Origin of the sequence: Pseudomonas sp. B6002 (assembly GCF_013385985.1) — a bacterium.
Taxonomy (GTDB): domain Bacteria; phylum Pseudomonadota; class Gammaproteobacteria; order Pseudomonadales; family Pseudomonadaceae; genus Aquipseudomonas.
The window spans coordinates 1-55,349 of record NZ_JACAOY010000002.1 but is presented as its reverse complement, the minus strand read 5'-3'; the positions used below and the strand labels follow the sequence as shown (position 1 = coordinate 55,349).

At 61.7% G+C, this 55,349-nt stretch carries 55 protein-coding genes (1 of these 55 running past the window's edge); 32 read left to right on the top strand and 23 right to left on the bottom strand.

The features are described 5' to 3' along the window. On the bottom strand, positions 1-1,073 hold the 5' portion of the coding sequence (gene coaBC, locus HX792_RS01440) for a bifunctional phosphopantothenoylcysteine decarboxylase/phosphopantothenate--cysteine ligase CoaBC (protein ID WP_016970585.1). Its footprint begins 136 nt before the window's first position; only the first 1,073 of its 1,209 coding nucleotides appear in the window; it begins with the start codon at positions 1,071-1,073; its stop codon lies beyond the left edge, outside the window. A gap of 143 nt (positions 1,074-1,216) precedes the next feature. Here coaBC and radC point away from each other — a divergent pair, with 143 nt between their 5' ends. Continuing rightward, positions 1,217-1,891, top strand: a complete 675-nt coding sequence (gene radC, locus HX792_RS01435; RefSeq protein ID WP_176994453.1) for a DNA repair protein RadC — start codon at positions 1,217-1,219, stop codon at positions 1,889-1,891. A gap of 108 nt (positions 1,892-1,999) precedes the next feature. Here the strand turns inward: radC and HX792_RS01430 are convergent, their stop codons facing one another. After that, positions 2,000-3,592: an ABC transporter substrate-binding protein gene (locus HX792_RS01430; RefSeq protein WP_176994452.1), complete on the bottom strand. Its 1,593-nt coding sequence runs from the start codon at positions 3,590-3,592 to the stop codon at positions 2,000-2,002. 458 nt (positions 3,593-4,050) lie between these two features. Here HX792_RS01430 and rpmB point away from each other — a divergent pair, with 458 nt between their 5' ends. Beyond that, positions 4,051-4,284: a 50S ribosomal protein L28 gene (gene rpmB / locus HX792_RS01425; RefSeq protein WP_003176907.1), complete on the top strand. Its 234-nt coding sequence runs from the start codon at positions 4,051-4,053 to the stop codon at positions 4,282-4,284. Positions 4,285-4,295: 11 nt separating this feature from the next. Then, positions 4,296-4,451, top strand: a complete 156-nt coding sequence (gene rpmG, locus HX792_RS01420; protein WP_003176906.1) for a 50S ribosomal protein L33 — start codon at positions 4,296-4,298, stop codon at positions 4,449-4,451. A gap of 71 nt (positions 4,452-4,522) precedes the next feature. On the opposite strand, the gene HX792_RS01415 is transcribed toward rpmG, so the two are convergent. Beyond that, entirely contained in the window at positions 4,523-4,885 is a 363-nt protein-coding gene (locus tag HX792_RS01415; protein ID WP_176994451.1) for a cupin domain-containing protein, read from the bottom strand. Positions 4,886-5,115: 230 nt separating this feature from the next. Here HX792_RS01415 and HX792_RS01410 point away from each other — a divergent pair, with 230 nt between their 5' ends. Further along, entirely contained in the window at positions 5,116-6,609 is a 1,494-nt protein-coding gene (locus HX792_RS01410; RefSeq protein WP_176994450.1) for an aldehyde dehydrogenase, read from the top strand. 179 nt (positions 6,610-6,788) lie between these two features. After that, positions 6,789-7,931 (top strand): MFS transporter, encoded by a 1,143-nt coding sequence (locus tag HX792_RS01405; protein WP_176994449.1) that lies wholly within the window; start codon positions 6,789-6,791, stop codon positions 7,929-7,931. Positions 7,932-8,027: 96 nt separating this feature from the next. Here HX792_RS01405 and HX792_RS01400 read toward each other — a convergent pair whose 3' ends face one another. Next, positions 8,028-9,596 (bottom strand): phospholipase D family protein, encoded by a 1,569-nt coding sequence (locus tag HX792_RS01400; protein WP_176994448.1) that lies wholly within the window; start codon positions 9,594-9,596, stop codon positions 8,028-8,030. Between the two features lie 62 nt (positions 9,597-9,658). Then, a complete protein-coding gene (locus HX792_RS01395) occupies positions 9,659-11,083 on the bottom strand; it encodes a PLP-dependent aminotransferase family protein (protein ID WP_176994447.1) in 1,425 nt (474 codons plus the stop codon). 166 nt (positions 11,084-11,249) lie between these two features. On the opposite strand from HX792_RS01395, the gene HX792_RS01390 reads away from it, so the two are divergent. Continuing rightward, the gene (locus HX792_RS01390) at positions 11,250-11,474 is read left to right on the top strand and encodes a DUF1127 domain-containing protein (protein WP_176994446.1); all 225 of its coding nucleotides are present in this window, start codon (positions 11,250-11,252) and stop codon (positions 11,472-11,474) included. Here the strand turns inward: HX792_RS01390 and HX792_RS01385 are convergent, their stop codons facing one another. Next, the gene (locus HX792_RS01385) at positions 11,475-12,767 is read right to left on the bottom strand and encodes an FAD-binding oxidoreductase (protein ID WP_176994445.1); all 1,293 of its coding nucleotides are present in this window, start codon (positions 12,765-12,767) and stop codon (positions 11,475-11,477) included. Between the two features lie 115 nt (positions 12,768-12,882). Here HX792_RS01385 and HX792_RS01380 point away from each other — a divergent pair, with 115 nt between their 5' ends. Further along, on the top strand, positions 12,883-13,236 hold the full coding sequence (locus HX792_RS01380; protein ID WP_176994444.1) for a YkgJ family cysteine cluster protein: 354 nt from the start codon (positions 12,883-12,885) through the stop codon (positions 13,234-13,236). A gap of 104 nt (positions 13,237-13,340) precedes the next feature. Here the strand turns inward: HX792_RS01380 and HX792_RS01375 are convergent, their stop codons facing one another. After that, positions 13,341-13,829, bottom strand: a complete 489-nt coding sequence (locus HX792_RS01375; RefSeq protein ID WP_003176896.1) for an Lrp/AsnC ligand binding domain-containing protein — start codon at positions 13,827-13,829, stop codon at positions 13,341-13,343. 156 nt (positions 13,830-13,985) lie between these two features. On the opposite strand from HX792_RS01375, the gene dadA reads away from it, so the two are divergent. From dadA to HX792_RS01345, 6 genes are all read left to right on the top strand, one after another. Next, positions 13,986-15,287, top strand: coding sequence for a D-amino acid dehydrogenase (dadA, locus tag HX792_RS01370; RefSeq protein ID WP_176994443.1), 1,302 nt, complete (start codon positions 13,986-13,988; stop codon positions 15,285-15,287). Continuing rightward, on the top strand, positions 15,259-15,612 hold the full coding sequence (locus HX792_RS01365) for a RidA family protein (protein WP_145158111.1): 354 nt from the start codon (positions 15,259-15,261) through the stop codon (positions 15,610-15,612). The genes dadA and HX792_RS01365 overlap by 29 nt, the downstream gene beginning before the upstream one ends. 79 nt (positions 15,613-15,691) lie before the next feature. Next, a complete protein-coding gene (gene alr, locus HX792_RS01360) occupies positions 15,692-16,765 on the top strand; it encodes an alanine racemase (protein WP_176994442.1) in 1,074 nt (357 codons plus the stop codon). A gap of 116 nt (positions 16,766-16,881) precedes the next feature. After that, the gene (locus HX792_RS01355; RefSeq protein WP_003176893.1) at positions 16,882-17,430 is read left to right on the top strand and encodes a cupin domain-containing protein; all 549 of its coding nucleotides are present in this window, start codon (positions 16,882-16,884) and stop codon (positions 17,428-17,430) included. A 181-nt stretch (positions 17,431-17,611) separates the two neighbouring features. After that, on the top strand, positions 17,612-18,025 hold the full coding sequence (locus HX792_RS01350) for a cytochrome c5 family protein (protein WP_176994669.1): 414 nt from the start codon (positions 17,612-17,614) through the stop codon (positions 18,023-18,025). Positions 18,026-18,163: 138 nt separating this feature from the next. Then, the gene (locus tag HX792_RS01345; RefSeq protein WP_176994441.1) at positions 18,164-20,086 is read left to right on the top strand and encodes an acetyl-CoA hydrolase/transferase family protein; all 1,923 of its coding nucleotides are present in this window, start codon (positions 18,164-18,166) and stop codon (positions 20,084-20,086) included. A 113-nt stretch (positions 20,087-20,199) separates the two neighbouring features. On the opposite strand, the gene HX792_RS01340 is transcribed toward HX792_RS01345, so the two are convergent. Together HX792_RS01340 and rep are read right to left on the bottom strand one after the other, a co-directional pair. Beyond that, positions 20,200-20,772, bottom strand: a complete 573-nt coding sequence (locus HX792_RS01340) for a xanthine phosphoribosyltransferase (protein ID WP_010207474.1) — start codon at positions 20,770-20,772, stop codon at positions 20,200-20,202. Positions 20,773-20,830: 58 nt separating this feature from the next. Beyond that, complete coding sequence (gene rep / locus HX792_RS01335) at positions 20,831-22,840, bottom strand: DNA helicase Rep (RefSeq protein WP_102061199.1); 2,010 nt, start codon at positions 22,838-22,840, stop codon at positions 20,831-20,833. A gap of 255 nt (positions 22,841-23,095) precedes the next feature. On the opposite strand from rep, the gene HX792_RS01330 reads away from it, so the two are divergent. Further along, positions 23,096-24,760, top strand: a complete 1,665-nt coding sequence (locus HX792_RS01330) for a bifunctional diguanylate cyclase/phosphodiesterase (protein ID WP_176994440.1) — start codon at positions 23,096-23,098, stop codon at positions 24,758-24,760. A gap of 294 nt (positions 24,761-25,054) precedes the next feature. Here HX792_RS01330 and HX792_RS01325 read toward each other — a convergent pair whose 3' ends face one another. Beyond that, a complete protein-coding gene (locus HX792_RS01325; RefSeq protein WP_176994439.1) occupies positions 25,055-26,458 on the bottom strand; it encodes a NorM family multidrug efflux MATE transporter in 1,404 nt (467 codons plus the stop codon). Positions 26,459-26,608: 150 nt separating this feature from the next. On the opposite strand from HX792_RS01325, the gene HX792_RS01320 reads away from it, so the two are divergent. Both HX792_RS01320 and HX792_RS01315 read left to right on the top strand, forming a co-directional pair. Further along, entirely contained in the window at positions 26,609-27,529 is a 921-nt protein-coding gene (locus tag HX792_RS01320; protein WP_176994438.1) for a LysR substrate-binding domain-containing protein, read from the top strand. A 177-nt stretch (positions 27,530-27,706) separates the two neighbouring features. Then, positions 27,707-29,683 (top strand): methyl-accepting chemotaxis protein, encoded by a 1,977-nt coding sequence (locus HX792_RS01315; protein ID WP_176994437.1) that lies wholly within the window; start codon positions 27,707-27,709, stop codon positions 29,681-29,683. A 111-nt stretch (positions 29,684-29,794) separates the two neighbouring features. Here HX792_RS01315 and HX792_RS01310 read toward each other — a convergent pair whose 3' ends face one another. Together HX792_RS01310 and HX792_RS01305 are read right to left on the bottom strand one after the other, a co-directional pair. Continuing rightward, positions 29,795-31,291 carry a YifB family Mg chelatase-like AAA ATPase gene (locus HX792_RS01310; protein WP_176994436.1) on the bottom strand — a complete coding sequence of 499 codons (1,497 nt, stop codon included), beginning with the start codon at positions 31,289-31,291 and terminating at the stop codon, positions 29,795-29,797. Positions 31,292-31,504: 213 nt separating this feature from the next. Then, entirely contained in the window at positions 31,505-31,765 is a 261-nt protein-coding gene (locus HX792_RS01305; protein WP_176994435.1) for an accessory factor UbiK family protein, read from the bottom strand. 422 nt (positions 31,766-32,187) lie between these two features. Here HX792_RS01305 and glnK point away from each other — a divergent pair, with 422 nt between their 5' ends. From glnK to sutA, 4 genes are all read left to right on the top strand, one after another. After that, the gene (glnK, locus tag HX792_RS01300; RefSeq protein ID WP_002555808.1) at positions 32,188-32,526 is read left to right on the top strand and encodes a P-II family nitrogen regulator; all 339 of its coding nucleotides are present in this window, start codon (positions 32,188-32,190) and stop codon (positions 32,524-32,526) included. A gap of 34 nt (positions 32,527-32,560) precedes the next feature. After that, positions 32,561-33,901, top strand: coding sequence for an ammonium transporter (locus tag HX792_RS01295; RefSeq protein ID WP_176994434.1), 1,341 nt, complete (start codon positions 32,561-32,563; stop codon positions 33,899-33,901). A 211-nt stretch (positions 33,902-34,112) separates the two neighbouring features. Then, positions 34,113-34,538, top strand: a complete 426-nt coding sequence (locus tag HX792_RS01290) for a secondary thiamine-phosphate synthase enzyme YjbQ (protein WP_176994433.1) — start codon at positions 34,113-34,115, stop codon at positions 34,536-34,538. A 103-nt stretch (positions 34,539-34,641) separates the two neighbouring features. Further along, positions 34,642-34,968: a transcriptional regulator SutA gene (sutA, locus tag HX792_RS01285; RefSeq protein ID WP_015886504.1), complete on the top strand. Its 327-nt coding sequence runs from the start codon at positions 34,642-34,644 to the stop codon at positions 34,966-34,968. Positions 34,969-35,144: 176 nt separating this feature from the next. On the opposite strand, the gene HX792_RS01280 is transcribed toward sutA, so the two are convergent. Genes HX792_RS01280 through HX792_RS01255 form a run of 6 tightly spaced genes read right to left on the bottom strand, consistent with a single transcriptional unit; the run spans position 35,145 to position 39,730 of the window. Then, positions 35,145-35,840: an HAD family hydrolase gene (locus HX792_RS01280; protein WP_176994432.1), complete on the bottom strand. Its 696-nt coding sequence runs from the start codon at positions 35,838-35,840 to the stop codon at positions 35,145-35,147. Further along, positions 35,837-36,736: a tyrosine recombinase XerC gene (gene xerC, locus HX792_RS01275; RefSeq protein ID WP_176994431.1), complete on the bottom strand. Its 900-nt coding sequence runs from the start codon at positions 36,734-36,736 to the stop codon at positions 35,837-35,839. Before xerC ends, HX792_RS01280 begins: the two co-directional genes overlap by 4 nt. Before the next feature lie 2 nt (positions 36,737-36,738). After that, positions 36,739-37,455, bottom strand: a complete 717-nt coding sequence (locus HX792_RS01270; protein WP_176994430.1) for a DUF484 family protein — start codon at positions 37,453-37,455, stop codon at positions 36,739-36,741. A 13-nt stretch (positions 37,456-37,468) separates the two neighbouring features. After that, a complete protein-coding gene (gene dapF, locus HX792_RS01265) occupies positions 37,469-38,299 on the bottom strand; it encodes a diaminopimelate epimerase (protein ID WP_176994429.1) in 831 nt (276 codons plus the stop codon). A 3-nt stretch (positions 38,300-38,302) separates the two neighbouring features. Beyond that, positions 38,303-39,550 (bottom strand): diaminopimelate decarboxylase, encoded by a 1,248-nt coding sequence (lysA, locus tag HX792_RS01260; RefSeq protein ID WP_176994428.1) that lies wholly within the window; start codon positions 39,548-39,550, stop codon positions 38,303-38,305. Between the two features lie 9 nt (positions 39,551-39,559). After that, positions 39,560-39,730 (bottom strand): lipoprotein, encoded by a 171-nt coding sequence (locus tag HX792_RS01255; protein WP_034110232.1) that lies wholly within the window; start codon positions 39,728-39,730, stop codon positions 39,560-39,562. 238 nt (positions 39,731-39,968) lie between these two features. Between HX792_RS01255 and cyaY the strand changes: the two genes are divergently transcribed. The 3 genes from cyaY (at position 39,969) to rnk (ending at position 41,067) form a co-directional block, all read left to right on the top strand. Then, entirely contained in the window at positions 39,969-40,301 is a 333-nt protein-coding gene (cyaY, locus tag HX792_RS01250; RefSeq protein ID WP_034116382.1) for an iron donor protein CyaY, read from the top strand. 2 nt (positions 40,302-40,303) lie between these two features. Next, positions 40,304-40,522, top strand: coding sequence for a DUF1289 domain-containing protein (locus tag HX792_RS01245; RefSeq protein WP_016975872.1), 219 nt, complete (start codon positions 40,304-40,306; stop codon positions 40,520-40,522). Between the two features lie 131 nt (positions 40,523-40,653). Then, entirely contained in the window at positions 40,654-41,067 is a 414-nt protein-coding gene (gene rnk / locus HX792_RS01240; RefSeq protein ID WP_135311347.1) for a nucleoside diphosphate kinase regulator, read from the top strand. Here rnk and HX792_RS01235 read toward each other — a convergent pair. The 3 genes from HX792_RS01235 to HX792_RS01225 all read right to left on the bottom strand — a co-directional run bounded on the left by HX792_RS01235 (position 41,064) and on the right by HX792_RS01225 (position 44,707). Next, positions 41,064-43,904 carry a class I adenylate cyclase gene (locus HX792_RS01235; protein WP_176994427.1) on the bottom strand — a complete coding sequence of 947 codons (2,841 nt, stop codon included), beginning with the start codon at positions 43,902-43,904 and terminating at the stop codon, positions 41,064-41,066. The two genes, rnk and HX792_RS01235, sit on opposite strands and share 4 nt — an antisense overlap. Positions 43,905-44,072: 168 nt before the next feature. Continuing rightward, complete coding sequence (locus HX792_RS01230) at positions 44,073-44,327, bottom strand: TIGR02647 family protein (protein WP_176994426.1); 255 nt, start codon at positions 44,325-44,327, stop codon at positions 44,073-44,075. A gap of 95 nt (positions 44,328-44,422) precedes the next feature. Then, positions 44,423-44,707, bottom strand: a complete 285-nt coding sequence (locus tag HX792_RS01225; RefSeq protein ID WP_176994425.1) for a hypothetical protein — start codon at positions 44,705-44,707, stop codon at positions 44,423-44,425. A 126-nt stretch (positions 44,708-44,833) separates the two neighbouring features. Between HX792_RS01225 and HX792_RS01220 the strand changes: the two genes are divergently transcribed. Further along, positions 44,834-45,493 carry a glutathione S-transferase family protein gene (locus tag HX792_RS01220; protein WP_176994424.1) on the top strand — a complete coding sequence of 220 codons (660 nt, stop codon included), beginning with the start codon at positions 44,834-44,836 and terminating at the stop codon, positions 45,491-45,493. Positions 45,494-45,598: 105 nt separating this feature from the next. Here HX792_RS01220 and argH read toward each other — a convergent pair whose 3' ends face one another. Further along, positions 45,599-46,993 (bottom strand): argininosuccinate lyase, encoded by a 1,395-nt coding sequence (gene argH, locus HX792_RS01215; protein ID WP_176994423.1) that lies wholly within the window; start codon positions 46,991-46,993, stop codon positions 45,599-45,601. Between the two features lie 503 nt (positions 46,994-47,496). Between argH and HX792_RS01210 the strand changes: the two genes are divergently transcribed. From HX792_RS01210 to rsd, 7 genes are all read left to right on the top strand, one after another. Then, the gene (locus HX792_RS01210) at positions 47,497-48,243 is read left to right on the top strand and encodes a LytTR family DNA-binding domain-containing protein (protein ID WP_176994422.1); all 747 of its coding nucleotides are present in this window, start codon (positions 47,497-47,499) and stop codon (positions 48,241-48,243) included. A gap of 137 nt (positions 48,244-48,380) precedes the next feature. After that, positions 48,381-49,322 carry a hydroxymethylbilane synthase gene (gene hemC, locus HX792_RS01205; protein WP_176994421.1) on the top strand — a complete coding sequence of 314 codons (942 nt, stop codon included), beginning with the start codon at positions 48,381-48,383 and terminating at the stop codon, positions 49,320-49,322. Continuing rightward, positions 49,319-50,068: a uroporphyrinogen-III synthase gene (locus HX792_RS30270; RefSeq protein WP_371319319.1), complete on the top strand. Its 750-nt coding sequence runs from the start codon at positions 49,319-49,321 to the stop codon at positions 50,066-50,068. Before hemC ends, HX792_RS30270 begins: the two co-directional genes overlap by 4 nt. A gap of 42 nt (positions 50,069-50,110) precedes the next feature. Beyond that, complete coding sequence (locus tag HX792_RS30265) at positions 50,111-51,226, top strand: uroporphyrinogen-III C-methyltransferase (protein ID WP_259172365.1); 1,116 nt, start codon at positions 50,111-50,113, stop codon at positions 51,224-51,226. 5 nt (positions 51,227-51,231) lie between these two features. Next, on the top strand, positions 51,232-52,473 hold the full coding sequence (locus HX792_RS01195) for a heme biosynthesis protein HemY (RefSeq protein WP_176994420.1): 1,242 nt from the start codon (positions 51,232-51,234) through the stop codon (positions 52,471-52,473). A gap of 236 nt (positions 52,474-52,709) precedes the next feature. Next, positions 52,710-53,231: a disulfide bond formation protein B gene (locus HX792_RS01190; protein WP_176994419.1), complete on the top strand. Its 522-nt coding sequence runs from the start codon at positions 52,710-52,712 to the stop codon at positions 53,229-53,231. A 210-nt stretch (positions 53,232-53,441) separates the two neighbouring features. After that, a complete protein-coding gene (gene rsd, locus HX792_RS01185; protein WP_176994418.1) occupies positions 53,442-53,900 on the top strand; it encodes a sigma D regulator in 459 nt (152 codons plus the stop codon). Between the two features lie 55 nt (positions 53,901-53,955). Here rsd and HX792_RS01180 read toward each other — a convergent pair whose 3' ends face one another. After that, positions 53,956-54,633 (bottom strand): FKBP-type peptidyl-prolyl cis-trans isomerase, encoded by a 678-nt coding sequence (locus HX792_RS01180; protein WP_176994417.1) that lies wholly within the window; start codon positions 54,631-54,633, stop codon positions 53,956-53,958. A 192-nt stretch (positions 54,634-54,825) separates the two neighbouring features. Between HX792_RS01180 and HX792_RS01175 the strand changes: the two genes are divergently transcribed. Then, the coding region (locus tag HX792_RS01175) for an AlgP family protein (RefSeq protein ID WP_218172512.1) at positions 54,826-55,349 on the top strand (524 nt) is incomplete at its 3' end.

The following is a 55,349-nucleotide window of genomic DNA, read 5'->3' as shown; positions in this document are numbered from 1 at the left end:
ATGCTCGGGTTGGCGACATCATTGGCGACGATCAGGTCGAGGTTTTTGTCTTTCAGTTTGCGTGCGGCGTAGTCCAGCAGGTGTTCGGTCTCGGCGGCAAAGCCGACGCTGAACGGACGGTCCGGGCGCGTGGCGATGGTGGCCAGGATGTCCGGGTTGCGCACCATTTGCAGGAGCAGGCCGTCGCCGCTCGTAGGGTCTTTCTTGAGCTTTTGCGGGGCGACGACTTCCGGGCGGTAGTCTGCAACCGCCGCCGAGGCGATGAACAGGTCGCAGGGAATGGCCGCTTCGCAGGCCGCCAGCATGTCGCGGGCGCTGACCACGTCGATTCGCGTGACCCGATCAGGGGTCGGCAAATGCACCGGGCCCGTGATGAGGGTGACGCGCGCGCCTGCCTCAACCGCCGCTTCTGCCAAGGCAAAGCCCATTTTTCCTGAGCTATGGTTGGTGATGTAGCGCACCGGGTCGATGTTTTCCTGGGTCGGGCCTGCGGTGATCAGCACGTGCTTACCGGTCAGGGCCAGGTGCTGGAAGCACTCGGCGGCGCACAGCGCCAGGTCGGTGGCCTCGAGCATGCGGCCCATGCCGACGTCGCCGCAGGCCTGGCTGCCGGAGGCCGGGCCGAACACCTTGAGGCCGCGGCTTTGCAGGAGTTGGGTGTTGGCCTGGGTCGCCGGGTCACGCCACATGGCCTGGTTCATGGCCGGGGCGATGGCGACGGTGGCGTCGGTGGCTAGCACCAGGGTGGTCAGCAGGTCATCGGCGATGCCCTGGGCCAGGCGGGCGATCAGGTCGGCGGTGGCCGGTGCGATCAGCACCAGGTCGGCCCATTTGGCCAGTTCGATATGGCCCATGGCGGCTTCAGCTGCCGGGTCCAGCAGGTCGAGGTGAACCGGGTGGCCGGAGAGGGCCTGCATGGTCAATGGGGTGATGAACTCGCTGCCACCACGGGTCATGACCACGCGCACTTCGGCGCCTTGGTCCAGGAGCCTGCGAACCAGCTCTGCGCTCTTGTAGGCGGCGATACCGCCGCCGACGCCGAGAACGATGCGTTTCCGATACAGACGCTGCATTGGTTTGCCTTTCCAGTTCAGTGATGCCAGTTCAATGACGCCTGCGATGCCCCCTCCCCAGGGGAAATCGCAGGCAAAAAAGAGGGCTTAAGATAACACAGCGTCTGCCTGGCAACAGCGGCGCACGTACACACGGAGGTGGGATGAGTATTCGCGATTGGCCCGTAGCGGAGCGGCCGCGGGAGAAGCTTTTGGAGTGGGGGGCGGCGAGTCTGTCCGACGCCGAATTGTTGGCGATCTTCCTGCGCACCGGGGTTTCTGGCCGCAGTGCGGTCGACCTGGCGCGCCATTTGTTGGCGCAATTTGGTGGTTTGCGGCCGCTGCTGGAGGCGAGCCAGACGCTGTTCAGCCAGCATTTGGGGCTAGGGCCAGCGAAGTTTGCCCAGTTGCAGGCCGTGTTGGAAATGTCCCGCCGTCATATGGCCGAACGACTGCGCAGTGATTCGGTGCTGGAGAGCCCGCTGGCGGTGCGCAGTTACCTCAAGGCGCTGTTGCGGCATGAGCCTCATGAGACGTTTGGTTGCCTGTTTCTGGACTCGAAGCACCGGGTGCTGGGGTTCGAGGCGTTGTTTCAGGGCACCATCGACTCTGCGGTCGTTTACCCCAGGCAAGTGGTCAAGCGTGCCCTGGCCTACAACGCGGCGGCGCTGATCCTGTGTCATAACCATCCTTCCGGGAATGCGGAACCGAGTGCGGCGGATCGAAAAATGACCAAGTTGCTACAAAAGGCCCTGGAGGTGGTGGACGTGCGCGTGCTGGATCACATCATCGTGGGCGATGGTGACCCGCTGTCGATGGCTGAATACGGATGGCTGTAGGAGCCGGCTTGCCGGCGATAGCATCCATGAAATCCATGAGGTTTTCGGGGCGCCATCGCCGGCAAGCCGGCTCCTACAAGGGCGGGGTCGGTGTTTCAGGCAGGGCGGTCAGGGTTTCAGGCTGACGTTGGAGAAGTCCTGTCGACCGAACGGGCTGACCTTGTACCCCTCGACATTCTTGCGGGTCAGCGCGAATGCCGTCGGGTGAGCCAGTGGCAGCCAGAGTGCCTGCTGCTGGATCTGGGCCTGGGCCTGCTGGTACAACTTGCTGCGCACGCCTTGTTCGCTGGTGGTCTTGCCCGCGCTGATCAGCTTGTCCAGGGCCGGGTCGCAATAACGGGCGAAGTTGGTGCCGGACTTCACTGCCGCGCAAGAGAATTGCGGCGTGAGGAAGTTGTCCGGGTCGCCGTTGTCACCGGCCCAGCCCATGAACAACAGGTCGTGCTCGCCGGCCTTGGCGCGGCGGATCAGCTCGCCCCATTCGATCACGCGAATTTCTGCCTGGATGCCGACTTTGGCCAGGTCAGCCTGCAGCAGTTGTGCGCCGAGGTTCGGGTTGGGGTTCAGCAGGCTGCCGGTGGGGCGGGTCCAGATCGTGGTCTTGAAGCCGTCCTTGAGGCCAGCCCGGTTCAGCAGGGCCTTGGCCTTGGCGAGGTCCTGTGGATAACCCGGCAGATCCTTGGCATAGCTCCAGGTGTTGGGCGGGTATGGGCCATTGGCGGCTTCGGCAGTGCCTTCAAACACGGCCTTGAGGTAGCTGTCCTTGTCGAACGCCAGGTTGATGGCCTGACGCACTTCCGGTTTGTCCAGGGGCGGGTGCTGGGTGTTGATGGCGACAAACGCCGTCATGAATGCAGCGGTTTTTTCCACCTTCAATGCTGCGTCTTTGGCGGCTTCACCCACGTCCAGGGGCTTGGGCGACAGGGCGATCTGGCACTCATCACGGTGGAGTTTCTGCAGGCGCACGTTGGCGTCCGGCGTGATGGCGAAGATCAAGTTATCCACAGCCGGTTTGCCGGCAAAGTAGTCCGGGTTGGCCTTGTAGCGCACCACGGCGTCTTTCTGGAACCGCACGAACACGAACGGGCCGGTGCCGATCGGCTGGCTGTTGAGCTTCTCGGGGGTGCCGGCCTTGAGCAGTTTGTCGGCGTATTCGGCTGGGTAGATCGACGCGAAACCCATGCTCAGGGCGGCAAGGAAGGTGGAGTCGGCATGGTCCAGGGTAAAGCGCACGGTCAGTGGGTCGAGGGCGTCGATTTTCTTGACCAGTGTTGGCAGTTGCAGGGATTGCGCGTGCGGGAAGCCGCTTTGGGCGACCTGATGCCATGGGTTGGCCGGGTCTAGCATGCGTTCGAAACTGAAGCGCACGTCTTCAGCGGTCAGGGTGCGGCTTGGGGTGAAATACTCGGTGCGGTGGAATTTCACATCCGGGTGCAGCTTGAAGGTATAGGTCAGGCCATCGGGCGAGACGTCCCAGCTGTCCGCCAGGCTAGGCACCAGCTTGCCGCTGGCCTCGTCGTAGTCCACCAGGCGGTTCATCAGCACGTCGGCCGAGGCGTTGGTGGTGGTCAGCGAGTTGTATTGCACCACGTCAAACCCTTCGGGGCTGGCCTCGGTACACACACTCAGGTTGGTGGCCGCCTGGGCCAGCGGCGCCATAAAGAGAGGGGCAAGCAATAGCGGTAGGGCAGCGAAGCGCATATTCGGTTTCCTTTGCAGATCGAAGGCCCATCTGCGAGTGCAGTCTGGAAAAAGCCTACCGTAGTGGTCTGATTGGCAAATGACTAGCCCATTTTTGCCTGTGCTTTTCGCCAAAATGCTGTTTTGATGACGCCTCAGCGCGTTTCGCCCTTCACTTTTCGGTGCGGGCGGGCGCTGTAAATCATTCTGTGCGACGAGCGGTCGGCTATTACAGCGGCCCCTCCTGGCAACGGTTCAGGCGTCTGCTGCCAAGATTTACGCCGGTAAAAACACACGGGCTGTTGTTGCACTGGGGTCTTTCTGGTATAAAGCAGCGCTCTTTTCTAGGGGCCCGGTTCCTTCGCTTGTAGGTGTAGCCGGTAAGACCCTAAAGAAACGCGGCGCCTGGCGCCAAATGACTGAGAGATTAAGCGGCCAACCCATGCCGGGTTGGGCATGTGGTTTTAGAGGGCTGAGGCATGTCGAGAGTCTGTCAAGTTACCGGTAAGGGTCCGGTGACTGGGAATAACATTTCCCACGCAAATAACAAAACCCGTCGTCGTTTCCTGCCGAACCTGCAGCATCACCGCTTCTGGGTTGAAGAAGAGAAACGTTTTGTTCGCCTGCGTGTATCTGCTAAAGGCATGCGTATCATCGACAAGCGTGGCATCACTGTCGTGCTGGCCGAAATCCGTGCCGCTGGCAAGATCTAAGGAGCTCTATCATGCGTGAATTGATTCGAATGATCTCTAGCGCCGGTACTGGTCACTTCTACACTACCGACAAGAACAAGCGTACTACCCCGGACAAGCTCGAAAAGAAAATGTTCGACCCGCGCGTTCGCAAGCACGTGATCTACAAAGAAGGCAAAATCAAGTAATTGATTTTCCTCCTTGTGAAAAAAAGCCCGTCTCTCACGAGTCGGGCTTTTTTTTGCCTGCGATTTACTGATCAGGCCTTCTGCTCGAACACCACGTAGATCTTGCGGCACGGTTCCAGCACTTCCCAGGTGCCGCTGAAGCCGGCGGGAATCACGAAGCGGTCGCCGGCGCGCAGGGTCTTGGCATTGCCCGCGGCATCTCGCAATACCGAAACGCCCTGCACAATCTCGCAGTACTCATGTTCGGTGTAGTTGACCTTCCATTGCCCGACCTCACCTTCCCACACCCCGGCGCTCATCTGGCCGCAAGGGCTGTTGTAGTGGTTGTAGATCGTTTGCTCCGGGTCGCCCTTGAGGATTTTTTCCGCAGCAGGGCGGTAGCGATCGGGGGCGGTGTTGGCTTGGCTGAAGTCGACGATGTCCTGGATGCTCATGTGCGTGTCCCGTCTGGCCTGCGGTTGGAGAGCCCAAAGTCTATGTTTATTAAAATGAACATCGCAAGGGCGTTTGCCGGCGTTATGTCAAATATATTGAAACATCCCCAGCCGCTGGTTTAGGGTGGCAGCTGCCTTGAGCCGAACAGCTGGCTGGCCGGGCAAGAATTCTGTGAGGCTGCCGGGGGACATCGCCTGGCCCTTGTATTCAATAAGAGGAGGACACTCGCATGACCACCCTGACCCGTGCCGACTGGGAACAACGCGCCAAGGATCTGAAGATCGAAGGCCGCGCCTACATCAACGGCGAATACACCGCCGCTGCTTCCGGTGACACGTTCGAATGCATCAGCCCGGTCGATGGCCGCCTGCTGGCCACCGTTGCCAGCTGTGACGCCGCCGACGCCCAGCGCGCCGTGGAAAACGCTCGCGCTACCTTCAATTCCGGTGTGTGGTCGCGCCTGGCGCCGGCCAAGCGCAAGTCCGTCATGCTGCGTTTCGCCGCGTTGCTCAACGCCAATGCCGAAGAGCTGGCGCTGCTTGAAACCCTGGACATGGGCAAGCCAATCACCGACTCCCTGGAAATCGACGTACCCGGCGCCGCCAATGCCCTGAGCTGGAGCGGTGAAGCCATCGACAAGATCTACGACGAAGTCGCCGCCACCCCGCACAACCAGCTGGGTCTCGTGACCCGCGAGCCGGTCGGTGTCGTGGGCGCCATCGTGCCGTGGAACTTCCCGTTGATGATGGCCTGCTGGAAGCTTGGCCCGGCGCTGTCCACCGGTAACTCGGTGATCCTCAAACCGTCCGAAAAATCCCCGCTGACCGCCATCCGCATCGCGGCCCTGGCGGTTGAAGCCGGCATTCCAAAAGGCGTGCTGAACGTACTGCCAGGCTACGGCCATACCGTGGGCAACGCGCTGGCGGTGCACATGGACGTCGATACCCTGGTGTTCACCGGCTCTACCAAGATCGCCAAGCAATTGTTGATCCGCTCCGGCGAGTCGAACATGAAGCGCGTCTGGCTGGAAGCCGGTGGCAAGAGTCCGAACATCGTGTTTGCCGATGCCCCGGACCTCAAGGCCGCTGCCGAATCAGCGGCCGGCGCCATCGCCTTCAACCAGGGCGAAGTCTGCACGGCCGGTTCGCGTCTGCTCGTCGAGCGCTCCATCAAGGATAAATTCCTGCCACTGGTGATCGAGGCCCTCAAGGGCTGGAAGCCGGGCAACCCACTGGACCCGGCGACCAACGTCGGCGCCCTTGTGGATACACAGCAGATGAACACCGTGCTGTCCTACATCGAGGCCGGCCACGCCGATGGTGCGAAGCTGGTCGCGGGTGGCAAGCGCACCCTGGAAGAAACCGGTGGCACCTACGTCGAACCGACGATCTTCGACGGTGTGACCAACGCCATGAAGATCGCCCAGGAAGAGATCTTTGGCCCAGTCCTGTCGGTGATCACCTTCGACAGCGCCGAGGAGGCGGTGAAGATCGCCAACGACACCGTCTACGGCCTGGCCGCAGCGGTGTGGACTGCCGACATCTCCAAGGCGCACCTGACCGCCAAGGCACTGCGTGCCGGTAGCGTGTGGGTCAACCAGTACGACGGCGGCGACATGACCGCCCCGTTTGGTGGCTTCAAGCAGTCGGGCAATGGCCGCGACAAGTCGCTGCACGCGTTCGACAAGTACACCGAGCTGAAGGCGACCTGGATCAAGCTGTAAGCAACACTGCTGGCAACATGTGGGAGCCGGCTTGTGTGGGAGCTGGCTTGCCTGCGATAGCATCACCTCAGTTCATCTGAACAACCGAGGTGCCTGCATCGCAGGCAAGCCAGCTCCCACATAAGCCCGCTCCCACACTGTTTTGTGTGACCTCAAAAATGATCCACAGGAGCGTGGAAATGCGTTGGGCGACTTATTTCGCCGTCTTGGCCTCAGTCCTCAGCGTCGGCCTGGCCCTGGGTGTGAGCATGCCGCTCGTGTCCCTGCGCCTTGAAAGCTGGGGCTACGGCAGTTTTGCGATTGGGGTGATGGCGGCGATGCCAGCCTTTGGCGTCCTGCTGGGGGCCAAGGTCTCCAGCAGGATGGCGTCGTGGCTGGGCACCGCCAACCTGATGCGCCTGTGCCTGTGGGCCGGCGCGGTGTCCATTGGCTTGCTGGCGATCCTGCCAAGCTACCCGGTGTGGCTGGTGCTGCGGCTGATGATCGGGGTGATCCTCACCATCGTGTTTATCCTCGGCGAAAGCTGGATCAACCAGTTGGTGGTGGAGCAATGGCGCGGCCGGCTGGTGGCGCTGTATGGCTGCAGTTATGCCTTGAGCCAGCTGTCGGGGCCGCTGCTGCTGGGAGTGCTGGGCACCGACCATGACTACGGTTTCTGGGTGGGCGTGGGTTTGCTGATGGTAGCGCCCTTGTTGTTGCTGGGCCGCAGCGGTGCGCCGACCGCCGAATCCTTCAGCGTGACCCTGGGCGACCTGTGGCGCTTCTGCCTGAGCCTGCCGGCAATTGCCTGGGCGGTGGCCTTGTTCGCCGCGTTCGAAGCAATGATTCTGACGCTGCTGCCGGTGTATTGCCTGCAACAGGGCTTCACCGCCGAAATCGCCTTGGCCATGGTCAGCACGGTGGTGGTCGGCGATGCGCTGTTGCAGTTGCCTATCGGCGCGCTGGCCGACTACCTGCCGCGGCGCACGCTGTTTCTGAGTTGTGCGGTGCTGTTGCTGGCCTCGAGCCTGGCGATTCCCGTGGTGTTGCACACGCTGCTGATCTGGCCGGTGTGGGTGTTGTTCGGTGCCAGTGCGGGCGGGTTGTTCACCCTGTCGTTGATCTTGATCGGCGAGCGTTATCGCGATGACGCGCTGGTGCGCGCCAATGCCCACATTGCGCAGTTGTGGGGGATCGGTTGCCTGATCGGGCCGTTGGTGGCCGGCGCGGGCAGCCAATGGATCAGCGGGCATGCGTTGCCGCTGTTCATGGCGGCGGGTGCCTTGGGCCTGGTGGTGCTGCTGTTGCGCCAAGGCGCATTCGGCGCCGCGCAACCGGCCTGAAATACAACCCCTGTAGGAGCCGGCTTGCCGGCGATTGAGGTATGTCAGTCAACAAATTATTCGGCCGACACTCCGCTATCGCCAGCAAGCCGGCTCCTACAGCATGCGTTCCAGGCCAACGCTGGTGGCGAACCACGCATTGAACCGCCGCCACCAACTGCCCGGCTCTCGGGTCAGGGTGTGCAACTGGCCGTTGTCTTCAGTCACCCACACCACCTGGCCATCCTGCAATTTCGCTTCGTAGCTCAAGGCAGGCGCCATGCCCTGCAGCGCCAAGTTGCGAACGTGCTCCGCCAGCTCGGGACTGTCCACCAGCACGCCGACTTCGGTGTTCCACAACACCGAGCGCGGGTCGAAATTGAACGAGCCGATAAACGACTTCTCGCGATCAAAGATCATCGCCTTGCTGTGCAGGCTGGAGTCCGAACCGCGGAACGTGCCGCGACGAAACAGGTGCGGGCCGCTGCCGCCCCCGGCATCGCCCGGTTGGCGACGCAGCTCGTAGAGTTTCACGCCGTGCTCGAGCAACGCCTTGCGGTAGGGCGCGTAGCCACCGTGCACGGCAGGCACGTCCGTCGCCTCCAGAGAGTTGGTCAGCAGGCTAACCGAGACGCCCGCATCCGCGCGGCCGGTGAGGTAGAGCAGGCCGGGTTGCCCCGGCACAAAGTACGCCGAGATCATCATCAACTCGTGATTGACCCCTTCCAGCTCCGGCGCCAATTGGGTGGTCAGCAGCAGTCGCGGGTCCGGCTCGGCCGTGGCCAATACCTTGCTGGGTGCATCCCACAGCGCCTGGTTCCAGGCCCAGATCAGTTCGCGCCGCCAGGTATCCATGCGCGGTTGGGTCTGGTAAGTGCGCAAGCGGTTGTACAGTGCGTGGTTCTGCTGGCGTGATTCGGCCAGCGAGGCCTCCAAGCGCACGCGGGCAGCGGCCAGGTCGCCTTTGGACGGGGCGCTGGAAACAAACTCATCGATGGGTTTGCTCAGGGCACTGTTCCAGTACTGGTCAAAGCTGTGGCCCAGTTGCTCGGCCACCGGGCCCACGCTGAGCATGTCGATGTCGGTGAAGTTCAGGTTGGGCTCGGCGTCGAAATATTCATCCCCCAGGTTGCGCCCGCCCACGATGGCCACGCTGTTGTCGGCCAGCCAGAGCTTGTTGTGCATGCGCCGGTGTTGCAGCGATAAGTTGAACAGGCGGCCCATGGCCCGAGTTACGCCCGTGCTGCGCCCCAGGTGCAGCGGGTTGAACAGGCGAATCTCGATCTTGGGGTGGGCGGCGAGGGTGGCGATGATCTGGTCAAGTCCGTCGCTGGTGGTGTCGTCCAGCAGGATGCGGATGCGCACGCCCCGGTCGGCGGCCTTGAGCAGCTCGTCCACCAGCATGCGGGTGCTGATACCGTCGTGCACGATGTAGTACTGCAGGTCGAGGCTGACCTGGGCGTTGCGGATCAGTTCGGCGCGGGCCATGAAGGCTTCGCTGCTGTTGGGCAGCAGGCGAAAGCCCGAGCGTCCTTGATAGGGCGCCGCCTGGGCCTGGATCGAGCGGCCGAATGAGGATTGCGCTGCGGGCAGTGCGTCGCTGGGGACGCGCGGTACATCCACCGTCGCACAGCCACCCAGCGCCAGGGCGCCCAGCATTAAAAACGGTAAAAGCCGTCGAATCATCAAGGGCGCTGCTTCCAGTTCAAGGCGGTTGTGGGCATATGACGGCCATTTCCCGCGAAAGGTCAGTCGGCCGCCTCAGCCAGCAACTTGATTGCCGCGGCACCGACCTTGCGCACCGCGTCTTCAATCTGCGGGGTTGGCTTGGCAGCGTAGTTCATGCGCAGGCAGTTCCGGTATTTGCCGGAGGCAGAAAAGATACTGCCCACCGCCACCTGTACGCCCTGTTCCACAAGGCCACGGTTGAGTTTGAGCGTGTCGAAACCTTCGGGCAGCTCTACCCACAGCATAAAGCTGCCCTGGGGGCGACTGGCCCGGGTGCCGGCTGGGAAGTAGCGGCTGACCCAGTCGATCATCAAGTCGCGATTGCGCTGATATTGGGTGCGCATCCGCCGCAAATGTGGCTCGAAGTGCCCGCCTTTGAGAAACTCGGCGATGGCGATCTGCGGTTGGGTCGCGGTAGAGCCGGTGCTGATGTATTTCATGTGCAGCACCCGTTCCAGGTAGCGCCCGGGCGCCACCCAGCCAATGCGCAGCCCGGGCGCCAGGGTTTTCGAGAACGAACTGCACAGCAGCACGCGGCCGTCTTCGTCGAACGACTTGATGGTGCGCGGGCGAGGGTAGCTGTACGCCAGCTCGCCATACACATCGTCTTCGATGATCGCCACGTCAAAGCGCTGAGCCAGGGTCAGCAATGCTTTTTTGCGGGCCTCCGGCATGATGTAGCCCAACGGGTTGTTGCAGTTGGGCGTGAGTTGGATGACCTTGATCGGCCACTGTTCCAGGGCCAGTTCAAGGGCTTCGAGGCTGATCCCGGTGATGGGATCGGTGGGGATTTCCAGGGCTTTCATGCCCAGGCCCTTGAGGGTCTGCATGGCGCCGTGAAAGCTCGGCGAATCCACGGCAACGATATCGCCGGGCTCACAGATGGCGTGGATGCTGGCGGACAGTGCTTCGTGGCAACCGGTGGTGATCACGATGTCCTCGGCGGTCAGCTGGCAGCCCGAATCCAGTGACAGCCGCGCAATCTGCTCACGCAGTTCCATACAGCCGAGGATGTTGTCGTAATACAGGCCCGGCAGATCCTGGCGCCGGCTGACCCGTGCGAGGCTGCGCAGCAGGGGTTTCATGGTGGGCGACAATACGTCTGGCATACCCCGGCCCATCTGTATGACGTCTTTGCGTGGCACGGCGCGAATCAGCTCGAGTACCTGGTCCCATTGGGAAATTTCCACCGGGCGCTGTGCCGGGCGCCCCACTTCAGGCAGTGCCGGCAGCTCGCGGCCGACCGGCACAAAGTAGCCGGATTTGGGCTTGGGCATCGCCAGGCCGTTGTCTTCCAGCAGGCGGTAGGCTTGCTGCACGGTGCTCAGGCTGACCCCGTGTTCCACGCTTAAGGCCCTGACCGAGGGCAAGCGGTCGCCCGGGCGGTAGAAGCCCTGTTCGATGCGGGTGCCCAGCAGTTCGGCGAGGTTGACGTAGAGGGTCATGGCGGTCGCTCCCAAGGGACCAGTACAGATAAGGCGAAAATACAGGATTCAGCCGTCGATAGGCAGCTTCTGTATGTATTTAATAAAAGTTGGTTGAATCTGTATTGGTTTTGGCCGTCCGCCCATTCTAGTCACTCATGGCAACAAGCAAATGAGGGGCAGCAAAATGAGCGGCATGAGCGATGTGCGGTTGGCGTTATACAGCCAGGAACTGGAGGCCGGAGAGGAGCGGGCGAGGGCGCCGCGCAATATCAGTCGCTGGGACCTGTTCTGGCACCGTCGCCACACCCGCAAGGCGTTGCTGCACCTGACCCGCGAGCAGTTGCGCGATGTTGGGCTGACCTTGGAACAGGCACGCCAGGAGGGTCTTAAACCCTTCTGGCGTGATTGATCAGACCAGTTCCTTGAGGCGGTGCCAGAGCATGCCCAGGGCCAGCAGCGGCGAGCGCAGGTGCTTGCCGCCTGGGAAGGTGATGTGTGGCACCTGGGCGAACAGATCGAAGCGGCCCTGCTGCTGGCCGCTGATGGCTTCGGCCAGCAGCTTGCCCGCCAGGTGCGTGGCATTGAGACCGTGGCCCGCGTAGGCCTGGGCGTAATACACATTGGGCTGGTCGGCCAACCGGCCAATCTGCGGCAAACGGTTGGCACCGATGCCGATCATGCCGCCCCATTGGTAGTCGATTTTCACGTTGGCCAGTTGCGGGAACACCTTGAGCATTTTCGGACGCATGTAGGCGCCGATGTCCTGGGGATCGCGGCCGGAATAGTGACAGGCACCACCGAACAGCAGGCGTCGGTCAGCGGACAGTCTGAAGTAGTCCACCGTCACCCGCTGGTCGCACACTGCCATGTTTTGTGGCAGCAGGTTGTGGGCCTGCGCTTCGCTCAGCGGCTCGGTGGCGATGATGTAGCTGCCGGCTGGCAGCACCTTGCCGCCCAACTGTGGGTTCAGGTCATTCAGGTAGGCGTTGCAGGCCAGTACCAGGGTCTTGGCGCGTACGTTGCCCGAGGCGGTGTGCACGTTGACCTCGGGGCCGTAGTCGATGCGGGTCACTTCGGATTGTTCGTACAGCTCCACGCCCAATTGCTGCGCGGCAGCTGCTTCGCCGAGGGCCAGGTTCAGCGGGTGCAGGTGGCCGGAACCCATGTCGATCATGCCACCCACATAGCGCTCGGAGCCGATCACGCTGCTCATCTCGTCGGCTTGCAGCAGGCGCACTTCGTGACGATAGCCGAGGCTTCGCAGTTCTTCGGCGTCTTCGGCCAGGCCATGCAGGTCGCGGGGTTTGTTGGCGAGGTCGCAATAGCCCCAGGTCAGGTCACAAGGGATCTGGTAACGCTCGATGCGCTCGCGCACGATCTCCACCGCTTCGAGGCCCATCAGTTTCATCTGGCGCACGCCGTCGGTGCCGATCACGTGGGTGAACTGGTCCAGGCCATGGCCGACGCCCCGGATCAACTGGCCGCCGTTGCGCCCGCTGGCGCCCCAGCCGATCTTGCGCGCTTCCAGCAGCACTACGCGCAAACCTCGCTCAGCCAGTTCCAGAGCGGTGTTGAGCCCTGAAAAACCGCCGCCGATGACGCACACATCTGCCGTCACTTCACCGGCCAGCGCCGGGTAATCGGGTTGCGGCACGCTGCTGGCGGCGTAGTAGGAAGCGGTGTGCCGGGCGCTGGCGGTCATGGGGAGCATCCCTGTTTGGAAAATTTGACGCAGGATACAGCTGTCGGGCGAAGCTGTCTCACCGCAGGCTTTTGCGGCAGAATCCACGCCTATTCGCCGTTCGGTACGTGTTTCGATGAGTTGCAACAGTCAGAAAATCAGCGCGCTGCGCCGTCAGATCCCATCGTTCGAGTGCGTCCCGGGTTGCCACGACTGCTGTGGGCCGGTGACCACCTCGCCCGAGGAAATGTCGCGTCTGCCCCGCAAGACCGCTGCCGAGCAGGATGCGGCCATGGACGAGCTGAACTGTGTACACCTGGGGCCAAATGGTTGCACCGTGTATGACGAGCGCCCGCTGATCTGCCGATTGTTCGGCACCACCAAGACGTTGCCCTGCCCGAACGGGCGGCGGCCGTTGGAGCTGATTCACCCGCGGGTGGAGAAGCAGGTCCATGAGTACATGGCCAGCACTCGGCAAGTGCTGGTTTAACTCGGTTAATGTGGGAGCTGGCTTGCCTGCGATGACGGTGGGTCAGTCGCCACCGCTATCGCAGGCAAGCCAGCTCCCACATTTGACCGAGTTGTGTCATTTGGTTAATCAGGAATTGGCAGGTTCAGGCTTTCTTTCACTTCTTCCATCACGATATAGCTCTTGGACTCCCGCACATGGGGCAGTTTGAGCAGGATGTCCCCCAGCAACTTGCGGTACGACGCCATCTCGGAAATCCGCGCTTTCACCAGGTAGTCGAAGTCGCCTGACACCAGGTGGCATTCCAGCACGTGCGGCAGTTTCAGCACGGCGCGGCGAAACTCTTCAAAGGTGTCGCCAGACTTGTAATCGAGGCTGATCTCGACAAATACCAGCAAACTACCCTTCAAATGCTGCGGGTTCAGCCGTGCGTTGTAGCCCATGATGATCCCCTCGCGCTCCAGCCGACGGACCCGTTCGGTACACGGCGTGGTGGACAGCCCGACCTTTTCTCCCAGCTCCGTGAACGAGATTCGCCCATCGGTTTGCAGGATGCGCAGGATGTTGCGGTCGATCTTGTCCAGCTCCCGCTTGGTCTGGGTGTTGGTACGCATAGGGGATACGCCTCTGTGAAAAGGGTTTTTGCCAAGAATTGTCGCCAAATATAGGCACTTATATAGTGAAATGCACTGGCAATAGTTTTTTACACTGCGCACATCATTGCTCGAACAACACACGTCAGCGGCCATGCCCGCGATGAGGATATAAAAATGCGCGTTCTGGTCTTGGGTAGCGGCGTCATTGGTGTGACCAGTGCCTACTATTTGGCTCGGGCCGGCTTTGAAGTCGTGGTCGTCGACCGTCAGCCTGCCGCTGCCATGGAAACCAGTTTCGCCAACGCCGGCCAGGTGTCTCCAGGCTATGCGTCGCCCTGGGCCGCGCCAGGCGTGCCGCTCAAGGCCATCAAATGGCTGCTGCAACGCCACGCGCCGCTGGCGATCAAGGCCACCGCCGATATCGACCAATACCTGTGGATGGCGCAGATGCTGCGCAACTGCACCGCCAGCCGTTATGCGGTGAACAAAGAGCGCATGGTGCGTTTGTCCGAGTACAGCCGTGACTGCCTCGACGAACTACGCGCCGAGACCGGCATTGCCTACGAAGGCCGCAGCCTGGGGACTACCCAGCTGTTCCGCACCCAGGCCCAGTTGGACGGTGCCGCCAAGGACATCGCCGTGCTGAAAGAGTCCGGCGTGCCTTTTGAGCTGCTCGACCGCGCCGGCATCGCCCGCGTTGAACCGGCCCTGGCCAGCGTCACCGACATCCTCGCCGGCGCCCTGCGCCTTCCGAACGACCAGACCGGCGACTGCCAGATGTTCACCACTCGCCTGGCCGAGATGTGCAAGCAACTGGGCGTGGAATTCCGCTTCGAACAAGATATCCAGCGCCTCGACTACGCCGGCGACCGCATCAACGGCGTGTGGATCGATGGCAAGCTGGAAACCGCCGACCGTTACGTGCTGGCCCTCGGCAGCTACTCGCCGAAGCTGCTCAAGCCGCTGGGGATCAAGGCACCGGTGTACCCGCTCAAGGGTTACTCGCTGACCGTGCCGATCACCAACCCGGCGATGGCGCCGACTTCGACCATTCTGGACGAGACCTACAAGGTCGCGATCACCCGTTTCGACAACCGCATCCGCGTTGGCGGCATGGCTGAAATAGCTGGTTTTGACCTGTCGCTGAACCCGCGCCGACGTGAAACCCTGGAGATGATCGTCAACGACCTTTATCCTCAGGGCGGCGATTTGACCGAGGCCAGCTTCTGGACCGGCCTGCGCCCGACCACACCCGACGGCACGCCGATTGTCGGTGCCACACCGTTCAAGAACCTGTTCCTGAATACCGGCCACGGCACCCTCGGTTGGACCATGGCCTGTGGTTCGGGCCGCCTGCTGGCCGACCTGATGGCGAAGAAAACGCCGCAGATCAGTGCCGCAGGCCTCGATATTTCCCGTTATGGCAACCATCAGGAGTCCGCAAAACATGTCAATCCAGCGCCAGCTCACCAATGAGCGCATGAGCCAGATCGTTGTCCACAGCGGCACCGTATACCTGGCAGGGCAAGTCGGCGACGACATGAGTGCCGGAATTGAACAGCAGACCCGTGAAACCCTGGCCAATATCGAGCGTTTGCTGGACCTGGCTGGCACCGACAAGAGCAAGTTGCTGTCGGTGACGATCTACCTCAAAGACATCGACGCCGACTTCGCCGGCATGAACGCGGTGTGGGACAAGTGGCTGCCCAAGGGCGTCGCTCCGGCCCGTGCCACGGTTGAAGCCAAGCTGTGCGAACCGGAAATCCTGGTAGAGCTGTCCGTCGTGGCGGCGCTGCCTTAAACCTGGATCCCTCTCCCGGTGCCGACGTTGTTGGTCGGTGCCGGTTTTTCTTCACTCTGCCGCCTAGAAGCCTGCCGCCATGCGTCCTGCCCGTGCCCTGATCGATCTCCAAGCCCTGCGCCACAACTACCAATTGGCCCGTGAAGTCACGGGGGCCAAGGCGCTTGCCGTGGTCAAGGCCGATGCCTACGGCCATGGCGCCGTGCGCGTGGCCCAGGCGTTGGAAGCCGAGGCCGACGGGTTTGCCGTGGCGTGCATCGAAGAGGCACTGGAGCTGCGCGCCGCCGGCATCCGGGCGCCAGTGCTGTTGCTCGAAGGCTTTTTTGAGGCCGACGAGCTGCCGCTGATCAACGAGCATGATTTTTGGTGCGTGGTGCATTCGTTGTGGCAGCTGGAGGCGATCGAGCAGGCCAGGCTGAGCAAGCCGCTGACCGTCTGGCTCAAGCTCGACTCCGGCATGCATCGGGTTGGCTTGCATCCCAAGGATTACCACGAGGCGTACCAGCGCCTGCTGGCCAGTGGCAAAGTCGCCAAGATCGTCTTGATGAGCCACTTCGCCCGCGCCGATGAACTCGACTGCGTGCGCAGCAATGAACAAGTGGCGGTGTTTGAAGCGGCGCGCCAAGGTTTGTCGGCCGACGTCAGCCTGCGTAACTCGCCGTCGGTGATGGGCTGGCCGAATGTGTCCAGCGACTGGGTACGCCCGGGCATCATGCTCTACGGCGCCACGCCGTTTGGCGAAGACCAGGCGGTGGCCGCACGTTTGCAGCCGGTGATGACCCTGGAGTCCAAAGTGATCTCTGTGCGTGAGCTGCCGGCCGGCGAGCCGGTGGGCTATGGCGCCAAGTTCATAACGCCCAAGCCGATGCGCATTGGCGTGGTTGCCATGGGCTATGCCGATGGCTATCCGCGTCATGCGCCGACCGGCACGCCGGTACTGGTCGCCGGTCAACGCAGCCAATTGCTCGGCCGCGTTTCGATGGACATGCTGTGCATCGACCTGACGGACGTGCCTCAGGCTGGCCTTGGTTCTACGGTGGAGTTGTGGGGCAAAAACATCCTGGCCAGTGATGTTGCGGTGGCCGCCGAGACCATTCCCTACCAGATCTTCTGCAACCTGCGCCGCGTGCCAAGGCTCTATTCCGGCGCTTGACCGCCGGGTACGAACGCAGGTGCCCGGGATTTAGGCCCAAGTGTTGTAAATACTGAACGCTGTCGCCATGATAACGCTCAATTACAACAACGCCTGAATCCTAGGAGGCTCCTGCATTGGACGTCGGCGAACGACTGCAATCCATCCGTAAACTCAAGGGTCTTTCCCAGCGTGAGCTCGCCAAGCGTGCGGGTGTCACCAACAGCACCATTTCGATGATCGAAAAAAACAGCGTCAGCCCCTCGATCAGCTCCTTGCGCAAGGTGCTGGGTGGTATCCCCATGTCCATGGTCGAGTTCTTTTCCGAGGAGATCCTCCAGGAAATACCGACGCAGATCGTCTATAAAGCCAATGAGCTGATCGACATCTCCGACGGTGCCGTCACCATGAAGCTGGTAGGCCGGGCGCACCCCAGCCGGGCAATTGCGTTCCTGAACGAGATCTACCCGCCAGGCGCCGACACCGGCGAAGAAATGCTCACCCATGAGGGCGAAGAAACCGGGATTCTGGTGGAGGGCCGCCTGGAATTGGTGGTCGGTCTTGAAACTTTTGTGCTCGAAGCCGGCGATAGCTACTACTTTGAAAGCACCAAGCCCCATCGTTTTCGCAACCCGTTCGATGTGCCGGCGCGACTAATCAGCGCAGCCACACCGGCGAACTTTTGACAGAAGAGGCGTGCTGCCAGCGTTGCAGACACACCCGCAGCTGTAACCGTGACGCCGAATCTCCCTTTATTTAATAGGGTTGTTTCGGCCAGGCGGGCTAACCGTTATACTTTCGCCGCCTGCGAAACCGTGGCCGCAGGCGTGAATAGCCACCATTGAGGGTGAACGCGTGAACCTAATTATGAAAATGCTGGCTGCACCAGCAACCGTACTGGCCCTATGGGCTGTCAGCGCTCAAGCTGCGACCAATGATGAAATTGCCAAGCGCCTGGAGCCCGTGGGCCAGGTCTGTGTCCAGGGCCAGGAATGCAAGGGCATGGAAGTGGCTGTGGCCGCAGGTGGCGGCGGTGCTGCCAAGACCCCGGACGACGTGATCGCCAAGCACTGCAACGCGTGCCACGGTACTGGTTTGCTGGGCGCCCCGAAAATAGGTGACACCGCCGCCTGGAAAGACCGCGCCGACCACCAGGGTGGCCTCGACGGCCTGCTGGCCAAGGCCATCACCGGCCTGAACGCCATGCCGCCCAAAGGCACCTGCGCCGATTGCTCGGATGATGACCTCAAAGGCGCAATCAAGAAGATGTCCGGCCTCTGATCAACCGATCTTCGCCAAAAAAGCCGCTTTTAAGCGGCTTTTTTTGTGCCCGCGATTTGTGTTTCAACGCTGTTCATTGCAGCAAAGACCCGGCAAGCTCGGTCCAACCCCTAATCATGGAATGTTCGGGAGGATCGGATGGTGCAGTTGTGTTCAATCGAGCAAGCAGTTGACGACGTACTGGCGCGCTTGCCGGCGCATATCCACATGGGCATGCCGTTGGGCCTGGGCAAGCCCAACCTGTTCGTCAACGCGCTGTACCGGCGTATCGCCAAGTTGCCAGAGCGGCAACTGACGATCTACACCGCCTTGAGCCTGGGTCGTCCGCCTTTTGGTGATGGTTTGCAGAAGCGCTTTCTCGGGCCTTTTATCGAGCGAGTGTTCGGCGATTACCCCGAGTTGGATTTCCTCGCTGACCTGCACAAAGACAGCCTGCCGACCAATATTCGCGTTCAGCAGTTCTTCATGCAGCCTGGTAGTTTGCTCCACAGCCGTTCGGCGCAGCAGGACTACGTCAGCAGCAACTACAGCCACGCTGCGCGCGACATCAACGCCGCCGGCCTGAACTTGGTGGCGCAACTGGTCGCCAGCAGTGCCGAACACCCCGATCGCCTGAGCCTGAGCTGCAACCCGGATATCACCCTCGACCTGCTACCGATGATCGCTAAGCGCCGCGACGCCGGGGAAACCATCCTGGTGGTGGGCCAGGTCCACAGCGACTTACCCTACATGCCGGGGGATTCCGAGCTGGGCATGGACGCGTTCGATTACCTGATCGATGAAAAAGACAGCACCACGCTGTTCTCCACACCGAACATGCCGGTGGGGTTCCAGGACCATTTCATCGGTCTGCATGCCAGCACGCTGGTGCGCGATGGCGGCACGTTGCAGATCGGCATCGGCTCCATGGGCGATGCGTTGACCGCCGCGTTGCTGGCCCGTCAGGCTGATAACGAAGCCTACCGCTTGTTGCTGACCGACCTTGATGTGTACCAGTGGGCGCCGCTGATCAGCCATGAAGGTGGCGTCGCGCCGTTTGCGCGGGGCCTGTATGGCTGCAGCGAGATGTTCGTCAACGGCTTGCTCGTGCTGGCGGATGCCGGGATCGTACGGCGCAAGGTGTACCCGGATGTGGCCACCCAGGAGCAGGCCAACGCCGGCACGCTGGACGACGCCGCGCAGCCCGACGGTGTATCGATCCATGGAGGTTTCTTCCTCGGGCCGCGCAGTTTTTACCAGCGTTTGCAGGAAATGACCCACGCCAAGCGTCTCGAATTCAACATGACCCGCATCAGCTACATCAACGAGCTGTACGGCCAGGAAGAACTCAAGCGCCTGCAGCGCCTGGATGCACGGTTTATCAACAGCGCGATCATGGTCACGCTGCTGGGCGCGGGCGTTGCCGACCAGCTGGAAGACGGCCGCGTACTCAGTGGCGTGGGCGGGCAATACAACTTTGTCGCCCAGGGCCATGCACTGGAAGGGGCGCGCTCGATCCTGATTTTGCGCAGCTGGCGCGAATCGGCGGGAGAGGTGAGTTCCAATATCGTCTGGGACTACGGCCACTGCACCATTCCGCGACACCTGCGGGACATTGTCATCACCGAATATGGTATTGCCGACTTGCGCGGTCAGACGGATGCCAACGTGATCGAGGCGTTGCTCAAGATCACTGACTCACGCTTCCAGGATGATTTGATCGAGCAGGCGCAAAAGGCCGGCAAGCTGCCCGAGGGTTTCCAGTTGGAGCCGCGTTTTACCGACAACACCCCGGAACGGCTCAAGGGCATTCAGGCGCGGCATCGACGGTTGTTTCCGGAGTACCCGCTGGGCAGCGATTTCACGGAGGAAGAGCGGGATCTGTTGCGGGCGTTGAACTGGCTCAAGAGCAAATTCAAGCTGACGGAGATTCTGGAGTTGGGCAAGGCTGCGTTGGACGCGCCGGAGCCGGAGGCGTTTCCCGGGCATTTGAAGCGGATGGGGTTGGATAAACCCGAAGGCTTGAAAGAAGACCTCTACCAGCGCCTGCTACTCGCCGGCCTACAGGCCACCGCACACTAACAGCCACCACAACCTCCCTGTAGGAGCCGGCTTGCCGGCGATGAGGTCCTTGAAGTCATCACAAGACTCAAGGCCGCCATCGCCGGCAAGCCGGCTCCTACAGGGATTTGGTGTTATTCGATGAAGGTGACTACGCCACCGGCCAACGACTTAACCCGTGCCAGCGACTCAACCCGGTAACCCTGCGCATCCAGCTCCGCACGACCCCCCTGGAACGACTTCTCGATCACGATCCCCAAGCCGGCCACGGTAGCGCCAGCTTGCTTGATGATCGAAATCAGCGCCTGGGACGCCTTGCCGTTGGCCAAAAAGTCATCGATCACCAGCACGCGGTCGCTGCTGGTCAGGTGGCGTGGGGAGATCGCCACGGTGCTTTCGACCTTCTTGGTGAAGGAGTACACCGTCGCCGACAACAGGTTTTCGGTCAGGGTCAGTGACTGTTGCTTGCGGGCGAAGATCACCGGCACGCCCAGGTTCAGGCCGGTCATGATGGCCGGGGCTATCCCTGAGGCTTCGATGGTGACGATCTTGGTGATGCCCGAGTCCTTGAACAGCGCGGCGAATTCGTCGCCGATCAGTTTCATCAGTGCCGGGTCGATCTGGTGGTTCAGAAAGGCGTCGACCTTGAGTACCTGATCGGAAAGCACGATGCCTTCTTCGCGAATTTTCTTGTGCAGTGCTTCCACGGAAAGCTTCCTCTGTTGACGCAACGGGCGCCGAAAGTAGATTAAAAAGTAGTCGATTCTAGCGCTTTAACATCGCGCGTATATCCGCCAGCGCGGTGTTGCCGCGAACGGCCTTCACCTCGGTCGGGGTGTCATCATTGCCTTCCCAGGCCAGGTCGTCCGGCGGCAGTTCATCCAGGAATCGGCTGGGGGCACAATCGATGATTTCGCCGTACTGCTTGCGCTTGGCGGCAAAGGTAAAGGCCAGGGTCTGACGTGCGCGGGTAATGCCCACGTAGGCCAGCCGGCGTTCTTCCTCGATGGTGTCAGCTTCGATGCTGGAGCGGTGTGGGAGGATTTCCTCTTCCATGCCCATGATGAACACGTAGGGGAATTCCAGACCCTTGGACGCATGCAAGGTCATCATCTGCACGCCCTCGGCGCCATCTTCTTCTTCCTGCTGGCGCTCGAGCATGTCGCGCAGCACCAGCTTGCCGATGGCGTCTTCGACGGTCATCTCGCCGTCTTCGTCTTTCTCCAGGGTGTTCTTCAGCGCTTCGATCAGGAACCAGACGTTGCCCATGCGGTAATCCGCGGCCTTGTCGCTGGAACTGTTGGTGCGCAGCCAGTTTTCATAGTCGATGTCCATGACCATGCTGCGCAGGGCGCTGATCGGGTCTTCGCCGGCGCACTGCTCGCGCACCTTGTCCATAAAGCGCTTGAAGCGCGACAAGCGATCGGTGAAGCGCGTGTCCAGGTGTTCGCCCAGGCCGATCTCGTCGGTGGCGGCGTACATCGAGATCTTGCGCTCGGTGGCGTAGTTGCCGAGCTTTTCCAGGGTGGTGGAGCCGATCTCGCGGCGCGGCACGTTGATCACGCGCAGGAAGGCGTTGTCGTCGTCCGGGTTCACGATCAGGCGGAAGTAGGCCATCAGGTCCTTGACTTCCTGGCGTCCGAAAAAGCTGTTGCCGCCCGACAAGCGATACGGCACCTGGTGGTGCTGCAATTTCAGCTCTATCAGCTTGGCCTGGTAGTTGCCGCGATAGAGGATCGCGAAATCGCTGTAAGGCCGGTCGGTACGCAAGTGCAGGCTGAGGATTTCCACCGCCACGCGCTCGGCTTCGGCGTCTTCGTTGCGGCAGCGGATCACGCGGATCTCGTCGCCATGGCCCATCTCACTCCACAGTTGTTTTTCAAACTCGTGGGGGTTGTTCGAGATCAGCACGTTGGCGCAACGCAGGATGCGGCTGGTGGAGCGATAGTTCTGCTCCAGCATCACCACTTTCAGGGACGGGTAGTCGTCCTTGAGCAGCATCAGGTTTTCCGGGCGGGCGCCGCGCCAGGCGTAGATCGACTGGTCGTCGTCGCCAACCACGGTGAACTGGTTGCGCTTGCCGATCAGCATTTTCACCAGCAGGTATTGGCTGGCGTTGGTGTCCTGGTATTCGTCCACCAGCAGGTAGCGCACCTTGTTCTGCCATTTTTCGAGGATGTCGGCGTGTTCCTCGAACAGCTTTACGGGCAGCAGGATCAGGTCGTCGAAGTCCACCGCGTTGAACGCCTTGAGCGTGCGCTGGTAGTGGGTGTAGACGATGGCGGCCGTCTGTTCCTTGGGATTGCGCGCATTTTCCAGGGCCTGGGCGGGCAGGATCAGGTCGTTCTTCCAGGCGCCGATCATGTTCTTGATCTCATCCACGCCGTCGTCGCCTGCGTATTCCTTCTGCATGATGTCGGTCATCAGCGACTTCACGTCGGTCTCGTCGAAGATCGAGAAACCGGGCTTGTAGCCCAGGCGCACGTGCTCCTTGCGGATGATGTTCAGGCCCAGATTGTGGAAGGTGCACACGGTGAGGCCACGGCCTTCGCCGCCCTTGAGCAGGGTGCCGACGCGCTCTTTCATTTCCCGCGCCGCCTTGTTGGTAAAGGTCATGGCGACGATGTACTGGGCGCGGATGCCGCACTGCTGGATCAGGTGCGCGATCTTGCGGGTGATCACGCTGGTCTTGCCGGAGCCTGCACCGGCGAGCACCAATAGAGGGCCGCCGACGTAGTTCACGGCTTCTTGCTGCCGGGGGTTGAGTCGGGACATACAGAATTTCAGGAGTCGTTATTCAAAAGGGCGGGCATTTTAACAGGCTCGCAGGATTCTGCTCTGTCAGAACGACAGTGTGACGTACCACTCGATCTAAATTTGCCGGTTTTGATACTTTGCCGCAGGATGTACGGGCATTTGCGACTATTGTTTGTAATCGGCGTATTTGATAACCCCTATCATTGGTGATTATCAGACCGCACGTCATAATGCCCGCCGCCAACGAATTCTTGCAGAGTCTAGGGAGCTAGCTTGTCTACGCCTGTCGAACCCTTGCGTTTGCTGCTACTGGCCGATGAGCCAGCGTGGGCAGCGTTATTGCGCGAGTGCCTGGCGCCGATGGGCGATGGGGCTGTGCTGATCAGCGCGCCAAATTGGGATTCCGTGAGCCGTCTGTTCGATGACGACCACGGTGCCGTGCTATTGACCACCCCCCACCTGCAACCTGGCCCGGGCCGCTGCAGCTTGCCTTGTGTATTGCTGCTGGAGCAGGAACCGCTGGTTTCTCCCCTCGGTGTCAGCGATTGGTTGATCCGTGATGTATTGGATGCCGATACATTGCGCCGCTGCCTGCGCCATGTGCGCGAGCGGGGCGTTCTGGAAAACACCTTGCAGCGCCTGGCCGAACAGGACCCGCTCACCGGAATCGCCAATCGCCAGGGTTTCCAGACCCTGCTGGCGGCGCGGCTGGCCGAGAACGAAGGCCGCGGCCTGGCCCTCTGTCACCTGGACCTCGACAACTTCCGCCACGCCAACGACGCCCTTGGCCACCAGGCCGGTGACCGGCTGATCCTGCAAGTGGTCTCGCGTCTCAAAAGCCAGCTTGAGGCCGGGGATCAACTGGCGCGCCTTGGCAGCGATGAATTCGCCCTGCTGATCGACACCCGCCGTGCACCCCAGCGCGCCGAATGGATGGCCGAGCGCATCACCGAAGTCATGGCCGAACCCTATTGGGTGGATGGCGAGAGCCTGCTGATCGGCTGCAGCCTGGGCGTGGCCCATGCCCGCGCCCGCGCCGGTGCCGACCCGCTGATGTGGCACGCGCATATCGCCATGCAGCAAGCCAAGAGCACCCAGGGCTGTACCTTTCATATCTTCAACGAACGCATCAACCGCAACGCGCGCAGCCTGGCCGACCTGGAAAGCGAACTGCGCCGCGCCCTGCGCCGTGATGAGCTGGAACTGCATTACCAACCGCGCCTGGATCTGGACGACGGGCATATCGTCGGCCTGGAAGCCCTGGTGCGCTGGCGCCACGGCGAGCGCGGCCTGTTGCCGCCGAGTGAGTTCGTGCCCCTGGCCGAGCAGAGCGGCCTGATCGTGCCCCTGGGCTACTGGGTGATTTCCCGGGCCCTGCGTGACATGCAGGACTTGCGCGAGCGCGGCCTGCCGCCGTTGCACATGGCAGTCAACCTGTCGTTCCGTCAGTTCCAGGACAGCCAGTTGCTTTCCACCCTCAGCCGGCTGATTGCCGAGCGTGGTGTGGAAGCGCAATGGCTGGAGTTCGAGCTGACCGAAACCGCCGTGATGCGCCGCAGTGACCTGGTCAAGCAGACCATGGACGCGCTCGGCCGCCTGGGTGTGCGCTTCTCTCTGGATGACTTCGGCACTGGGTTCTCCTCGTTCGTGCACCTCAACAGCCTGCCGATTGCCTTGTTGAAGATCGACAAGAGCTTCGTTGGCGGCATGGAAGAGCGCGAAGAGAACCGCAAGCTGGTGCACGCGATGATCAACCTGGCCCACAACCTGAACCTGGAAGTGGTGGCCGAAGGCGTGGAAACCCCTGAGCAACTGGCGCTGTTGCGTTTGTTTGGCTGCGACCAGGCCCAGGGTTACCTGATCAGCAAGCCGTTGCCGTTGCCGGAGCTGGTGGAGTACCTGACCTTCGGCAAAGGCCAACAAGCCCTTCTCGGTTGAATTGCAAACCCCATCAACTGTAGGAGCCGGCTTGCCGGCGATAGCGGTGTATCAGTACCAGATGAGTTATCTGACACACCGCCATCGCAGGCAAGCCAGCTCCCACAATTGAACCGGTGGATCCCCAGCTTCTTCAGGCAGATAATCCTGATCTGCGCCGCTGCCGTCTGACACAACGCGGATAAAACTGTGGGAGCTGGCTTGCCTGCGATGGCGGTATTTCAGCGCCAGATGAGTTGTCTGGTATACCGCCATCGCCGGCAAGCCAGCTCCTACATTGATCGGGTACATCCTCTATTCAGGCTGCATGGCCCCAAATTCAGTTTGAGCCGCAGAGTTCTTGCGGATCATGCGTTTCATCTTCGCTTCGAATGCCCACGTCAGGCTGATGGCCGCGCAGGCCAGGCCCAGGGCCAACCCCCACCACACCCCGGTCGGGCCCCAGCCCAGGTGGAAGGCCATCCACCACGCCGACGGCGCGCCAATCAACCAATAGCAACCCAACCCCACCAGGAAGGTGGTCTTGGCGTCCTTCAGCCCACGGATGCAGCCCATCGCGATGGTCTGCATGCCGTCGAACAGTTCAAACCAGGCCGCCACCGCCAGCAGGCTGACAGCCAGCACGATCACGTCGTGGAAGGCGGGGTCGTTATGGTCGAGGAACAGTCCGATCAGCGGATCGGAAAACAGCCACAGTACCGCTGCAAACCCTAGCATCACTGCCGCGCCAAACCCGATACCCACACGCCCGGCCAGGCGTGCCTGCAGCAACTGCTCGGCGCCGTAATGCTGGCCGATGCGCATGGTCACCGCATAGGACATGCCGGCCGGCACCATGAAGGCCACCGACACGATCTGCAGGGCAATCTGATGCGCCGCCAACTGTGTGCTGCCCATAGTGCCCATGCACAGCGCGGCGAAGGCAAACAGCCCGACTTCCACCGCGTACGTGCCGCCAATCGGCAGGCCCAGGCGCCACAGCTCGCGCAAATACTGGGTGTTGAGGCGCAACAGGCCTTTGCCCAGCGGGTAGGCCACGTAAGTCCGGTTGCTGCGGATGTACCACCACAGCGCCAGGGCCATGCTGTTGGCGACGAGGGCGGTGACTAGGCCAATGCCCATCAGCCCCAGTTTCGGCAGGCCGAACATGCCTTCGATCAGTGCATGGTTGAGCAGGTAGTTGGCCACCGCACCGCCGAGGCTGATCACCATCACCGGCTGCGCCTTGCCAATCGCGCTGGTAAAACCGCGCAGCGTCATGAAGCTGAGGAAACCCGGCAGGGCGAACGGCAGGATCGTCAGGAACTGCCCGGCCGAGTGCACGTTGGCTTCGGTCTGGCCAAACATCAGCAACAGCGGCTTGAGGTTCCACAGCAGTAAGCCCGCCACCAGCGCCATCAGCCACGCCAGCCAAAGCCCGGCCTGGGTCAGGCGGGTGGCGCCTTCGATATCGCCCGCGCCGTGCCGAATGGCCACCAGGGTGCCCACGGCAGCAATTACGCCGATGCAGAAAATCGACACAAAGGAATAGCTGGCCGCGCCCAGGCCTCCACCGGCCAGGGCTTCAGGGCTCAGGCGGGCCATCATCAGGGTGTCGGTCAGCACCATCAGCATGTGCGCCAACTGTGAGGCAATCAACGGCCCTGACAGCCGCAGAATGGCCCAGAGTTCGGTACGCGCCGGATGCTGCATGATCATCACACTCAAAAAGTCAGAGGGTTGGGGAAGGGTTGATTCTCGGCGCTCCTGGCGCATTACACAAAAGGATAAAAGCGATCGTTCGCATGACTAATACTCATACTTATAGATTCTGCTAGGGTGCCGGATTGCCTTGTAGGAGTTTTCCTTATGTCGCGCCGCCTTCCTCCGCTTTATGCCTTGCGTGCATTCGAGGCCGCGTCCCGGCATAACTCCTTCACGCGCGCCGCCGAGGAGCTGTCGATCACGCAGAGCGCGGTCAGCCGGCACATCCGCACGCTGGAAGAGCATTTTGCCTGCCGCCTGTTCCAGCGCAGCGGGCGGACCCTGCAACTCACCGAGGCGGCGCGCCTGCTGCTGCCCGGCGTGCGTGAAGGCTTTGCCGCGCTGGAGCGGGCCTGCCATACCCTGAATGCCGAAGATGACATCCTGCGCATGAAGGCACCCTCGACCCTGACCATGCGCTGGCTGCTGGCGCGTCTCAGTCGATTCCGCGCCTTGCAGCCGGGCAACGAGGTGCAACTGACCAGTGCGTGGATGAGTGTGGACGAGGTGGACTTCAACCAGGAGCCATTCGATTGTGCGGTGCTGCTGAGCTACGGGCATTTTCCAGCCGATTGGGAAGCCAGCTACCTGTTCCCGGAATTGCTGATTCCAGTGGGGGCGCCCAACCTGCTCGACGACGGCCCTTGGGATGCGGCGCGCCTGGCCACCGCCGAGCTGCTGCACCCCACGCCCGATCGGCGCGACTGGCGCAATTGGTTGGAGCGCATGGGCTTGTCGTCCCAGGTGTCGCTCAAGGGCGGGCAGGTGTTCGATACCCTTGAACTGGGCATGATCGCCGCCGCGCGGGGCTATGGAGTGTCCATGGGCGACCTGCTGATGGTGGCCGAGGACGTGGCGCAAGGGCGGTTGAGCCTGCCGTGGCCCACCGCCGTGGCCAGTGGCGAAAATTATTACCTGGTGTGGCCGAAAACCCGCCCCGGAGGTGAACGCTTGCGGCGGTTGGCGGAGTTTCTTCAAGGCGAAGTCAAGGCGATGGAATTGCCTCAGGTGCAGCGCCTCGACTGATGCGCGGACTACCGTTCGTGCAATCGTTTGCGCGATACCCCTGTGAATCGCTCAAGTATTGCCCAGGCCCGCCGAAGAAGGTGTGTTGGAACCATCGTGCACCAACGTTTCCCACCAGATAATTTGCCGAGCAGCGCTATGAGATCAGGATGATCCTGGCCTCGGCCAGGAGCTGTCATGTCTCAACCTCGCGCTCGGATCGCCTCCCAACTAGGCCTCGCCTTGGCCGTTATTTTGGCTGTCGTCATCAGCGGCAGTACCGTCTTCGCTTTGCGTTCCCTTGACTCGGCCAACCTCGACACCCGCGAGGAGCACCTGGCCAGCGAGGCGCGTTTGCTGGCCGACCAACTCAACACCTTCCACAGCACCTTGCGCGAGAGTACTCAGCGTTTGAGCGGGCTGTTCGAGAAGCGCTTCGGCGCCGGCTTGAGTGTGCGTGCAGACCGGCCAGTCACCGTGGCCGGCGTGCAAACCCCAAGCCTGTACCTGGGCGAGGATGTGCTGAACAACAACTTTGATGAAGTGGACGAGTTCAAGCAGATGTCCGGCGGCGTGGCCACGGTATTCGTGCGCAGCGGCGAAGACTTCATCCGCATCAGCACCTCGCTGACCAAGCAGGACGGCAACCGGGCCATCGGCACCGTGCTCGACCACCAACACCCGGCGTACCAGCGCCTGCTGGCCGGACAGAACTATGTGGGCCGGGCCGTGCTGTTCGACCGCTCCTACATGACCCAGTACACCCCGGTGCGTGACGCCAGTGGCAAGGTCATCGCCGTGTTGTTCATCGGCTTTGACTACACCGACGAGCAGAAGGCCCAGTTCGACAACCTCAAGCGCTTCCGTATCGGCCAGACCGGCTCGCTGGCGCTGTTGGACGAGCAGAAACACTGGCTGGTGCCACCGGCGGGTGTGCAGGCACTGGATCAAGCGATCCCGGTGATGCTCGACCTGGCGAAAAAGCCCGGTGAAGGCCGCTTCTGGAGCGACAAGAGCGAAGACTTCTACAGCGTCTCGGTACCGTTCGAAGGCGGCCCGTGGTCGGTGGTGGCAAGCATGCCGAAGTCCGAGATCCGCGCAGTCACCTGGGCGGTGGGTATTCGCCTGGTGATCGGCAGCGTGCTGGCGATGCTGTTGGCGGTCGGCGCGGCGGTCTGGCTGCTGCGCAGCAAACTGCAGCCATTGAGTGACTTGGTGCGCCAGGCCGAAGCCCTCGGCGCCGGTGATTTGAGCGCCCGTTTGAACGTGGCCAGCCATGATGAAATCGGCCAGTTGGCGCGCAGCTTCAACCAGATGGGTGAAGCCTTGTCGACCATGGTTTCGCATATCCGCAAGGCGGCGGAAGAGGTCAATAGCCGGGCACAGGCCTTGTCGGGGTTGTCCGGTGGTGCTTATGAAGGCATGGAACAGCAATCCGGCGAGATCACCAGCATGGCCGGCGCAGTGGAAGAGTTCAGTGCCACCTCGCTGAACATTGCCGACAACATGGGCAACACCGAACGTCTGGCCCAGGAAAATGCCCAGCAAACCCGCATCGGCCGCACCTCGATGCAAGAAGCCTCGTCGTCCCTGGAACATATCGCCACAGCACTGAACAGCACGGCCACGGTGATCAACACCTTGGGCCAGCGCTCCCAGGAAATCGGCGGGATTGTGGGGGTGATCACCTCGATTGCCGAGCAGACCAACCTGCTGGCGCTCAACGCCGCCATCGAAGCTGCACGGGCTGGCGAGCAAGGCCGTGGTTTTGCCGTGGTTGCCGATGAAGTGCGTAACCTGGCGTCGCGCACCCGTGAGGCTACCGATGAAATCTCCGGGATGATCCAGAGTATCCAGCAGGAAACCGGCAACGCCATCAGCACTATGGAGCGCGGTAATGTGTTGATGCAGGAAGGGCTGTCGCGCAACGCGGACGTGGCTTCGGCCCTGGCACGCATCGACGAGCAAAGCCGCTCGGCTGGCCAGCAATTTGCGGCGATCACCACCGCGACCCAGGAACAGAGCAGCACCGCGAACGTGCTCAGCAGCAACCTGCAAAGCATTGCGCTGGCCAACAGCGAGCAACGTGAAGTGGTGTCGAACCTGGCGATCACCGCCAAGGAACTGGAAACCCTGGCGGCGGGCTTGCGCCAAGAGGTCGACCGCTTCCGCTGACACCCCGCCCTCTGTAGGGGCCGGCTTGCCGGCGATAAGGCCCTCAGGCCTGGCGCAAACCTTGAAGCAGCCATCGCCGGCAAGCCGGCTCCCACAGGGGCGGTGTTGGGCTCAGATGATGGCTGCCGGCCGATATTGCAGGGCCTCTTGCAGGTGATGGCGTGCAATTGCGTCTGCCTGCTCAAGGTCGGCCAGGGTGCGTGCTACTTTCAGCAGTCTGTGAGCTGCGCGCAGCGATAAGGTCAGCCGCTCGCATGCGTTCTCCAGCCAGCTTTCGTCGGTCTTCACCAACTGGCAGTGCTCCTTCAGCCCCGGCAGGTCGAGGAAGGCATTCGCGCACCCTTGTCGCCGTTGTTGACGCTCCCGGGCTTCGGCCACCTGCGCCGAGGCTGTCGCAGTGTTGTCGCCAGCCTGTTGGGTCGGGTTGAGCGCCGTGGTTTCCCGGGCGACCGTGAGGTGCAAATCGATGCGGTCCAGCAGCGGCCCCGAGAGCTTGTTGCGGTAGCGCTGTATCTGTTCCGGCGTGCAGCGGCAGCGCCCGCTGGGTTCGCCCAGATAGCCGCAAGGGCAGGGGTTCATGGCTGCCACCAGTTGGAAGCGTGCCGGGAAACTCACCCGGTCGCGGGCGCGAGAAATCACGATATGACCCGACTCCAAAGGCTCACGCAGCACCTCCAGCACTTTGCGATCAAACTCCGGCAGTTCATCCAGGAACAGCACGCCGTGATGGGCCAGGGTGATTTCTCCCGGTTGCGGCTTTGACCCGCCCCCGACCAACGCCGGGCCGGACGCCGAATGGTGCGGCTGGCGAAACGGCCTGTGGGGCCAGTGGCTCAAGGGCGCCAAGCTGACGACGGACTGAATCGCCGCGACTTCCAGGGCTTCCTGTTCACTCAGCGGCGGCAGCAACCCCGGCAGGCGGCTGGCGAGCAAGGTCTTGCCCGTACCGGGTGGCCCGCTCAACAGCAGGTTGTGCGCGCCCGCCGCCGCGATCAGCAGCGCGCGCTTGGCTGCAAGCTGCCCTTGCACCTCGCTCAGGTCCGGGTAAGGCTTGTTCAGGTACAGCAGGCCGTCGGATTTGTACGGCTCAATCGGTACGTGCCCATTCAGGTGCGCCACCACCTGCAGCAGGTGGTCGACGGCGATCACCGTCAACCCCGACGCCAGGCACGCCTCCTCGGCATTCGCCCGGGGCACTATCACGGTGCGCCCGGCCTTGCGTGCCGCCAGCGCGGCCGGCAACACCCCCTTCACGGCACGCACCTCACCCGACAACGCCAACTCCCCCAGGCATTCCACGTTATCGAGCATCAACGACGGCACCTGCACGCTGGCCGCGAGGATTCCCAAGGCAATCGCCAAATCAAAACGCCCGCCGTCCTTGGGCAGGTCGGCGGGCGCGAGGTTGAGGGTGATGCGGCGGGCGGGGTATTGCAGCGCGCTGTTGAGGATGGCACTGCGTACGCGGTCCTTGCTTTCCTTGACGGCGGTTTCGGGCAGGCCGACCAGGGTCAGGGACGGCAAGCCGTTGGCCATGTGCACTTCGACGGTGACGGCAGGGGCTTCTACGCCAACCTGGGCGCGGCTGTGGACGATGGCGAGGGACATGCTCGTTCCTTGAATGGAGGGTCGCTTCCTGCGGTTTTTCAAGGGTAGACGAGGCGGGAGAGAGCGAGGCGGGGGAGGTTTTACAGAACGTATCCAGAGCAACCCACGGCGCTTTATGTGGGAGCTGGCTTGCCTGCGATGCAGACGACTCGGTATTTCAGTTGTACCGAGGTGATGCGATCGCTGGCAAGCCAGCTCCTACAGGGGGTGGCGTTATTCAGACGGCGGTGTCAGCCGTGCTTCCAGCTCTGCCACCTTCGCCTCCAGGCTCTCCAGCCGCGCACGCGTGCGGGCCAGGACCACCATCTGGCTATCAAACTCTTCCCGGCTGACCAGGTCGAGTTTGCTGAAGCCACTTTGCAGCAGCGCCTTGAACTGGCTTTCGATTTCGTTGCGGGGCAGCGGGGTGTCGCCGCTGAACAGGCGAGAGGCGTGGCCGCTCAGGGCGTCGAGGAGGTCTTTGGGCGCGAGCATGGGAAATATTCCGGAAAACTGTTGGCCGGCAGTGTACCACGCACCGTCTATAGTCTTTTTCACGGCCTGGGGCGCACGCTTTTCGCGCAATGGGGCGGGCAGTGGCGCACTGTTTTTGTGCGCATTGCCGCCGCCAAAAAGCCCGGCAGGTGGGCATAAGTGGGTAAAGGACTGATTTCAGTGATTTTTACGGAGCTGGCAAGGTTTCTGCTTAGACGATCATGACCCATGCACTGATGCAGTCGCTGTGACGAATGCAGTGCGCCGACGGATCAGGGGTACAGGTTTCGTCACCAGTGGTTCGCTGGCGTCGCAAAGGCAAATGCCGAGGCGACGACGCGTTACAAAGCCAGGCACTGCGCTTAGACTTGAGACGGGTTTGTTTTCCTGGGGCAAGTCCACCAATTCGGGAGAGAGTTTTCATGAAGCTAGTCACTGCCATCATCAAGCCGTTCAAGTTGGACGATGTACGCGAGTCGTTGTCCGAGATCGGCGTGCAGGGCATTACCGTTACTGAGGTCAAAGGCTTCGGTCGGCAGAAGGGTCACACCGAGCTGTATCGCGGCGCGGAATACGTGGTCGATTTCCTGCCGAAGGTGAAGATTGATGTCGCCATTGACGACAAGGATCTTGACCGGGTTATCGAAGCGATAACCAAGGCCGCCAACACCGGCAAGATCGGTGACGGCAAGATCTTCGTGGTCAATCTGGAACAGGCTATTCGCATCCGTACCGGCGAAACCGATACCGACGCAATCTAAGCCGCCAAACCCCAACGCCCCAGGAGAAAACAATATGACTCTGCGTAAATTCGCAGGGCTAGGAGCCCTGTTGTCCCTCGTAATGCCGGCCCTGGCATTGGCGGCGGACCCAGCCCCTGCTCCAGTCCTCAATTCCGGCGACACGGCGTGGATGCTCACATCCACCGCGCTGGTACTGTTCATGACCATTCCGGGCCTGGCGCTGTTCTACGGCGGCATGGTTCGCTCCAAAAACATTCTTTCCGTGATGATGCAGTGCTTCGCCATCACCGGTCTGATCACCATCCTGTGGTTTGTCTACGGCTACAGCATGGCGTTCGATACCACCGGTATGGAAGCGGGCGTTGTCAACTTCAATTCCTTCGTGGGCGGCCTGTCCAAGTTGTTCCTGTCGGGCGTCACCCCGGCGAGCATCACCGGCCCTGCGGCGCTGTTCCCTGAGGCGGTGTTCGTCACCTTCCAGATGACCTTCGCCATCATCACCCCTGCACTGATCGTCGGTGCATTCGCCGAGCGCATGAAGTTCTCCGCGATGCTGATCTTCATGGGCGTCTGGTTCACCCTGGTCTACGCGCCGATTGCCCACATGGTATGGGGCGGTCCGGGTTCGTTGCTGGGCGACTGGGGCGTGCTGGACTTCGCGGGCGGCACCGTGGTGCACATCAACGCCGGTGTGGCTGGCCTGGTGGCGTGCCTGGTACTGGGCAAGCGCAAAGGTTTCCCGACCACGCCAATGGCACCGCACAACCTGGGTTACACCCTGGTGGGCGCGGCCATGCTGTGGGTGGGCTGGTTCGGTTTCAACGCCGGTTCCGCTGCGGCGGCCAACGGCACCGCCGGCATGGCGATGCTGGTTACCCAGATCGCGACCGCTGCTGCGGCCCTGGGCTGGATGTTCGCCGAGTGGGTCACCCACGGTAAGCCAAGCGCACTGGGCATCGCCTCGGGTGTCGTGGCTGGCCTGGTAGCAATTACTCCGGCCGCTGGTACCGTGGGCCCGATGGGCGCCCTGGTGATCGGCCTGGCAGCTGGCGTGGTGTGCTTCTTCTGCGCCACTACCCTGAAACGCAAACTGGGCTACGACGACTCCCTGGACGCCTTCGGCGTGCACGGTATCGGCGGTATCCTCGGCGCGATCCTGACCGGCGTGTTCGCAGCCCCTTCGCTGGGTGGCTTCAACGCGGCTACCACTGACATCGCGGCGCAAGTCTGGATCCAGTGCAAAGGCGTCGGCTTCACCGTGATCTACACGGCCATCGTGACCTTCATCATCCTCAAGGTGCTGGATGCTGTGATGGGCCTGCGGGTTACCGAAGAGGAAGAGGCGGTTGGCCTCGACCTGGCGCAACACAACGAACGCGGCTACAACTTGTAAGTACGCGAAAAAAAGATGCCCGGCTTGCCGGGCATTTTTTTGTCTGGTGTTTGTCAGTCATGGAGCGCTGTAACGGTTTTTGCATCGAGTTTGTGATGGGATGCACACGGCACTTTTCAGCATGCGAATGTCTTACAGGCATGTAGGCGTATTCGACACTTTGTTTTTTCCCAGAGCGCGCTAGAATGCGCGCCGATGGGCGGAGAACTGTATGTGGCAACAGACCCTGATTACCCTGCGGGCAAAGCCCCGGGGCTTTCACCTGGTGACCGATGAGTTGCTGGCCGGCTTGCCTGAATTGAAGGCCTGTCGTGTGGGGCTTTTGCACCTGTGGCTGCAGCACACCTCGGCATCGTTGACCGTCAACGAGAATGCCGACCCGGCGGTTCGCCGTGACTTCGAACGTTATTTCAATTCGCTGGTGCCGCAAGGCCGTGCCGGGTTCGAACACAACGACGAAGGTCCGGATGACCTGCCGGCGCACTTCAAGGCCAGTCTCCTGGGCTGCCAGCTGAGTTTGCCGGTCAAGGCCGGCCGCTTGGCGATGGGGACCTGGCAAGGTGTTTATCTGGGCGAGCACCGTGATCATGGCGGTGCTCGTAAAGTCCTCGCCACCTTGCACGGTGAAGAGGCATAAGCCACTGGAAACCCAGTGGATGTTGATTTTTTTCCGGCAGCCTTCGACAGATGGTGAAGCTGGGCTATAACTAATCTGCTTTTCGCAAGTCATGAGGTAGAACATGAGCGACGATGATCTGGAAAACGACGAACTCGAAGTAGGTGACGAAGACGACACCGAAGAAGGTCTTGAAGCGGCGGCGGAAGACGTTGCTGACGACGATGGTGGCGATGATGCACCTGTTCCAGCCGCCAAAGGCAAAGCCAAGGCCGCTGTGTCGGTAGACGAACTGCCGAGCGTTGAAGCCAAGAACAAAGAGCGCGATGCGCTGGCCCGTGCGATGGAAGAATTCCTCGCTAAAGGCGGCAAAGTGCAGGAAGTCGAGGCCAACGTGGTGGCAGATCCACCGAAGAAGCCGGATAACAAGTACGGCAGCCGACCTATCTGAGGTCAGCCACCTGCTTGTAGGAAAAAGCCCGCCGTCGCTGCGGGCTTTTTCATGCCTGTTATTTGAGACGGGCACATCACCTGTAGGAGCTGGCTTGCCAGCGATGGCGGTCTATCAGTTGGCCCTGTGCTGTCTGGCCCACCGCTATCGCCGGCAAGCCGGCTCCTACAGGGTGATTATTTCCAGCTCTGGAGCAGTGGCGGCAGCTCGTTCAAGCTGCGGATTTCTGCATCCGGGCGCTTTTCTGCATCCCACACCTTGCCCGTCGGGTTGAACCACACTGCCCGCAGGCCCGCCTGCTGCGCGCCGGCAATGTCATCCCCAGGATGGTCGCCAATGTGCACCGCCTGGCCCGCGTCCACGCCGCCACGTTGCAACGCCTCTTGAAACAACCGCGCATCCGGCTTGGCAATGCCGATGTCTTCAGCACGCAAGGCAAAGTGAAAGTAATCGGCCAAGCCAACGCGCTGCACATCGGCATTGCCGTTGGTGATCACCCCCAGCAGGAATTGCTGACGCAGGGCTTGGAGCATCGGCTCGGCTTCGGGGAACGGGGTGAGCTGATGGCGCGCGTGAATGAACGCTTCAAAACACACGTCCGCCATTTCCGTGGCCTGTGGCTGTGGATAACCGGCCTCTTCGAACGCATGCATCAACACGCGATGACGCAAGATGCTGATGCGATGTTTGAGCTCGGGATGACGCTCCAGTACTTGCTGGCGCAGGCTGGCGAAATGCTCCAGGGGCAAGTCGCCGACCTTGGACGCGTTAACCGCCAGCCATTCACGCATCGACGCTTCAGCGCTGATGATGACCGGTACGTTGTCCCAGAGTGTGTCGTCCAGGTCGAAGGTGATCAGCTTGATACTCATGAGTCGCCGCCCTTGATGCGTTTGGCCCGTGGATGGGCGCTGTCGTACACCGTTGCCAGGTGTTGGAAGTCCAGATGGGTGTAGATCTGCGTGGTCTTGATGTCGGAGTGGCCGAGCAGTTCCTGCACGGCGCGCAGGTCCTGGGACGATTCCAGCATATGGCTGGCAAAGGAGTGCCGCAGCATATGGGGATGCAGGTTCTGCCCCAGCTCGCGCTCGCCGGCCGCCTTCACCCGTACCTGGATCGCCCGTGGCCCCAGGCGGCGGCCTTGCTGGCTAACAAACACAGCATCGTCCGCAGGGTTGGTCAGCAGCCGCAATGGCAACCACAGTTCCAAGGCTTCCCGAGCCTTTCTGCCCACCGGCAGCACGCGGGTTTTGCTGCCCTTGCCGAGCACTTGTACCAGGCCGTCCGCCAAGTCGAGTTGATCGAGGTTCAGGCCGGTCAGCTCCGACAGGCGCAGGCCTGACGAATAGAACAGCTCCAGAATCGCCTGGTCGCGATGGGCGAGAAAGTCATCTTCGACCGCACCGTCCAGGAGCTGCAAGGCACGGTCGGTGTCGAGGGTCTTGGGCAAGCGCCGCTCGCCCTTGGGCGGCGACAGGCCATTGGCTGGGTCGTGATCGCACAGTCCTTCACGGTTCAGGTAGTGATAGAGCCCTCGCACTGCCGAGAGCAGGCGGGACAAGCTGCGCGAGGATTGCCCGGCCTGGTGCAGGCGTGCGATCAGGCTGCGCAGGCTCTGGATATCCAGGGCCTTCCAGCTGGTGATGTGTTGTTTTTCGCAGTATGCCAGGACCTTGTTCAAGTCCCGCCGGTACGCTTCCAGCGTATGGGGTGACACCTGGCGCTCATTGCGCAGGTGAGCGCAATAAGCGTCCAGTTGCCGTTCCATGGCTAGCGCACCGCGCGCAAGGCGGTGGTGAAGCGGGGCAGCACGCGGCCCAGCACTTCGGCGATGTAGGTCAGGAACAGCGTGCCCACCGAGCTTTTGTAGTGCGCGGGATCCCGGCTGGCGATGGCGAGTACGCCATGCAGGCCTTGATGGCTGAGAGCGACCACGGCGGTGGAGCCGATCTGCTTGCGTTGCTCGGCGCCAAACAGGAAGTCCAGCTCGTGCTCGCGCAAAGTACCGCTGATGGTCTTGCCTTCGGACAGCAGGCCGCCAATGGCCGTTTGCGCTTCGCCGCCGCTGACCCAGCGACCCACGGGCATCGGGTTGTCGCTGAACAGGATCAGGCTGACAAACGGCACCTGAAAGTCCTGGCGCAGGCTGTCTTCCACGGCAATCACCGTTTCTTCCAGGCTGGTGGCGTCCATCAGGGTCAGGATCAGGCGACGGGTTTTCTCGAACAGGCGATCGTTGTCGCGGGCGACGTCCATCAAGTGCGAGAGCTTGTGGCGCATTTCGATATTGCGCTCGCGCAGGATCTTCATCTGCCGCTCCACCAGCGACACGGTGTCGCCGCGCTGGTGGGGAATGCGCAGGGCCGGCAGCAGTTCTTCGTGTTCAACGAAGAAGTCCGGATTAGCCTCAAGGTACGCCGCGACGGCGGCGGCCTCCAGACTTTCGCTCGGGGACGCTTGTGCGGGTACTTGAGGCTTATCGGTCATTGGCTTGGCTCACTCATAGACGGACCTGTCCTTCGTATACGCGCGAGGCCGGCCCGGTCATCATCACCGGGTGGCCAGGGCCTGCCCATTCGATGGACAAGCGTCCACCGGGCAGGTCGATCAGCAGGGGCGAATCCATCCATCCCTGGCTGATCGCGGCCACGGCAGCGGCGCAAGCACCGGTGCCGCAGGCCTGGGTTTCGCCGGCGCCGCGTTCCCAAACACGCAGTTGCGCGCGGGAACGGTCGATCACCTGCAGGAAGCCCACATTGACCCGCGCCGGAAAGCGCGGGTGGTGTTCGATCTTCGGCCCCAGTTCATGCACGGGGGCGTTGTTGATGTCGTTGACCCGCAGCACCGCATGGGGGTTGCCCATGGAGACCGCTGCCAGGTCGACGATCTTGCCGTCGACGTCGACCGCGTAACTGGTCGCTTGCTCGGTGGCCTGGAACGGGATGTCCGCTGGCACCAGGCGCGGCGCACCCATGTTGACGCTGATCTGGCCGTCGCTGCGGATATCCAGCTCGATCACGCCGCTCTTGGTCTCGACGCGAATCTGCCGCTTGGCGGTCAAGCGCTTGTCCAGCACAAAGCGTGCAAAGCAACGCGCACCGTTGCCGCACTGCTCCACTTCGGAGCCGTCGGAGTTGAAGATCCGGTAACGGAAATCCACCTCCGGGTTGCTCGGTGCCTCGACGATCAGCAGTTGGTCGAAACCAATGCCGGTGTGACGGTCGCCCCACTGTTTGGCGTGCTTGGGCAGGATGTGCGCGTGCTGGCTGACCAGGTCCAGGACCATGAAGTCATTGCCCAGCCCGTGCATCTTGGTAAAACGCAGCAGCATGGCTTACTCCGGCAGCAGGCTTTCGCCAGCATACAACTCGGCTACCGTCTCGCGGCGACGCACTTCAAACGCTTGATCACCGTCCACCAGCACCTCGGCGGTACGGCCGCGGGTGTTGTAGTTGGAACTCATGACAAACCCGTAGGCTCCGGCCGAATGCACGGCCAGCAGGTCGCCTTCTTCCAGCACCAGCTGACGTTCCTTGGCCAGGAAGTCGCCGGTTTCGCAGATCGGGCCGACGATGTCATAGCTGCGGCCAGCGCCTTCGCGCGGCGTCACGGCGGTGACATTCATCCAGGCCTGGTACAGCGCCGGGCGGATCAGGTCGTTCATCGCCGCGTCGACGATGGCGAAATCCTTGTGTTCGGTGTGCTTGAGGTACTCGACCTGGGTCAGCAGCACGCCGGCGTTGGCGACAATGTAGCGGCCCGGCTCGAACATCAGGGTCAGGTCGCGGCCTTCGATGCGCTCGCGCACGGCCTTGATGTAGTCGGCAATCAGCGGCGGCTCTTCGTCGCGATAACGCACGCCCACGCCGCCACCGAGGTCGATGTGGTGCAGGTAGATGCCGCATTCGCCGAGGCGGTCAATCAACGCCAGCAGGCGGTCGAGGGCATCGAGGAAGGGTGGCAGGCTGGTCAGTTGCGAACCGATATGGCAGTCGACACCCAGCACTTCCAGGTTTGGCAGCTGGGCGGCGCGGATGTACACGTCCTCGGCGTCGGCAATGGCGATGCCGAACTTGTTCTCTTTGAGACCGGTGGAAATGTACGGGTGGGTGCCGGCGTCGACGTCGGGGTTGACGCGCAGAGAGATCGGCGCACGCACGCCCATCTCGGCGGCCACGACCTGCAGGCGCTCCAGTTCGTCGGTGGATTCGATGTTGAAGCAATGCACGCCGACTTCCAGGGCGCGGCGCATGTCTTCGCGGGTCTTGCCGACGCCGGAGAAGACGATCTTGTCCGCCGTGCCGCCAGCGGCCAGCACGCGTTCCAGCTCGCCACGGGAGACGATGTCAAAACCAGCGCCCAATCGCGCCAGGACATTCAATACACCCAGGTTGGAGTTGGCCTTGACCGCGTAGCAAACCAGATGCGGCACGCCGTTCAGCGCGTCGGTGAAAGAACGGTACTGGGCTTCGATATGCGCACGGGAGTACACATAGGTCGGGGTGCCAAAGCGCTGGGCAATCGCGGACAACGCCACGCCTTCCGCGAACAGCTCGCCGTCCCGGTAGTTAAAAGCGTCCATGGGTTTCCCTTATTCGTAGGTGTCGTGCTTATGCGCTTTGGCTGGCTTTTGCGACGATTGCGCCTGTTCATTCGGGTCTTTGCTGTCATCGGGCAGGTACAGCGGGCCTTTTTGACCACAGGCACTAACGAGGCAAGCGACCGCGACGAGCGCAGCAAGAGAAGAGATCAGGCGCTTCATGGCGAAATCCTTGAATATGCATTAATTGCGCCCGAGTATACCGACCACCCGCCAGCTTGCCTATGCGCTGGAATACCCGTCTGGCGGGGGTTTGCCGAGATAGTTGGGATGCGTACTACGCTGGCTGAGGATATTTCATGCCGTCACCTGTGATGAAATCGGTATCCTTTGCAATCGGCGAAGCTCGCCCGTATCGTGCGGCGCTTGAGCAAAACCAGACACTTTTGAGGTTGCCACAATGAGTTTGACCGAAGCCCGTTTTCACGACCTGGTGGATTCGACCCAGCAGGCGCTGGAAGATATTTTCGACGACAGCGGCCTGGACGTGGACCTGGAAAACTCGGCCGGCGTGCTGACCGTGAAGTTTGAAAACGGCACCCAGCTTATCTTCAGTCGCCAGGAGCCTCTGCGCCAGTTGTGGCTGGCTGCGCGTACCGGTGGTTTCCACTTCGATTACGACGAAGAAGAAAACCGTTGGGCACATGACACCACCGAGGAACTGCTGAGCGAAATGCTTGCTCGCCTGACCAAGGAGCAGTCCGGCGCTGACCTGGATTTTGACGAGATCTGACCGTGACCCAGCCTGCACCCGTCCGTCCGCCCAAGCCGCTGTTCAGTAATGTCAGTCCGGCGGTGCCGTCACCTTGTATCAGTTTGTGTCGCCTGGATGAGCAAAAAGTCTGCCTCGGCTGCTTCCGCCACGTGGAAGACATCCGGGAATGGCGCTCCGCCGACGATGCGCGGCGCCGGGTGATCTGCGCCGAGGCCGAGCAGCGCAGGGCGCGCGCCTGAGGTCGTCTTGTTTATTTGTGACGCTGTGGTAGTGTCCGGGTACGCCTCAACTCATCGAGGCCCGTGAGAACCCCGCCTTTTCCTGGCGGGGTTTTGCTTTTTTGTGCAGAAAAAAGGAGTCTGCCTGAATCATGACCACCGCACCGTCCATCATCCTCACCCGTCTTGACGTGCAGCGTCTGGAGCAACTGATCGACCGCCTGGGCGACGAGTCTCCCGGCGTCGAAGCGTTGCAAGCCGAACTCGACCGCGCCGAAGATGTGGTTGGCCACGATGAAGTGCCTGCGGGTGTCGTGACCATGAACTCCAGCGTGCATTGCCGTGAGCAGGGCAGTGGCAAGGACTACCACCTGACCCTGGTCTACCCGAAGCACGCGAATGCCGACGAAGGCAAGATTTCGATCCTGGCACCGGTGGGCAGCGCATTGCTGGGCCTGCAAGTGGGCCAGCACATCGATTGGCCGGCTCCCGGTGGCAAGACCCTCAAGCTGGAATTGCTCAGCGTTGAAGGCCAGCCGAAAGACGGCGGCGCCTTTCCTCTCTAAAGCTGGCTCAACGCCTCGTTGAGCGACAGCTCCAGCTCGGCCTTGTAGCGCAGGTACAGGTTGCTCGGGCTTTGCACATCACCGAGCAGGCCGGACAGGTCCAGGTCGGTGATGTAGCAACGGTAGCGCTCGGTCTCGCGGCGCTGCCCGACAATCTCCTGGGCCACCACGGCAAACAACTGGTCGCCATATTCCAACTCGGAAAATTCCCGCTGGTTGCAATACAGGGTGATGCCAACCAAACCCGGCGCCGCCTTGCCGATGATCGCCTGCACATCGTAGAACGGCTTGTTCGCCGGGTTCTGCGGCGCTGGCCGGGGCTCGATGCCGCGTGCGCGGGTACTGCCAGACGGCAGCAATTGGTAGTACAAGGTTTGCACGCCGCCCAAGGGTTGTTGGGTGTCCAGGGGCGAGAGCGCCTCGCGTCGATAGATGATCGACTGCAGGAAGCGTTGCAGCGGCGCCAACAGGCTCTGTTCATCATGAAATGGCAGGCGCTGTTGCCACAACGCATTGAATTCATCCAGCACGTACAGCTCGGCAAAACCTTCGTTGACCCGGTAGAACACCTGCACACAATCGGCCTGGCCCATGGGCAGCAGCAGTGCCAGGTCATGATCCTCCAGGGCCATCGCATCCAGGTGCAGCGGGCTGTAGCTGGCCAGCTCTTCACTGAGGTAGGCGATCAGCGCGTCCTGGGTCGGCAACGAGACATGGGTGGCTTGCCCTGGCATCAGTTCCATGACGTGATAGTGCTGCTGCACCTGGAGCAAGTAGCGATGGTTGCCCTGGCCTAGCAGCAGGTTTTGCGCGGTGTCGAAAATTTCCTCAACGCGCTGGGCAATGAACTGCGCACGGTTGTGACAGAAGCAGCGCACCCGCAGCCGAGGCAGGTGATCCGACGGCAGTTGGTTGAGGTAGTCGCGCAGGCAATCGAGCAAGGCGTGGGGGCCGTCGTAGCGGCTGACCATCACCTCGTTCCAGCTATTGAGCGTGACCTGGTCCAAGGTCAGCACCAGGTTGTCGCGCACCCCGGCGTAGCTCAGGGAGTCGGTGCGCTCGGTGGTCATCAGGATGTTCAAATCGCGGTGATGCTTGAGCGGATCGACCCCGACGTTGATCAGCAGCAACACTTCCTCCGGCACCGCCGAGCGCAGCAGGCGCTCTTCGTCGACGCTGGCCAGGGGCAGGGCGATGGTTTGTTGCAGGCTGCCGAGCAGGTTGAACAGCTCGAACTCGGTCATGTCGCTGGTGCCCGGGTGCAGGGCCAGGCGTGTGCTGGTGTCGATCACGCCGTTGCGATGGCACCAGGTCAGCATCTCCAACAGGTCGCGGCTGCGCTTGATCGGCGCGAAGTGTTCCCACTCCAGAGCCGTGAGGTTGCCGTTGTACAGGCCCCAATGGTGCTGGCCCGGCTCCTTGCGGTTGGGCGACTGCACCAGGGTGAGGGTGTCTTCGGCCAGGTCCGGGGCGATCCCCGGGTTGATGAACTCGACCTTGCCGGCCTTGCGTTCAAAGGCTGCGTACAGGCGCCTGCCCAGCACATTGAGGTCGCGTTTGTTGATCAGGCTGACGGTCTGCTCGGTGCGGGCAAACTGGGTCAGGAAGCGGTAGCTGTAGTTGAGCTCATTGACCAGGGCGCGGCGCTCGGACGCCACCTGGCGTACTTTCCACTGGCTGCGACTGTCCAGCAGCGCCAATTGGCGTTGGTCCCAGCCCCATTCATGGGCCAGGCGCTCAAGCAGCAAACGCTGCCAGCTGGTGCTGCCCTTGCCGGCACTGAGTTTGCGGTTGACCTTCAGGTACAGCGCCCGCCGTACCAGTTCCAGGCGTTCCGGCTCGTTACGGGCCTTGAGGTACTCCTCGATGCGGCGGTAGACCACGATGTACGGGTCCAGCTCATCCAGGTCCATCTGGTTGGCGAACACTGCGCGTTTGAAGCGCAGGCTCAGGCAATGCACCTTGGGGTGTTCGCTGGCATAGACCTCAGTCAGCAGCAGCTTGAGCACGGACTTGTAGGGAGATTCGATGCCCTTGAACAGTTGCCACAGGCCGGCACCAATGAACTCACCCGGGGGAATGTGCGCCAAGTGGCCGAGGTCGAGGGTTTCGTCAGCGCGGATAAAACGTTTGGAAATCAGCGCGTGGGTGAACTCGGCATAGCGAGTTTCTTCATACACCGGCACCAGCCACCAGATCGGCGTGCGCCCGGCCAGCCAGATGGCGGTGCGATAGAACTCGTCCAGCAATAAGTAGTGCTGGGTGGTGCCGCAGTCGTCGGAGCTGAGCTGGGTGTCACGCTCACCCAGCACAAAGCGCGTGGGCTCGATCAGGAAGAAATGCGCCTCGGCCCCCATGCTCAGCGCCCAGGTTTCCAGCAGTTGGCATTTCTTGCGCAGTTCGGCCAGTTCGTTTTCGCCCAGGTCCGGCGCGTGGCACACCCACACGTCCATATCGCTCTGGTCGGCCTGGGCCAGAGTGCCGAGGCTGCCCATCAGGAACAGGCCGTGGATAGGCCGGGGCGGGTTGCCGTGGCGCGGCTTGTAGGAAAACGAACGGGTCAGGCGCTGGGCTTCGGTCAGGGCCTGGGTGTCGGGCTCGAAGTTCGACAGCCCTGCGGGCGTACTGCCGGAGACATAACCTGGCAGCAGCGGGTGATTGACGTGGAAAAACAGCGGCAGCAGTGTCAGCACGCTTTGCTGGCGGGGTGTCAGCCCCTCGATTGCCCGGGCCATGCGCCCGTCGTTGAGGGCCATGAAACGCGCGCGCAACTGGGCCAGCACCTTGCGGTCGATGCCTTCGTCCAGGTCGGGGCGGATTTCATGGGTGCGGGTCATTTCGGCTTCGTAGGCTCGCAGGGCCCGACGTGGGCGGCCATGTAGGAGTTTACAGTCAGAAGCGTAGGAGGTTTAGAGGTAAAAGGTTTTTGACGTCAGAATTTTATCGGCCCCACGGCAACGCCCTCGGAATCCGCAATAGGCGGACTCCATGGGCGGTATCAAGTGTCAGGCAGCTTCTTTGGTCGTGGCAGTGGTCAGGATAGTCAGCAGGGTCTGGGCCTGCTCTGCAGCGTCACGGCCAAGGCTGGTCAGGTAGCCCCCGTCCGGCTGGTCGATCAGCCCTTTGGCGTGGAGGCGTTTGGCAGCGGCGATGGCAGTCGGGGAGGCGGTCTGATGGACTTTCAGGCCTTCTTTGGTGCTGTCCAATGGGAAGAGTACAAGGATTTCCAGTTCGGCAACCAACTCAGGGGTATACGACATAAGGACTCCAGACTTTCTAAGAATTTATTAGAGGCTAGCAGGCCATAAGGTGAACGCACTTTGCCGAACTGTCCAGCGTGTTGAGTGTGCCGGGTTTATTGCTTTTCAGGGGGCAGTGTTGGCAGGGCACGCAGTGCAGTTTCATACCATTCGGTATTGAACGCGCGGTCCTCATCCAGCAACGCGTCGATCTCGACGGCCAGCACGTGGGCCATCATTTGCAGGATGTCTTCACGCTCGTAACCCACCAGCGTCAGCTTGTTGAACGTGGCCTTGGCCGCGGGCGGGTTCTCGCTTTCGATCTGGTTCTCGATCGCTTCGATCAGGGTGGTTTCGGCGAATTCTTCTTCGTCGTTGTCGATATCGGTTGGCTCGCTCATGGCAGGCTCCTCAAGGAAAGGCCGCCAGTCTACGCCCATTCAGGCGGGTGATGCTGCTGGTCAGGTGGGCGCTAGGGATCTATAACTCTTGCAGCCAACCCCATACCCGGCCTGGAGGCACCTGTAATGCTCAAGCTCTACGGTTTTTCGGTCAGCAACTACTACAACATGGTCAAGCTGGCGCTGCTGGAGAAAGGGCTGCCTTTCGAAGAGGTGCCGTTCTTTGCCGGGCAAACCCCCGATGCCCTGGCGGTCAGCCCGCGCGGCAAGGTGCCGGTGCTAGGCGTCAAGCAGGGGTTTATCAACGAGACCAGCGTGATCCTCGAATACCTCGAGCAAACCCAGGAAGGGCCTTCGCTGCTGCCCGCCGAGCCGTTCCAGCGCGCCCAGGTGCTGGCGCTGTGCCGGGAAATCGAGCTGTACATCGAATTGCCTGCCCGCGCCTGTTTCGCCGAAGCGTTTTTCGGGATGCCGGTGCCGGAGGCAATCAAGGACAAATCCAAGGCCGAATTGCTGCTGGGGGTGGGTTCACTGGGGCGACATGGCAAGTTCGCACCCTATGTGGCGGGGGAGAGCTTCACGCTTGCCGATCTGTATTTCATGTACAGCATGAACCTCGCCTGTGCGGTAGGCGAGAAGCTGTTTGGGCTGAATTTGTTGGCTGAGATGCCGACGGCCAAGGTGTTGCTGGACAAGCTGCACGCCATGCCCAATGCGCAAAAGGTGGCAGCGGACCGAGAGGCGGCGATGCCGGCGTTCATGGCGATGATTGCCGCCAAAAAATAGTGTCGATCAAACCCGTAGGAGCCGGCTTGCCGTCGATGGCGACCTCAAGATCGCTGCAGTCTTGAGGGCCTCATCGCCGGCAAGCCGGCTCCTACAGGGGGTGGATCAGCGGCTGGCGAGCAGGGCCTGGCCGCGAGCGACGGCTGCCTTGACCTGTGCCGGTGCTGTGCCGCCCACGTGGTTGCGCGCATTCACCGAACCTTCCAGGGTCAGTACGGCGAACACGTCCTGCTCGATCTGGTCGCTGAACTGACGCAGTTCTTCCAGGCTCATCTCTGCCAGGTCCTTGCCGGTGTCCACGCCGTATTTCACCGCATGGCCGACGATTTCGTGGCAGTCGCGGAACGGCAGGCCGCGGCGTACCAGGTAGTCCGCCAGGTCGGTGGCGGTGGAGAAACCGCGCAGTGCCGCTTCACGCATGATCGCGTGCTTGGGCTTGATCGCCGGGATCATGTCGGCAAAGGCACGCAGCGAGTCGCGCAGGGTGTCGGCGGCGTCGAACAGCGGTTCCTTGTCTTCCTGGTTGTCCTTGTTGTAGGCCAGGGGTTGGCCTTTCATCAGGGTCAGCAGGCCCATCAATGCGCCGAATACGCGGCCGCTCTTGCCACGTACCAGCTCCGGCACGTCGGGGTTTTTCTTTTGCGGCATGATCGAGCTGCCGGTGCAGAAGCGGTCCGGCAGGTCGATGAACTGGAATTGCGCGCTGGTCCACAGCACCAGCTCTTCGGAGAAGCGCGACAGGTGCATCATCGCGATGCTGGCGGCGGCGCAGAATTCGATGGCGAAGTCGCGGTCCGACACGCCGTCCAGGGAGTTGCCGCCTACGGCGTCAAAGCCCAGCAGTTGTGCGGTGTATTCGCGGTCGATCGGGTAGGTGGTGCCGGCCAGTGCGGCGCTGCCCAGGGGCATGCGGTTGGCGCGCTTGCGGCAATCCACCAGGCGCTCGTAGTCGCGGCTGAGCATTTCGAACCAGGCCAGCAGGTGGTGGCCGAAGGTCACAGGCTGCGCCGTTTGCAGGTGGGTGAAGCCGGGCATGATGGTGCCGGACTCACGCTCTGCCTGCTCCAGCAGGCCTTTTTGCAGGCGGGTGATTTCGCCCAGGATCAGGTCGATTTCGTCACGCAGCCACAGGCGGATATCGGTGGCCACCTGGTCGTTACGGCTACGCCCGGTGTGCAGTTTCTTGCCGGTCACACCGATACGGTCGGTGAGGCGGGCCTCGATATTCATGTGCACGTCTTCCAGGTCGACGCGCCAGTCGAACGTACCGGCCTCGATCTCGCCACGGATGGTGGTCAGGCCGTCGATGATGCTATCGCGTTCGGCGTCGGTCAGTACGCCGACCTTGGCCAGCATCGTCGCATGGGCGATGGAGCCCATGATGTCGTGGCGGTAGAGGCGCTGGTCGAAAGTGACGGAGGCGGTGAAGCGGGCGACGAAGGCGTCGACGGGTTCACTGAAGCGGCCGCCCCAGGACTGGTTGGTCTTGTCGGTGCTCATGGATTCGCTCGTGATCTGCTTAAAAGAGGCGTTGAGGTGTGCTGGCGATAATAACAGGGTTGCCCGGGAAGGCGGTGCTGCGGGTGGTCGGCATTTTTATTTGTGCGAAGGATGGCTAAGTGCCTTGCCGCCGAACGCGTCCGGGAAGAGACTGGAGGCAGCTGTTTATTGAAACGATATTTGACGATTGCACAATGTCGTCTCAGTGAGCGTCTACAGTTGCACTGATAGAGCGTGAATGCACCAAAGTCGGGTGATGCGGTCAGAGCCCAGACTATCCATTTAAAAAGGGGGGTATTCGGATTGTGTATCAGCAAACCCTACGACGGTGCCCGAAGGCAGCAGGTCTTGGGCGCAATTGAACAGGTCCGGGTAAATATGGGTGCCGCTCTCGGGGCACTTTTTGCCGCTCGCGCTAGTCTTAGCGTGGATCGCTGTGACGCAAGTCACCGCACCTGTCTACGCTATCCTTGTGCGAGACTCACGCAGGAATCCAGCGCAATATGAATGTCCTGATCGTTGATGACGAACCCCAAGCCCGCGAGCGACTGAGCCGACTGGTCAGTGAACTCGAGGGTTATACAGTCCTTGAACCGAGCGCCACCACGGGCGAAGAGGCGTTGGCGTTGATCGACAGCCTCAAGCCGGACGTGGTGTTGCTTGATATCCGCCTGCCCGGCCTCGATGGCCTGCAAGTCGCTGCCCGCCTGAGCGAACGTGAATCACCACCGGCCGTGGTGTTGTGCGCCGCCCAGGACGAGTTCCCCGCGCAGACCCTGGAGGACAGCGGCGTAGCCTTCCTGTTCAAGCCAGTGACGGGCGAAGCGCTGCTCAAGGCCTTGAAGAAGGCCGAGCGCCCCAACCGTGTCCAGCTCGCGGCGTTGACCCAGCCGGCAGCCCAGAGCGGCAACGGGCCGCGCAGCCATATCAGCGCACGAACCCGCAAAGGCATCGAGCTGATTCCCCTGAGCCAGGTGGTCTACTTCATTGCCGATCACAAGTACGTGACGCTGCGCCACGAGGCCGGCGAGGTATTGCTCGATGAGCCGCTCAAGGCCCTTGAAGATGAATTCGGCGATCGTTTCGTGCGCATCCACCGCAACGCGCTGGTTGCCCGCGAGCGAATAGAACGCCTGCAGCGCACGCCATTGGGGCACTTCCAATTGTTCCTCAAAGGGCTTAACGGCGATGCCCTGATCGTCAGCCGACGCCATGTCGCCGGTGTGCGCAAGATGATGCAGCAGCTTTAGCCCGCGGCTCTGGCGCGGCCTGTATTCCATATCCCGGTGCGACGTGGCCAGGGAGGCCCCGCACTTGCTGATTCAAATCAAAGCGTATTTGCCTGAGCTGTTATTATCTGCCGTATCTATTCAGTACGGATTGATCCATGTCCTCTCGCGAAATCCGCATCGCCACCCGTAAAAGCGCCCTGGCCTTGTGGCAGGCCGAATACGTCAAAGCACGCCTTGAGCAGGCCCACCCGGGCCTCGTAGTGTCCCTGGTGCCCATGGTCAGTCGCGGCGACAAGCTGCTCGACTCGCCGCTGTCGAAGATCGGCGGCAAGGGGCTTTTCGTCAAGGAACTGGAAACCGCGCTACTGGAAAACGAAGCCGACATCGCCGTGCACTCCATGAAAGACGTGCCGATGGACTTCCCCGAAGGCCTGGGCCTGTACTGCATCTGCGAGCGTGAAGACCCACGCGATGCGTTCGTTTCCAACACGTATGCTTCTCTCGACGATCTGCCGCTAGGCAGCATCGTCGGCACCTCCAGCCTGCGTCGCCAGGCACAGTTGCTGACCCGTCGCCCGGACCTGCAGATCCGCTTCCTGCGGGGCAACGTCAACACCCGTCTGGCCAAGCTGGATGCCGGTGAATATGACGCGATCATCCTCGCCGCTGCCGGCTTGATCCGTCTGGGGTTCGAGGATCGCATCACCTCGGCCATCAGCGTCGAAGACAGCTTGCCGGCAGGCGGGCAGGGCGCCGTGGGCATCGAATGCCGTACCGCTGACAGTGAAATCCACGCGCTGCTCAAGCCTCTCGATCACCCCGACACCGAAGTTCGTGTGACCGCCGAGCGTGCCTTGAACAAGCACCTCAACGGCGGCTGTCAGGTGCCCATCGCCTGCTACGCCGTGCTTGAAGGTGAAAACCTGTGGTTGCGTGGCCTGGTGGGCGACCCGGACGGCGGCACCTTGCTCACCGCTCAGGTGCGAGGCCCGCAGCGTGATGCCACGGCCCTGGGCATTCAGGTGGCCGAAGAACTGCTGGAAAAAGGCGCCGGCGCCATTCTGCAGAAAGTCTATGGCGAGGCCGGTCCGCAGTGACCGACTGGCGTGTGCTGCTGACGCGGCCTGCCGAGGAGTCGACGGCACTGGCGGCGACGTTGTCCGATGCGGGCATCTTCAGCAGCAGCCTGCCCTTGCTGGACACCGAGCCCTTACCCATCACACCGGCACAGCAGGCTGTGTTCGATGATCTAGGCCGCTATTGCGCGGTGATCGTCGTCAGCAAACCGGCTGCGCGCCTCGCTGTGCAACGGTTGGACCAGCGCTGGCCGCAAGTGCCGTGGTTCAGTGTCGGTGCTGCGACTGCGCAGGTACTGGCCGACCAGGGCCTGGACGTTCATTATCCGCAAACCGGCGACGACAGCGAGGCCTTGCTGGCGCTGCCGGCCCTTCGCGAAGCAGTTGCACGGCCCGGTGCGCGGGTGTTGATCCTGCGGGGGGAAGGCGGCCGGGAGCTGCTGGCTGAGCGTTTGCGCGAGCAAGGTGCTAGTGTCGAGTATCTGGAGTTGTACCGCCGTTTCCTGCCGGTGTACGCCGCTGGGGCACTGATGCAACGCATCCAGTTGGAACGCTTGAATGGCCTGGTGGTCAGCAGTGGGCAGGGTTTTTTACACCTGCAGGCGTTGGCCGGCCCGGATTGGCCGCACGTGGCACAGTTGCCGTTGTTCGTGCCGAGCCCGCGAGTCTGTGAGATGGCACGGACAGCGGGCGCAGAAAAAGTTGTGGATTGTCGCGGCGCGAGTGCCGCGGCTTTGTTAGTGGCGTTGCGCAGCTCTGTCCCATGAGGCAAGCCGCTCCCACTCTCTGAATACGCAAAGGACGGATACGTGAGCGAAACAGCCTTGCCTAAAGAAGAAGCCCAGCCCGCACTGAGTGCGCCGGTTGAGCCACCAGTCACCGCGCCACGTCGTGGCAATGGTCTGGCAGTCGTGGCCCTGTTGCTCGGCGCCGCGGGGGTTGCCGCCGGCGGCTGGGGGATCTGGCAGGTCCGTGCCCTGCAAGCCAGCAGCCAGCAACAGCTGGGGCAGGTGCAGACCCTCGATGACCAATCCCAGTCGCTCAAGCAGAGCCAGCAGCAACTGGCCGCACGCCTGGCACAGCTGCCCGCCGCAGATGAACTGGAGGAGCGTCGGCGTCTGGTCGCCCAGCTACAAGGCGATCAGCAACGCCTGAGCCAGCGCCTGGAAACTGTGCTGGGCGCCAGCCGCCAGGACTGGCGTCTGGCAGAAGCCGAGCACCTGATCCGTCTGGCCAGCTTGCGCCTGTCTGCCCTGCAGGACATCAACAGTGCCCAGGCGCTGGTGCAGGGTGCCGACGAGATCCTGCGTGAGCAGAGCGACCCGGGTTCCTATGCCGCGCGTGAGCAGTTGGCCAAGAGCCTCGTTGCCCTGCGCAGTGTCGAGCAGCCGGACCGCACCGGGCTGTACCTGCAACTGGCAGCCTTGCGTGACCAGGTGGTGCAACTGGCAGCCATCGCGCCGGAATACCAACTCACCGAGCCGGCTTCGCAAGGGCGTCCGACCACCGATACGGAAAGCCGCTGGAGCCAATGGTGGGAACAGATTTCCCGTTACTTCCGCATCGACTTTAACCCCGATGACAACATCCGTCCGCTGCTCGCCGGCCAGGGCTTGAACCAGGTGCGCCTGGCGTTGAGCCTGGCACTGGAGCAGGCGCAGTGGGCCGCGCTCAATGGCGAAACGGCGGTGTATAGCCGTGCCCTTGGTGAAGCGCGCAGCGTATTGCAGGACAACTTCAATCAGGACAACCCGCAGAGCAAGGCCATGCTGGCGCGTATCGCCGAGCTTGAGCCGAAGGCCGTTTCGGTGGTGACACCGGACCTGGCGGCGAGCCTTGCGGCGGTGCAGGCCTATCTGGATCGTCGTCACCTGTCTGCTGATGAAGCCAAGGCGGCGGCGGGTACGCCGGCGACCCAGGAGTAGAGCCGATGAAGCGTTTCTATGTGATCCTGGTGCTGGCGGTTGCAATCGCCCTGGCACTGGCCGTGGGCATTTCGAAACACACCGGCTACGTGCTGATTACCTATCCCCATCTGCTGCATTACGAGTCGAGCCTGTGGGCCACGCTGGTCGCGTTGTTTGTGGTCGGCCTGGCGATCTACCTGGTCCGCGTGTTGCTGAGCCTGCTCACGACCTCGGGTGGGGTGGTCAACCCATGGTCGCGACGCAACCGCAGCCGCCGCGTACAGATTGCGATCGAGCAGGGCCAGATGGACCTTGCCGAAGGCCGCTGGGCCAGCGCCGAACGCCACTTGCACCGTGCCGCTGAGGCTGAGCGCCAGCCGCTGCTTTACTACCTTGGCGCCGCGCGTGCCGCCAACGAACAGGGGCGTTATGAAGAGTCCGACGGCCTGCTGGAGCGCGCCCTGGAGCGTCAGCCCCAGGCCGAGCTGGCGGTTGCCTTGAGCCATGCGCAGCTGCAACTGGACCGTGGCGATACCGACGGTGCGCTGACCACCCTGCAGGCGATGCACGAGCGCCACCCGCACAACGCCCAGGTACTGCGTCAGTTGCAGCGCCTGCATCAGCAGCGCGGCGATTGGTCGTCGGTGATTCGTCTGATGCCTGAGCTGCGCAAAGACAAGGTGCTGCCTGCCCCGGAATTGGCCGAACTTGAGCGCCGTGCTTGGGGTGAGAACCTCAGCCTGGCAGCCCTTCGCGAAGACCAGAGTGAAGCCGGGTTGCAGTCCCTTGAGCGTGCGTGGGAACAACTCACTTCTGCCCAACGTCAGGAGCCGCCCCTGGTCTTGGCCTACGCCGAGCAGCTGCGCCGGCTGGGCGCCGATACGAAAGCCGAGGAAGTACTGCGCGGTGCTATCAAACGCGGCTACGACAGCCACTTGATCCGGCTCTATGGTCTGCTGCGTGGTAGCGATCCGGCCCGCCAGTTGAAGTTTGCCGAAGGCTGGCTCAAGGACCATCCAGGGGACGCCAGCCTGCTGCTGACGCTGGGGCGTCTGTGCCTGCAGAACAGTCTGTGGGGCAAGGCGCGGGACTACTTGGAGAGCAGCTTGCAGGTGCAGCGCAATCCTGAAGCCTGTGCCGAGCTGGCACGCTTGCTCGCGCAATTGGGTGACACAGAACGCAGCAACCAGTTGTTCCAGGAAGGCTTGGGGCTTCTGGACAATCGTTTGCTGGCGTCACCGTTGCCAGTACCTGTGCGAGCGTGAGATAGGAAAACAAGCGGAGGCTGGTTCGGAAGTTTCCGGGGCCAGCCGTTCGATTCCCTGTAAATACGGGGGACAGAAGATGGGCAAGCAAATTCCTACTGTTGGCTGCTCGAAGTCATCCAGGTTCTGACGGCATATCCTCATGCCCTCGCCGAATCGTCTGCTCTAGTGCGTATTGAAAGGAGTCAGGCCTTTCCTCTACCGTAGCGGCCTGTCTCCTGCGGTACGGATAAACAATGTCTTTGGCCCCTTCACGCTCCTTGTTTTTCCTGGCGTTCCTGGCGGGTGCGCTGACGTTGGGCGCGTCTTTTTATGTCGAGTACGGCGCGCTGCTACGTCCCTGCTTCCTGTGCCAGGTGCAACGCCTCTTTGTGGCGACGTTCACCTTGATCAACCTGGTGGCCGCCCTTCATAACCCCAAGCGCTCTGCGGTCGTCCTGTATGGGTTGGCCAGTATGGGGTGCGCGTTGCTGGGGGCGGTCACCGCTGTACGCCAGGTGTTGCTGCAAAATGTCGCACCGGACCAGCCGGCCGAGTGCTGGCCCAGCTTGCAATCCATGATCGAAAACCTGTCGTTTTGGCAAGCTTTGCGATCGACCATCAAAGGCACCGTGGACTGCGTCGAGATCAACTGGACGCTGTTTGACCTGAGCCTGCCGGAGTGGAGTCTGTTGTGCTTCGTGGCGATGCTGATCCTGGGCATCCTGCAGTTTTCACGGCTGTTTTTCAGCCAATCCTTGGGGTTGGCAAAGCGCTGAGAGTGGGCCGAAGGTTGTAGGACGGGATTAAACACTTGTATGAACTTTCTGTCCTGCGTACCTTGAAGCCATAGTCATGCGGGCATAATCTGGCCCGCACGCATTAGCGAAACCGTTTGTCAGATGCAGCCTTGTCCGGCTGCTGCTTTATCCTTGAAGTGTTGCGCGGGCACCAGGCGGCAGCGCCCCTACTAGGGAAGAGAGATCATCATGCTGGAAAGTTGTCAGAATGCTCAGGAACGCTGGGGTGGTGTGCATAAGCTGATCGACAGCTGGCTGAAGGCACGTCACGAACTGGTTCGGGCCTTTGATGCTCTCGGCGCCAAGCCCGAAGCATTGGCACAGAACCGCGAACCGTTGCAGGATTTCTGTGGGGTCTTGGTGGACTACGTGTCTGCTGGCCACTTCGGGGTCTACGAGCAACTGACCAAGGAGGCGGAAGCCTTTGACGATCAGCGTGGCCTGGACCTTGCCGAAACCATTTATCCGCGTATCGACGCCATCACTGAAAAGTTGCTGGCGTTCACTGATCTGTGCGATGCCGGCAACTGCGTGGCGGCGAAATTCCAGGAGCTGGGCGCGCTGCTTCATGAGCGTTTCGAGCTGGAAGATTGCCTGATCGAAGTGTTGCACAACGCGCACAAGGAAGAGTCCGCCACCCAGGCCTGAACCCTGATGGCGAGGTAAAAAAAACGGTGCGCATGGCGCACCGTTTTTTATTGGGTCAGTGGCGGGTTCCGAGCAGTTCGATCTCGAATACGAGTGGCGAATAGGGTGGGATCAACTCACCTGCGCCGTCAGCGCCATAGGCTTGGGCAGAAGGAATCACCAAGCGCCATTTCGCGCCGACCGGCATCTGCTGCAAGGCGCTGCTCCAGCCGCTGATTACGCTGTCCAGGCGGAACCACTGCGGTTGCGTGCTCTGATCGAAGACGGTCCCATCGGGCAATCGCCCCACGTATTTGACCTGTACCTCATCACTGGCCAATGGCTTGCTGCCACTGCCGGGCGAGAGCTCGGTGAGCAGGATGCCATCCGCCAATTCGCGCACGCCACTCAGTGCTTTCTCCTTGGCTAAAAATTGCTGCTCGGCGGCGAGTGCCTTTTCGGTTTGTGGAACCTGGGCATCGGCTTCGCTTTGCGCTTCATGCTGGGCGAGCACCTGTTCAATGCGCGCATTGTCCAGGGCCAGGGGTTTGCCTTGGTAGGCTTGTTTGAGACCGTCGAGCAATGCCTGGAGCTGCAGGTCGGGAACCTCTTGGCGCAAGCGCTCGCCCAGACTGGCACCCAGGCTGTAGGCGAGGTCGTGCGGGTCTGGGGCCGTCGTTTTGGACGGCGTTTGCTCGCCCGCATTGGCTGCGCAAATCGCCAGGCCAAGCACTAGAAAAAGGTAACGCGACATGGGCATTCTCCCGCCGAAAGTGCGACGGATTATGCCAGTGTGGATGGGTAAAAAGTGGCGCGGTTTTTCGTTATATCGATAAGAATTTTCGCGCGTTGCAACGCAACGCAAACGATACTGTCAACATGCCCTAGCGGCGGTAAGAGCAGAGGGCTAGTATGAGCCGCACCCACGTCAGCCAGGAGGTAAACCATGTCGGCCAAACAGAAGCCTGTTAATACCCCGTTGCATTTACTCCAACAACTTTCGGGCAGCTTGCTCGAACACCTGGAAAGCGCTTGTTCCCAAGCGTTGGCCGATGCAGAAAAGCTGCTCGCCAAGCTGGAAAAACAACGCGGTAAAGCGCAAGAGAAGCTGCACAAATCCCGCACCAAACTGCAAGACGCCGCCACTGCCGGCAAGGCCAAGGCACAAGCCAAAGCCAAAGACGCTGTCAAAGAACTTGAGGACCTGCTGGACGCCCTCAAGGATCGCCAGGCTGAAACCCGCACCTACATTTCCCAACTCAAAAAAGACGCTCAAGAAAGCCTGAAACTGGCCCAGGGCGTTGGTCGTGTGAAGGAAGCTGTAGCCAAAGTGCTGGGCGCTCGTACGCCTGCAAAAGCTGTTGCTGCGAAAGCACCTGCTAAAGCTGCTGCCAAGCCAACTGCCAAAACTGCTGCTGCAAAACCGGCCGCTAAGCCAGCTGCTAAAACTGCTGCTGCGAAACCAGCCGC

What these genes read in the sequence shown, in the direction of transcription:
- radC (WP_176994453.1), top strand. Translation starts at nt 1,217, where the DNA reads ATGAGTATTCGCGATTGGCCCGTAGCGGAGCGGCCGCGGGAGAAGCTT.
- HX792_RS01430 (WP_176994452.1), bottom strand. Translation starts at nt 3,592, where the DNA reads ATGCGCTTCGCTGCCCTACCGCTATTGCTTGCCCCTCTCTTTATGGCG.
- rpmB (WP_003176907.1), top strand. Translation starts at nt 4,051, where the DNA reads ATGTCGAGAGTCTGTCAAGTTACCGGTAAGGGTCCGGTGACTGGGAAT.
- rpmG (WP_003176906.1), top strand. Translation starts at nt 4,296, where the DNA reads ATGCGTGAATTGATTCGAATGATCTCTAGCGCCGGTACTGGTCACTTC.
- HX792_RS01415 (WP_176994451.1), bottom strand. Translation starts at nt 4,885, where the DNA reads ATGAGCATCCAGGACATCGTCGACTTCAGCCAAGCCAACACCGCCCCC.
- HX792_RS01410 (WP_176994450.1), top strand. Translation starts at nt 5,116, where the DNA reads ATGACCACCCTGACCCGTGCCGACTGGGAACAACGCGCCAAGGATCTG.
- HX792_RS01405 (WP_176994449.1), top strand. Translation starts at nt 6,789, where the DNA reads ATGCGTTGGGCGACTTATTTCGCCGTCTTGGCCTCAGTCCTCAGCGTC.
- HX792_RS01400 (WP_176994448.1), bottom strand. Translation starts at nt 9,596, where the DNA reads ATGATTCGACGGCTTTTACCGTTTTTAATGCTGGGCGCCCTGGCGCTG.
- HX792_RS01395 (WP_176994447.1), bottom strand. Translation starts at nt 11,083, where the DNA reads ATGACCCTCTACGTCAACCTCGCCGAACTGCTGGGCACCCGCATCGAA.
- HX792_RS01390 (WP_176994446.1), top strand. Translation starts at nt 11,250, where the DNA reads ATGAGCGGCATGAGCGATGTGCGGTTGGCGTTATACAGCCAGGAACTG.
- HX792_RS01385 (WP_176994445.1), bottom strand. Translation starts at nt 12,767, where the DNA reads ATGACCGCCAGCGCCCGGCACACCGCTTCCTACTACGCCGCCAGCAGC.
- HX792_RS01380 (WP_176994444.1), top strand. Translation starts at nt 12,883, where the DNA reads ATGAGTTGCAACAGTCAGAAAATCAGCGCGCTGCGCCGTCAGATCCCA.
- HX792_RS01375 (WP_003176896.1), bottom strand. Translation starts at nt 13,829, where the DNA reads ATGCGTACCAACACCCAGACCAAGCGGGAGCTGGACAAGATCGACCGC.
- dadA (WP_176994443.1), top strand. Translation starts at nt 13,986, where the DNA reads ATGCGCGTTCTGGTCTTGGGTAGCGGCGTCATTGGTGTGACCAGTGCC.
- HX792_RS01365 (WP_145158111.1), top strand. Translation starts at nt 15,259, where the DNA reads ATGTCAATCCAGCGCCAGCTCACCAATGAGCGCATGAGCCAGATCGTT.
- alr (WP_176994442.1), top strand. Translation starts at nt 15,692, where the DNA reads ATGCGTCCTGCCCGTGCCCTGATCGATCTCCAAGCCCTGCGCCACAAC.
- HX792_RS01350 (WP_176994669.1), top strand. Translation starts at nt 17,612, where the DNA reads ATGAAAATGCTGGCTGCACCAGCAACCGTACTGGCCCTATGGGCTGTC.
- HX792_RS01345 (WP_176994441.1), top strand. Translation starts at nt 18,164, where the DNA reads ATGGTGCAGTTGTGTTCAATCGAGCAAGCAGTTGACGACGTACTGGCG.
- rep (WP_102061199.1), bottom strand. Translation starts at nt 22,840, where the DNA reads ATGTCCCGACTCAACCCCCGGCAGCAAGAAGCCGTGAACTACGTCGGC.
- HX792_RS01325 (WP_176994439.1), bottom strand. Translation starts at nt 26,458, where the DNA reads ATGATCATGCAGCATCCGGCGCGTACCGAACTCTGGGCCATTCTGCGG.
- HX792_RS01320 (WP_176994438.1), top strand. Translation starts at nt 26,609, where the DNA reads ATGTCGCGCCGCCTTCCTCCGCTTTATGCCTTGCGTGCATTCGAGGCC.
- HX792_RS01315 (WP_176994437.1), top strand. Translation starts at nt 27,707, where the DNA reads ATGTCTCAACCTCGCGCTCGGATCGCCTCCCAACTAGGCCTCGCCTTG.
- HX792_RS01310 (WP_176994436.1), bottom strand. Translation starts at nt 31,291, where the DNA reads ATGTCCCTCGCCATCGTCCACAGCCGCGCCCAGGTTGGCGTAGAAGCC.
- HX792_RS01305 (WP_176994435.1), bottom strand. Translation starts at nt 31,765, where the DNA reads ATGCTCGCGCCCAAAGACCTCCTCGACGCCCTGAGCGGCCACGCCTCT.
- glnK (WP_002555808.1), top strand. Translation starts at nt 32,188, where the DNA reads ATGAAGCTAGTCACTGCCATCATCAAGCCGTTCAAGTTGGACGATGTA.
- HX792_RS01295 (WP_176994434.1), top strand. Translation starts at nt 32,561, where the DNA reads ATGACTCTGCGTAAATTCGCAGGGCTAGGAGCCCTGTTGTCCCTCGTA.
- HX792_RS01290 (WP_176994433.1), top strand. Translation starts at nt 34,113, where the DNA reads ATGTGGCAACAGACCCTGATTACCCTGCGGGCAAAGCCCCGGGGCTTT.
- sutA (WP_015886504.1), top strand. Translation starts at nt 34,642, where the DNA reads ATGAGCGACGATGATCTGGAAAACGACGAACTCGAAGTAGGTGACGAA.
- HX792_RS01280 (WP_176994432.1), bottom strand. Translation starts at nt 35,840, where the DNA reads ATGAGTATCAAGCTGATCACCTTCGACCTGGACGACACACTCTGGGAC.
- xerC (WP_176994431.1), bottom strand. Translation starts at nt 36,736, where the DNA reads ATGGAACGGCAACTGGACGCTTATTGCGCTCACCTGCGCAATGAGCGC.
- HX792_RS01270 (WP_176994430.1), bottom strand. Translation starts at nt 37,455, where the DNA reads ATGACCGATAAGCCTCAAGTACCCGCACAAGCGTCCCCGAGCGAAAGT.
- dapF (WP_176994429.1), bottom strand. Translation starts at nt 38,299, where the DNA reads ATGCTGCTGCGTTTTACCAAGATGCACGGGCTGGGCAATGACTTCATG.
- lysA (WP_176994428.1), bottom strand. Translation starts at nt 39,550, where the DNA reads ATGGACGCTTTTAACTACCGGGACGGCGAGCTGTTCGCGGAAGGCGTG.
- HX792_RS01255 (WP_034110232.1), bottom strand. Translation starts at nt 39,730, where the DNA reads ATGAAGCGCCTGATCTCTTCTCTTGCTGCGCTCGTCGCGGTCGCTTGC.
- cyaY (WP_034116382.1), top strand. Translation starts at nt 39,969, where the DNA reads ATGAGTTTGACCGAAGCCCGTTTTCACGACCTGGTGGATTCGACCCAG.
- rnk (WP_135311347.1), top strand. Translation starts at nt 40,654, where the DNA reads ATGACCACCGCACCGTCCATCATCCTCACCCGTCTTGACGTGCAGCGT.
- HX792_RS01235 (WP_176994427.1), bottom strand. Translation starts at nt 43,904, where the DNA reads ATGACCCGCACCCATGAAATCCGCCCCGACCTGGACGAAGGCATCGAC.
- HX792_RS01230 (WP_176994426.1), bottom strand. Translation starts at nt 44,327, where the DNA reads ATGTCGTATACCCCTGAGTTGGTTGCCGAACTGGAAATCCTTGTACTC.
- HX792_RS01225 (WP_176994425.1), bottom strand. Translation starts at nt 44,707, where the DNA reads ATGAGCGAGCCAACCGATATCGACAACGACGAAGAAGAATTCGCCGAA.
- HX792_RS01220 (WP_176994424.1), top strand. Translation starts at nt 44,834, where the DNA reads ATGCTCAAGCTCTACGGTTTTTCGGTCAGCAACTACTACAACATGGTC.
- argH (WP_176994423.1), bottom strand. Translation starts at nt 46,993, where the DNA reads ATGAGCACCGACAAGACCAACCAGTCCTGGGGCGGCCGCTTCAGTGAA.
- HX792_RS01210 (WP_176994422.1), top strand. Translation starts at nt 47,497, where the DNA reads ATGAATGTCCTGATCGTTGATGACGAACCCCAAGCCCGCGAGCGACTG.
- hemC (WP_176994421.1), top strand. Translation starts at nt 48,381, where the DNA reads ATGTCCTCTCGCGAAATCCGCATCGCCACCCGTAAAAGCGCCCTGGCC.
- HX792_RS01195 (WP_176994420.1), top strand. Translation starts at nt 51,232, where the DNA reads ATGAAGCGTTTCTATGTGATCCTGGTGCTGGCGGTTGCAATCGCCCTG.
- HX792_RS01190 (WP_176994419.1), top strand. Translation starts at nt 52,710, where the DNA reads ATGTCTTTGGCCCCTTCACGCTCCTTGTTTTTCCTGGCGTTCCTGGCG.
- rsd (WP_176994418.1), top strand. Translation starts at nt 53,442, where the DNA reads ATGCTGGAAAGTTGTCAGAATGCTCAGGAACGCTGGGGTGGTGTGCAT.
- HX792_RS01180 (WP_176994417.1), bottom strand. Translation starts at nt 54,633, where the DNA reads ATGTCGCGTTACCTTTTTCTAGTGCTTGGCCTGGCGATTTGCGCAGCC.